The 54328-nt window shown below is 69.3% G+C and carries 65 protein-coding genes and 1 tRNA gene (2 of these 66 cut by a window edge); 46 read left to right on the forward strand and 20 right to left on the reverse strand.

Features of this window, described 5'->3' with window-relative positions:
- A protein-coding gene (locus M3Q35_RS35215) for a class II aldolase/adducin family protein (RefSeq protein WP_273944589.1) crosses the window boundary here: on the forward strand, positions 1-389 show its 3' portion. 310 nt of this gene lie to the left of the window's left edge; the window shows 389 of its 699 coding nt (coding positions 311-699); the start codon falls outside the window, past its left edge; its stop codon occupies positions 387-389.
- On the opposite strand, the gene M3Q35_RS35220 is transcribed toward M3Q35_RS35215, so the two are convergent.
- Positions 321-926 (reverse strand): DedA family protein, encoded by a 606-nt coding sequence (locus M3Q35_RS35220; protein WP_273936843.1) that lies wholly within the window; start codon positions 924-926, stop codon positions 321-323. The genes M3Q35_RS35215 and M3Q35_RS35220 overlap by 69 nt on opposite strands.
- A 137-nt stretch (positions 927-1063) precedes the next feature.
- Here M3Q35_RS35220 and M3Q35_RS35225 point away from each other — a divergent pair, with 137 nt between their 5' ends.
- Positions 1064-1711, forward strand: a complete 648-nt coding sequence (locus tag M3Q35_RS35225; RefSeq protein ID WP_273936844.1) for a DedA family protein — start codon at positions 1064-1066, stop codon at positions 1709-1711.
- 62 nt (positions 1712-1773) lie between these two features.
- Here M3Q35_RS35225 and leuA read toward each other — a convergent pair whose 3' ends face one another.
- Entirely contained in the window at positions 1774-3543 is a 1770-nt protein-coding gene (gene leuA / locus M3Q35_RS35230; protein WP_273936845.1) for a 2-isopropylmalate synthase, read from the reverse strand.
- Between the two features lie 216 nt (positions 3544-3759).
- On the opposite strand from leuA, the gene M3Q35_RS35235 reads away from it, so the two are divergent.
- The 3 genes from M3Q35_RS35235 (at position 3760) to M3Q35_RS35245 (ending at position 4776) form a co-directional block, all read left to right on the forward strand.
- Entirely contained in the window at positions 3760-4044 is a 285-nt protein-coding gene (locus M3Q35_RS35235) for a hypothetical protein (RefSeq protein ID WP_273936846.1), read from the forward strand.
- A gap of 87 nt (positions 4045-4131) precedes the next feature.
- On the forward strand, positions 4132-4428 hold the full coding sequence (locus M3Q35_RS35240; RefSeq protein ID WP_273936847.1) for a hypothetical protein: 297 nt from the start codon (positions 4132-4134) through the stop codon (positions 4426-4428).
- Positions 4429-4464: 36 nt separating this feature from the next.
- Positions 4465-4776: a YggT family protein gene (locus M3Q35_RS35245; RefSeq protein WP_273936848.1), complete on the forward strand. Its 312-nt coding sequence runs from the start codon at positions 4465-4467 to the stop codon at positions 4774-4776.
- On the opposite strand, the gene M3Q35_RS35250 is transcribed toward M3Q35_RS35245, so the two are convergent.
- Together M3Q35_RS35250 and M3Q35_RS35255 are read right to left on the reverse strand one after the other, a co-directional pair.
- Positions 4773-5333, reverse strand: a complete 561-nt coding sequence (locus M3Q35_RS35250; protein ID WP_273936849.1) for a nitroreductase family protein — start codon at positions 5331-5333, stop codon at positions 4773-4775. The two genes, M3Q35_RS35245 and M3Q35_RS35250, sit on opposite strands and share 4 nt — an antisense overlap.
- 1 nt (position 5334) lies before the next feature.
- The gene (locus tag M3Q35_RS35255) at positions 5335-6504 is read right to left on the reverse strand and encodes a glycosyltransferase 87 family protein (protein WP_273936850.1); all 1170 of its coding nucleotides are present in this window, start codon (positions 6502-6504) and stop codon (positions 5335-5337) included.
- Positions 6505-6594: 90 nt separating this feature from the next.
- Here M3Q35_RS35255 and M3Q35_RS35260 point away from each other — a divergent pair, with 90 nt between their 5' ends.
- The 3 genes from M3Q35_RS35260 to M3Q35_RS35270 are packed head-to-tail and all read left to right on the forward strand — an operon-like array spanning position 6595 to position 10404.
- Positions 6595-7860, forward strand: a complete 1266-nt coding sequence (locus M3Q35_RS35260; RefSeq protein WP_273936851.1) for an aspartate kinase — start codon at positions 6595-6597, stop codon at positions 7858-7860.
- A complete protein-coding gene (locus M3Q35_RS35265) occupies positions 7857-8945 on the forward strand; it encodes an aspartate-semialdehyde dehydrogenase (protein WP_273936852.1) in 1089 nt (362 codons plus the stop codon). The genes M3Q35_RS35260 and M3Q35_RS35265 overlap by 4 nt, the downstream gene beginning before the upstream one ends.
- A 7-nt stretch (positions 8946-8952) precedes the next feature.
- Complete coding sequence (locus M3Q35_RS35270; RefSeq protein WP_273936853.1) at positions 8953-10404, forward strand: gluconokinase; 1452 nt, start codon at positions 8953-8955, stop codon at positions 10402-10404.
- Here M3Q35_RS35270 and M3Q35_RS35275 read toward each other — a convergent pair.
- On the reverse strand, positions 10374-11573 hold the full coding sequence (locus tag M3Q35_RS35275; protein ID WP_273936854.1) for an MFS transporter: 1200 nt from the start codon (positions 11571-11573) through the stop codon (positions 10374-10376). The genes M3Q35_RS35270 and M3Q35_RS35275 overlap by 31 nt on opposite strands.
- An 82-nt stretch (positions 11574-11655) precedes the next feature.
- Between M3Q35_RS35275 and M3Q35_RS35280 the strand changes: the two genes are divergently transcribed.
- Complete coding sequence (locus M3Q35_RS35280; RefSeq protein WP_273936855.1) at positions 11656-12114, forward strand: Fur family transcriptional regulator; 459 nt, start codon at positions 11656-11658, stop codon at positions 12112-12114.
- On the opposite strand, the gene M3Q35_RS35285 is transcribed toward M3Q35_RS35280, so the two are convergent.
- Positions 12087-13208, reverse strand: coding sequence for an alpha/beta hydrolase (locus tag M3Q35_RS35285; RefSeq protein WP_273936856.1), 1122 nt, complete (start codon positions 13206-13208; stop codon positions 12087-12089). The genes M3Q35_RS35280 and M3Q35_RS35285 overlap by 28 nt on opposite strands.
- Positions 13209-13288: 80 nt before the next feature.
- On the opposite strand from M3Q35_RS35285, the gene M3Q35_RS35290 reads away from it, so the two are divergent.
- The 3 genes from M3Q35_RS35290 to M3Q35_RS35300 are packed head-to-tail and all read left to right on the forward strand — an operon-like array spanning position 13289 to position 14875.
- Positions 13289-13864 carry an NADPH-dependent FMN reductase gene (locus tag M3Q35_RS35290; RefSeq protein ID WP_273936857.1) on the forward strand — a complete coding sequence of 192 codons (576 nt, stop codon included), beginning with the start codon at positions 13289-13291 and terminating at the stop codon, positions 13862-13864.
- A 53-nt stretch (positions 13865-13917) separates the two neighbouring features.
- On the forward strand, positions 13918-14340 hold the full coding sequence (locus M3Q35_RS35295) for an organic hydroperoxide resistance protein (protein WP_273936858.1): 423 nt from the start codon (positions 13918-13920) through the stop codon (positions 14338-14340).
- Between the two features lie 58 nt (positions 14341-14398).
- Complete coding sequence (locus M3Q35_RS35300) at positions 14399-14875, forward strand: Dps family protein (protein WP_273936859.1); 477 nt, start codon at positions 14399-14401, stop codon at positions 14873-14875.
- A gap of 41 nt (positions 14876-14916) precedes the next feature.
- Here M3Q35_RS35300 and M3Q35_RS35305 read toward each other — a convergent pair whose 3' ends face one another.
- Positions 14917-16725 (reverse strand): dipeptidyl-peptidase 5, encoded by a 1809-nt coding sequence (locus tag M3Q35_RS35305; RefSeq protein WP_273936860.1) that lies wholly within the window; start codon positions 16723-16725, stop codon positions 14917-14919.
- Positions 16726-17910: 1185 nt separating this feature from the next.
- Here M3Q35_RS35305 and M3Q35_RS35310 point away from each other — a divergent pair.
- Together M3Q35_RS35310 and M3Q35_RS35315 are read left to right on the forward strand one after the other, a co-directional pair.
- Complete coding sequence (locus M3Q35_RS35310; protein WP_273936861.1) at positions 17911-18687, forward strand: hypothetical protein; 777 nt, start codon at positions 17911-17913, stop codon at positions 18685-18687.
- A complete protein-coding gene (locus tag M3Q35_RS35315) occupies positions 18677-19501 on the forward strand; it encodes a hypothetical protein (RefSeq protein ID WP_273936862.1) in 825 nt (274 codons plus the stop codon). The genes M3Q35_RS35310 and M3Q35_RS35315 overlap by 11 nt, the downstream gene beginning before the upstream one ends.
- Positions 19502-19630: 129 nt before the next feature.
- Here the strand turns inward: M3Q35_RS35315 and M3Q35_RS35320 are convergent, their stop codons facing one another.
- Both M3Q35_RS35320 and M3Q35_RS35325 read right to left on the reverse strand, forming a co-directional pair.
- Entirely contained in the window at positions 19631-20209 is a 579-nt protein-coding gene (locus M3Q35_RS35320) for a class IV adenylate cyclase (RefSeq protein ID WP_273936863.1), read from the reverse strand.
- A gap of 13 nt (positions 20210-20222) precedes the next feature.
- On the reverse strand, positions 20223-21056 hold the full coding sequence (locus tag M3Q35_RS35325; RefSeq protein ID WP_273936865.1) for a helix-turn-helix domain-containing protein: 834 nt from the start codon (positions 21054-21056) through the stop codon (positions 20223-20225).
- A 77-nt stretch (positions 21057-21133) separates the two neighbouring features.
- On the opposite strand from M3Q35_RS35325, the gene M3Q35_RS35330 reads away from it, so the two are divergent.
- Entirely contained in the window at positions 21134-21337 is a 204-nt protein-coding gene (locus tag M3Q35_RS35330; protein WP_273936866.1) for a hypothetical protein, read from the forward strand.
- Between the two features lie 10 nt (positions 21338-21347).
- Here the strand turns inward: M3Q35_RS35330 and M3Q35_RS35335 are convergent, their stop codons facing one another.
- Both M3Q35_RS35335 and M3Q35_RS35340 read right to left on the reverse strand, forming a co-directional pair.
- A complete protein-coding gene (locus M3Q35_RS35335; RefSeq protein ID WP_273936868.1) occupies positions 21348-22289 on the reverse strand; it encodes an NAD(P)-dependent oxidoreductase in 942 nt (313 codons plus the stop codon).
- The gene (locus tag M3Q35_RS35340; RefSeq protein WP_273936869.1) at positions 22286-23125 is read right to left on the reverse strand and encodes a P-loop nucleotide/nucleoside kinase family protein; all 840 of its coding nucleotides are present in this window, start codon (positions 23123-23125) and stop codon (positions 22286-22288) included. Before M3Q35_RS35340 ends, M3Q35_RS35335 begins: the two co-directional genes overlap by 4 nt.
- 868 nt (positions 23126-23993) lie before the next feature.
- Here M3Q35_RS35340 and M3Q35_RS35345 point away from each other — a divergent pair.
- The 19 genes from M3Q35_RS35345 to M3Q35_RS35435 all read left to right on the forward strand — a co-directional run bounded on the left by M3Q35_RS35345 (position 23994) and on the right by M3Q35_RS35435 (position 37589).
- Positions 23994-24317 (forward strand): hypothetical protein, encoded by a 324-nt coding sequence (locus M3Q35_RS35345; protein WP_273936870.1) that lies wholly within the window; start codon positions 23994-23996, stop codon positions 24315-24317.
- A complete protein-coding gene (locus tag M3Q35_RS35350; protein WP_273936871.1) occupies positions 24317-24781 on the forward strand; it encodes a DUF3307 domain-containing protein in 465 nt (154 codons plus the stop codon). Before M3Q35_RS35345 ends, M3Q35_RS35350 begins: the two co-directional genes overlap by 1 nt.
- Complete coding sequence (locus M3Q35_RS35355; protein ID WP_273936872.1) at positions 24781-25224, forward strand: RRQRL motif-containing zinc-binding protein; 444 nt, start codon at positions 24781-24783, stop codon at positions 25222-25224. The genes M3Q35_RS35350 and M3Q35_RS35355 overlap by 1 nt, the downstream gene beginning before the upstream one ends.
- A complete protein-coding gene (locus tag M3Q35_RS35360; protein WP_273936873.1) occupies positions 25221-25601 on the forward strand; it encodes a hypothetical protein in 381 nt (126 codons plus the stop codon). Before M3Q35_RS35355 ends, M3Q35_RS35360 begins: the two co-directional genes overlap by 4 nt.
- 27 nt (positions 25602-25628) lie before the next feature.
- Complete coding sequence (locus M3Q35_RS35365; RefSeq protein WP_273936875.1) at positions 25629-25796, forward strand: hypothetical protein; 168 nt, start codon at positions 25629-25631, stop codon at positions 25794-25796.
- 89 nt (positions 25797-25885) lie between these two features.
- Positions 25886-26149, forward strand: a complete 264-nt coding sequence (locus M3Q35_RS35370) for a hypothetical protein (RefSeq protein WP_273936876.1) — start codon at positions 25886-25888, stop codon at positions 26147-26149.
- Entirely contained in the window at positions 26146-26451 is a 306-nt protein-coding gene (locus M3Q35_RS35375; RefSeq protein ID WP_273936877.1) for a hypothetical protein, read from the forward strand. The genes M3Q35_RS35370 and M3Q35_RS35375 overlap by 4 nt, the downstream gene beginning before the upstream one ends.
- Positions 26448-26705: a hypothetical protein gene (locus M3Q35_RS35380; protein ID WP_273936878.1), complete on the forward strand. Its 258-nt coding sequence runs from the start codon at positions 26448-26450 to the stop codon at positions 26703-26705. The genes M3Q35_RS35375 and M3Q35_RS35380 overlap by 4 nt, the downstream gene beginning before the upstream one ends.
- Positions 26702-27043 (forward strand): hypothetical protein, encoded by a 342-nt coding sequence (locus tag M3Q35_RS35385; RefSeq protein WP_273936879.1) that lies wholly within the window; start codon positions 26702-26704, stop codon positions 27041-27043. The genes M3Q35_RS35380 and M3Q35_RS35385 overlap by 4 nt, the downstream gene beginning before the upstream one ends.
- Entirely contained in the window at positions 27040-27204 is a 165-nt protein-coding gene (locus tag M3Q35_RS35390) for a hypothetical protein (protein ID WP_273936880.1), read from the forward strand. Before M3Q35_RS35385 ends, M3Q35_RS35390 begins: the two co-directional genes overlap by 4 nt.
- A gap of 463 nt (positions 27205-27667) precedes the next feature.
- Positions 27668-28084, forward strand: coding sequence for a hypothetical protein (locus M3Q35_RS35395; protein WP_273936881.1), 417 nt, complete (start codon positions 27668-27670; stop codon positions 28082-28084).
- A 12-nt stretch (positions 28085-28096) separates the two neighbouring features.
- Positions 28097-30346 carry a zonular occludens toxin domain-containing protein gene (locus M3Q35_RS35400; protein WP_273936882.1) on the forward strand — a complete coding sequence of 750 codons (2250 nt, stop codon included), beginning with the start codon at positions 28097-28099 and terminating at the stop codon, positions 30344-30346.
- A 318-nt stretch (positions 30347-30664) separates the two neighbouring features.
- Complete coding sequence (locus M3Q35_RS35405) at positions 30665-31714, forward strand: hypothetical protein (protein WP_273936883.1); 1050 nt, start codon at positions 30665-30667, stop codon at positions 31712-31714.
- A 116-nt stretch (positions 31715-31830) separates the two neighbouring features.
- On the forward strand, positions 31831-32772 hold the full coding sequence (locus tag M3Q35_RS35410; RefSeq protein ID WP_273936884.1) for a hypothetical protein: 942 nt from the start codon (positions 31831-31833) through the stop codon (positions 32770-32772).
- Between the two features lie 33 nt (positions 32773-32805).
- Positions 32806-33534, forward strand: coding sequence for a PP2C family serine/threonine-protein phosphatase (locus M3Q35_RS35415; protein WP_273936885.1), 729 nt, complete (start codon positions 32806-32808; stop codon positions 33532-33534).
- Positions 33535-33715: 181 nt separating this feature from the next.
- Positions 33716-34762 carry a bifunctional DNA primase/polymerase gene (locus M3Q35_RS35420; protein ID WP_273936886.1) on the forward strand — a complete coding sequence of 349 codons (1047 nt, stop codon included), beginning with the start codon at positions 33716-33718 and terminating at the stop codon, positions 34760-34762.
- A gap of 28 nt (positions 34763-34790) precedes the next feature.
- On the forward strand, positions 34791-36020 hold the full coding sequence (locus M3Q35_RS35425; protein ID WP_273936888.1) for a DUF3631 domain-containing protein: 1230 nt from the start codon (positions 34791-34793) through the stop codon (positions 36018-36020).
- A gap of 185 nt (positions 36021-36205) precedes the next feature.
- Positions 36206-36439: a helix-turn-helix domain-containing protein gene (locus M3Q35_RS35430; RefSeq protein WP_273936889.1), complete on the forward strand. Its 234-nt coding sequence runs from the start codon at positions 36206-36208 to the stop codon at positions 36437-36439.
- Positions 36423-37589 carry a site-specific integrase gene (locus tag M3Q35_RS35435; protein ID WP_273936890.1) on the forward strand — a complete coding sequence of 389 codons (1167 nt, stop codon included), beginning with the start codon at positions 36423-36425 and terminating at the stop codon, positions 37587-37589. Before M3Q35_RS35430 ends, M3Q35_RS35435 begins: the two co-directional genes overlap by 17 nt.
- Positions 37590-37654: 65 nt before the next feature.
- Here the strand turns inward: M3Q35_RS35435 and M3Q35_RS35440 are convergent.
- Both M3Q35_RS35440 and M3Q35_RS35445 read right to left on the reverse strand, forming a co-directional pair.
- Positions 37655-37731, reverse strand: a tRNA-Pro gene (locus M3Q35_RS35440).
- A gap of 21 nt (positions 37732-37752) precedes the next feature.
- Positions 37753-38715, reverse strand: a complete 963-nt coding sequence (locus tag M3Q35_RS35445; protein ID WP_273936892.1) for a metallophosphoesterase — start codon at positions 38713-38715, stop codon at positions 37753-37755.
- A gap of 65 nt (positions 38716-38780) precedes the next feature.
- Between M3Q35_RS35445 and M3Q35_RS35450 the strand changes: the two genes are divergently transcribed.
- From M3Q35_RS35450 to M3Q35_RS35460, 3 genes are read left to right on the forward strand one after another with little or no spacing between them, the layout of a single operon-like run.
- Positions 38781-39251, forward strand: a complete 471-nt coding sequence (locus M3Q35_RS35450; RefSeq protein ID WP_273936893.1) for a GatB/YqeY domain-containing protein — start codon at positions 38781-38783, stop codon at positions 39249-39251.
- A gap of 4 nt (positions 39252-39255) precedes the next feature.
- Positions 39256-39663, forward strand: coding sequence for a hypothetical protein (locus M3Q35_RS35455; RefSeq protein ID WP_273936894.1), 408 nt, complete (start codon positions 39256-39258; stop codon positions 39661-39663).
- Positions 39656-39916, forward strand: a complete 261-nt coding sequence (locus M3Q35_RS35460; protein WP_273936895.1) for a hypothetical protein — start codon at positions 39656-39658, stop codon at positions 39914-39916. Before M3Q35_RS35455 ends, M3Q35_RS35460 begins: the two co-directional genes overlap by 8 nt.
- A gap of 401 nt (positions 39917-40317) precedes the next feature.
- Here M3Q35_RS35460 and M3Q35_RS35465 read toward each other — a convergent pair whose 3' ends face one another.
- The gene (locus tag M3Q35_RS35465; RefSeq protein WP_273936896.1) at positions 40318-42687 is read right to left on the reverse strand and encodes a transglycosylase domain-containing protein; all 2370 of its coding nucleotides are present in this window, start codon (positions 42685-42687) and stop codon (positions 40318-40320) included.
- 244 nt (positions 42688-42931) lie between these two features.
- Here M3Q35_RS35465 and M3Q35_RS35470 point away from each other — a divergent pair, with 244 nt between their 5' ends.
- The gene (locus M3Q35_RS35470; protein ID WP_273936897.1) at positions 42932-43234 is read left to right on the forward strand and encodes a WhiB family transcriptional regulator; all 303 of its coding nucleotides are present in this window, start codon (positions 42932-42934) and stop codon (positions 43232-43234) included.
- A gap of 101 nt (positions 43235-43335) precedes the next feature.
- Here the strand turns inward: M3Q35_RS35470 and bagB are convergent, their stop codons facing one another.
- From bagB to M3Q35_RS35485, 3 genes are read right to left on the reverse strand one after another with little or no spacing between them, the layout of a single operon-like run.
- Positions 43336-44460, reverse strand: a complete 1125-nt coding sequence (bagB, locus tag M3Q35_RS35475) for an ATPase BagB (RefSeq protein ID WP_273936898.1) — start codon at positions 44458-44460, stop codon at positions 43336-43338.
- The gene (gene bagA, locus M3Q35_RS35480) at positions 44460-45467 is read right to left on the reverse strand and encodes an ATPase BagA (protein WP_273936899.1); all 1008 of its coding nucleotides are present in this window, start codon (positions 45465-45467) and stop codon (positions 44460-44462) included. Before bagA ends, bagB begins: the two co-directional genes overlap by 1 nt.
- 49 nt (positions 45468-45516) lie before the next feature.
- Positions 45517-45768: a hypothetical protein gene (locus tag M3Q35_RS35485; protein WP_273936900.1), complete on the reverse strand. Its 252-nt coding sequence runs from the start codon at positions 45766-45768 to the stop codon at positions 45517-45519.
- 35 nt (positions 45769-45803) lie between these two features.
- Here M3Q35_RS35485 and M3Q35_RS35490 point away from each other — a divergent pair, with 35 nt between their 5' ends.
- The 4 genes from M3Q35_RS35490 to M3Q35_RS35505 all read left to right on the forward strand — a co-directional run bounded on the left by M3Q35_RS35490 (position 45804) and on the right by M3Q35_RS35505 (position 48025).
- A complete protein-coding gene (locus tag M3Q35_RS35490; protein ID WP_116174671.1) occupies positions 45804-45959 on the forward strand; it encodes a Sp36 family protein in 156 nt (51 codons plus the stop codon).
- Positions 45956-46411: a RidA family protein gene (locus M3Q35_RS35495; protein WP_273936902.1), complete on the forward strand. Its 456-nt coding sequence runs from the start codon at positions 45956-45958 to the stop codon at positions 46409-46411. Before M3Q35_RS35490 ends, M3Q35_RS35495 begins: the two co-directional genes overlap by 4 nt.
- Positions 46412-46500: 89 nt before the next feature.
- Entirely contained in the window at positions 46501-47097 is a 597-nt protein-coding gene (locus tag M3Q35_RS35500; protein ID WP_273944590.1) for a hypothetical protein, read from the forward strand.
- Between the two features lie 13 nt (positions 47098-47110).
- Positions 47111-48025, forward strand: a complete 915-nt coding sequence (locus M3Q35_RS35505; RefSeq protein ID WP_273936903.1) for a hypothetical protein — start codon at positions 47111-47113, stop codon at positions 48023-48025.
- 41 nt (positions 48026-48066) lie between these two features.
- Here the strand turns inward: M3Q35_RS35505 and M3Q35_RS35510 are convergent, their stop codons facing one another.
- On the reverse strand, positions 48067-48954 hold the full coding sequence (locus M3Q35_RS35510; protein ID WP_273936904.1) for a Gfo/Idh/MocA family protein: 888 nt from the start codon (positions 48952-48954) through the stop codon (positions 48067-48069).
- A 90-nt stretch (positions 48955-49044) separates the two neighbouring features.
- Between M3Q35_RS35510 and M3Q35_RS35515 the strand changes: the two genes are divergently transcribed.
- The 3 genes from M3Q35_RS35515 to M3Q35_RS35525 all read left to right on the forward strand — a co-directional run bounded on the left by M3Q35_RS35515 (position 49045) and on the right by M3Q35_RS35525 (position 51431).
- A complete protein-coding gene (locus M3Q35_RS35515; RefSeq protein ID WP_273944591.1) occupies positions 49045-49881 on the forward strand; it encodes an NUDIX hydrolase in 837 nt (278 codons plus the stop codon).
- On the forward strand, positions 49878-50684 hold the full coding sequence (locus tag M3Q35_RS35520) for an MBL fold metallo-hydrolase (protein ID WP_273936905.1): 807 nt from the start codon (positions 49878-49880) through the stop codon (positions 50682-50684). The genes M3Q35_RS35515 and M3Q35_RS35520 overlap by 4 nt, the downstream gene beginning before the upstream one ends.
- Before the next feature lie 75 nt (positions 50685-50759).
- Positions 50760-51431 (forward strand): NPCBM/NEW2 domain-containing protein, encoded by a 672-nt coding sequence (locus M3Q35_RS35525; RefSeq protein ID WP_273936906.1) that lies wholly within the window; start codon positions 50760-50762, stop codon positions 51429-51431.
- Positions 51432-51435: 4 nt separating this feature from the next.
- Here M3Q35_RS35525 and dnaN read toward each other — a convergent pair whose 3' ends face one another.
- Positions 51436-52521 carry a DNA polymerase III subunit beta gene (dnaN, locus tag M3Q35_RS35530; protein ID WP_273936908.1) on the reverse strand — a complete coding sequence of 362 codons (1086 nt, stop codon included), beginning with the start codon at positions 52519-52521 and terminating at the stop codon, positions 51436-51438.
- Positions 52522-52775: 254 nt separating this feature from the next.
- Here dnaN and M3Q35_RS35535 point away from each other — a divergent pair, with 254 nt between their 5' ends.
- The gene (locus M3Q35_RS35535) at positions 52776-54215 is read left to right on the forward strand and encodes a CehA/McbA family metallohydrolase (protein WP_273936909.1); all 1440 of its coding nucleotides are present in this window, start codon (positions 52776-52778) and stop codon (positions 54213-54215) included.
- On the opposite strand, the gene M3Q35_RS35540 is transcribed toward M3Q35_RS35535, so the two are convergent.
- A protein-coding gene (locus M3Q35_RS35540; RefSeq protein ID WP_273936910.1) for an MFS transporter crosses the window boundary here: on the reverse strand, positions 54190-54328 show its 3' end. The gene runs 1112 nt beyond the window's last position; 139 of the gene's 1251 nt are visible here — the last part of the coding sequence; the start codon falls outside the window, past its right edge; it ends in the stop codon at positions 54190-54192. The genes M3Q35_RS35535 and M3Q35_RS35540 overlap by 26 nt on opposite strands.

Consider the following 54328-nt stretch of genomic DNA (forward strand, 5'->3'; position numbering starts at 1 on the left):
TCGTCGACGAGGTGCCGCCCGTGCACTACTACCTCGCGCTGTTGGGCGGCCGCGTGCTCGTGGCGCCGTATCGACCGTTCGGCTCGGACGAGCTGGCCACGGTCCTGATCGACGCCCTCGGCGACCGGCACGCCTGCCTGCTCGGCAACCACGGCGCCGTGACCACGGGCGATGACCTGGCCCAGGCCTACCAGCGGGCCGGGTTCCTGGAGTGGGTCTGCGAGGTGGCGCTGAAGGTGATCGGCAGCGGGCAGCCGCCCAAGCTGCTCAGCGATCGGCAGATGGCCGAGGCCACCGAGAACTTCATCGGCTACGGCCAGTCAGCCGGCGATGGGCTCCAGGTCGGGGTCGTCGTCGACATCGACGGCCCGACGCCGCTGGGCCCGTAGGAACATGCTGGCCGGCAGGCTCAGCAAGGCGGCGATACCCAGCGACACGGCCAGGGCCAGCGGGATGTCGTCGCTGGCCAGCGAGCCGCCGAGGTAGCCGAGCAGCGTCGCGTACAGGCACCAGAGCGTGCAGCCGATCATCGAGGCCAGCGCGAACCGGCGGACCGGGAAGCGCAGCGAGCCGCAGAGCACGGCCCCGATGGTGCCGCCGCCGGGCAGCCAGCGACCGGCGATCAGGATCGGCTCGGCGTTGCGGGCCAGCCGCTCCTTGATCCAGTCCAGCACGGCCGCGGGCGTGCGGCGATGGGCGAACCTCCCGATCGCCGGCTCGCCGATCCGCCGACCGATGCCATAGTTGACCAGGTCGGCCAGCACACACGAGGCGATGGCCGTCAGGATCACCCATTGCAGCGGGAGCTTGCCGGACGCGGCCAGCACACCGCAGGAGATGAGCACCGGCTCCGTGGGCAGCAGCGGCACGAAGCCGACGAGGAACACCAGTCCCAACGCCGCTGTGACACCGTCCGGAACGCTCATGTCCATAGTCAACATCCTGACCGCCCGCGTGATGCCGGATCACATGGACTCCTCAGGAAGTCGACAGCGGCCCGACAGTTCCCGTTTCTTCGGGCACACTGGACACAACGTACGGACAGGGGAAGGACCGAACGGCCTTGCACATCGACCAGTGGATCGCGGCCATCCCACCGCTCGCGGTGTACGTCACGATCGGCCTGATCGTGATGATCGAGAGCCTCGGCATCCCGATTCCGGGCGAGATCGCCCTGGTCAGCGCCACTTTGCTGACCATCCATCCCAGCTCGGCCGTCGAGTGGGAGTACATCGCCATCGCGGCGTCGGCCGGTGCCATCATCGGCGACTCGATCGGCTACTCGATCGGCCGCAAGGGCGGCAAACCCCTGTTCGAGTGGCTCGGACGCAAGTTCCCGAAGCACTTCGGGCCCAGTCACGTGGCCACCGCGGAGCGGGCGTTCCAGAAGTGGGGCATGTGGACCGTCTTCTTCGGCCGCTTCATCGCCCTGCTGCGCATCTTCGCCGGCCCGCTGGCCGGCGCGCTGCACATGCGCTACTACAAGTTCCTGATCGCCAACGCGCTCGGCGGCATCGTCTGGGCGGCCGGCACGACGGCGCTGATCCACTATGTCGGCGAGGTCGCGGAGAAGTGGCTGAGCGGCTTCGCCTGGGTCGGCCTCGGCGTCGCGATACTGGCCGGCATCGGCATCTCGCTGTACATCAAGCACCGCGCCGGCAAGGCCATGGCCGCCCCGGCCGAGACCGAGGAGCCGGCCGAGCTCCGCTGACGCTTGGAGTTGGGAACGGACCATTCCAAAACTCGGAGTTTTGGAATGGTCCGTTCACTGCATCAGCGGGAGGTGCGGTTGACAGCGGAGACGACGGCACGCAGCGAGGCGGCGACGATGGAGCTGTCGACGGCGACGCCCCAGAGCACGGTGTCGCCGACGGCGCACTCCACGTAGGAGGCAGCGCGGGCGTCGTCACCGGCGGTGAGGGCGTGCTCGACGTAGTCCATGACCCGTACGTCGAAGCCGACCGTGCTCAGGGCGTCCACGAACGCGGCGAGCGGGCCGTTGCCGACGCCGGTGATCTCGTGCTGGTCGCCCTCGACCCGCACCTGGGCGGTGATCCGGTAGGTGCCCTCGTCGACGTCGTCCACACGCTGCCGGACCAGCTCCAGGGGCGCGACCCGGTCCAGATACTCGCCGGCGAAGGCGTCCCACATCTGGCGCGGCGAGACCTCGCCGCCCTGCGTGTCGGTGACGCCCTGGATGACCTTGGAGAACTCGATCTGCAGCCGGCGCGGCAGGTCGAGCTGGTGCTCCGTCTTCATCACGTAGGCCACGCCGCCCTTGCCGGACTGCGAGTTGACCCGGATCACGGCCTCGTAGCTGCGGCCGACGTCCTTGGGGTCGATCGGCAGGTACGGGACCTCCCACTGGAAGTCCTCGACCGGCACGCCGGCCCGGTCGGCGTCGGACTTCAGCGCGTCCAGGCCCTTGTTGATCGCGTCCTGGTGGCTGCCCGAGAACGCGGTGAACACCAGGTCGCCGCCGTACGGGTGGCGCTCGGCCACCGGCAGCTGGTTGCAGTACTCGACCGTGCGCCGGATCTCGTCGATGTCGGACAGGTCCAGCTGCGGGTCGATGCCCTGGCTGAACAGGTTCATGGCCAGCGTGACCAGGCAGACGTTGCCGGTGCGCTCGCCGTTGCCGAACAGACAGCCCTCGATGCGGTCGGCGCCGGCCTGATAGCCCAGCTCGGCGGCGGCGACGCCGGTGCCGCGGTCGTTGTGCGGGTGCAGCGACAGGATCACCGAGTCGCGGCGCTCCAGGTTGCGGTGCATCCACTCGATGGAGTCGGCGTACACGTTGGGCGTAGCCATCTCCACCGTGGCCGGCAGGTTGATGATCACCGGCCGCTCCGGGGTCGCGCCCAGGATCTCGGTGACCGCGTTGCATACCTCGACCGCGTAGGACAGCTCGGTGCCGGTGTAGGACTCGGGCGAGTACTCGAACCGGAAGTCGGTGTCGGGCTGCTTGGCCGCCAGCTCGACGACGTACTCGGCGGCGGCGGTGGCGATCTTCTTGATGCCCTCGCGCTCCTCGCGGAACACCACGCGGCGCTGCAGGATCGAGGTCGAGTTGTAGATGTGCACGATGGCCTTGCGCGCCCCGCGCAGTGCCTCGAACGTGCGGTCCAGCAGCTCGGGGCGGCACTGGGAGAGCACCTGGATGGTGACGTCGTCCGGGATCGCGCCGTCGGTGATGATCTCGCGTACGAAGTCGAAGTCGGTCTGGCTGGCCGCCGGGAAGCCGACCTCGATCTCCTTGAAGCCCATCCGGACCAGCAGGTCGAACATCTTGCGCTTGCGGGCCGGCGACATCGGGTCGATCAGCGCCTGGTTGCCGTCACGCAGGTCGACCGCGCACCACAGCGGCGCCTTGCTGATGCGTTTGTCGGGCCACGTGCGATCGGGTACCGAGACCTCTTCGACCAGCTCGTGGAACGGCCGGTAGCGGTGGACCGGCATGGAGCTGCCGCGCTGGGTGTTCCAGACCGGCTGGTCGGCCGGCGCGGGACGGGACGGCGTGCGGATCTTGCTGAACTCGCTCATGGGGGTGAACTCCTGCTGACCGGGATGACAACTCGACCGGCGGCAGCGCTGAACTCCGCGACGGGGGGCCGGTCTGGATCAGACCCCGTCACGGCAGCGAAGCAGGAGGGCGTGGAAACGCACGGGCGGAGCGTAACCGCTATCGCCGGATCGTGAAACCCGGCACCCACATGCTGGGCACCATCGGGTGCGTCCGGGCTGTGGTTAGGTGGACCTATGGCGTCAGGGGGCAAGAAGTCGGGCGTGCTGTCGACGGTGATCAACCTGTTCGGCGTGCTCACGGCCCTGATCATGATCATTCGTATGCTGCTCGTGCTGACCGGATCGAACGGCGACAACCCGCTGTTCTCCGTGGTCAAGATCTGGTCCGACCTGCTGGTGCTGTGGTGGGGCAACATCGTCCAGCCGCCCGGCGCGCCGGCCAGCGTGATCATCACCTACGCCCTGGCCGCCGTGTTCTGGCTGCTCTTGACCCGTATCGTCGCCCGGGTGCTGCGGTGATCGTGTAGCGATCACCGCGTGTGGGTATTCACCTCGCAACGCCACCCGATCGGGTGGCGACCTGTATCGAGCGAGGTGAGATCGGTCATGGCTACCTACGTTCGTGGCGGTCGTGCGACGGCCGGGACGGTGGTCCGCGTCATCGGCACGATCATCGCGGTCATCCTGGTCGCACACATCCTGTTCGCGCTGCTGGGCGCCAACCCGGGCAACCCGCTCGTGGTCTGGGTCGCGCAGTGGGCCGGTGTGCTGGCGCTGTGGTTCGCCAACCTGTTCGCCACCGGCAGCGAGGCGCTCAACGTGATCTTGAACTACGGCCTCGCCGCCGTGTTCTGGCTGGTCGTCACGGGTCTTATCGCCCGTGTGCTCTACCGCGCCGGCTGATCGACGCCGGTCGCCGGGCGTGGCAGACTGCCCCGTATGGCCGAGCAGACGGAGACGCACGCGCGCGGCAGGGTGATCGGCATCGTCGCCGCCGTCCTGCGGTGGATCGGCACGATCATCGCCGTCATCCTCGTCGCGCACGTGCTGCTCACCGTCTTCGGCGCCAACCCGGACAACCCCATCACCACGTTCGTCCGGTCCTGGGCCGACCCGCTGGCGCTGGCCTTCCGCGACCTGTTCACGCCGGCCGACGGCAAGCTCCGCGTGCTGGCCAACTACGGCCTGGCCGCGATCTTCTGGCTCATCGTCACCAGCATCGTCGTGCGTCTGGTGCGCCGCCTCGGCTAGAAGGCGGCGGTGCCCCAGGTTTCCGTGAAGACGAGCTCCGACAAGGGCTTGCGGACGCGAGGGGCGACCTCGCGGGCGGCCAAGTCCTCGGGCAGCAGGGACGGGGAGCCCAGAACGCCGACGGCGATGACGACGACGGCGCGCGCCACCGGCGGCAAGCCGAAAGAGGTGGCGATGGCCTCGGGGGAGAAGCCGCCCATCTGGTGGGCGACGAGGCCCTCGGCGACGGCCTGGAGCACGAGGTTCTGCCCGGCGAGCCCGAGGACGTAGTCGGGCTTGGGCATGGGGCGGCCGGTCGAATCCTCGGTGAGGACGCAGCCGACGATCAAGGCCGAGGCGGCGCCGGCCCACGACTGGTTGCCGGGCCGCAAGGCGGCGAAGATCTGCTGGAAGGCCTGATCGCCACGACGGCCGACGAGCCAGCGGGCGGGCTGGGTGTTGCCGGAGGAAGCGGCCCAGCGGGCGGCCTCGAACAAGGACTCGAGCTGCGCGTCGGTGATCTTGGCGGCGGGGTCGAGGGCCCGTGGGCTCCAACGCTCGCTGATGAGGGGATGCACCTCAAATAGCGTAGGGCCACGCGGTGATGGAGTAGGCGCCGAACCAGGCGCTCATGACGGCGACGCCGGCCAAGGTGAGCCACTGGGTGCTGCCGAGCCGCCGGACGAGAGCCATGCCGAGCGGGATGAGCAGCACGAACGCAGGCAGCATGAGCCGGGCCTTGGAGTTCATCAACCCGTTGGAACCGAGGTCCATGACCAGTACCGCGATGCCGTACGCGATCAACGGCCACGGCACGCGCCGCCGGATGCACAACACGACCAGCGCGAGCGCGCCGACGCAGAGACCGACAGTGAGGACCTCCAGTACGGAGCGGCCGGAGGCCAAGGCGTCGAGGGCGAACTTGAACGTGGCGATACCGCCGTCGAACTGGGAGCCCCACCCCCGCTGCTGCACCTCGAACCAGCCGTCCCAACGGCCGGTGCGAACCCCGACCCAGGCCAGATAGCCGACGAGCCCGACCGGCGACACCAAGGCGCCGACCCAAGGCCGCCAACCGTCCTCACGGCGCACGATGGCGATCACGGCGGCGATGCCGACGGCCACGATCACGGCGGCGGCAGTGGGTCGGACCAGGCCGGACAGGGCACAAAGCACACCGGCCCAGACCCACCGGCGTTCCAGCAGGAACGCCAACGACCAGATGGCCAAGGCACAGAACAGGGCCTCGGAGTAGGTCATCGACAGCACGACGGCCATCGGCGAGGCGGCGAACAGCGCGGCCAGGATGAGCCCGAGCCGCCGGGAGCCGCCGGGCAGCAACGAGCCGAGCCGGACCAGCCCGTACGAGCAGGCCAGGCCGGCCATCACGGTCACCGCGAAACCGGCGTCGACCAGCGTCACCCCGGGCAGATGGGAGACCAGGCTGGTCAGCGCCGGATAGCCGGGGAAGAAGGCCAGCAGGTTGCTCTGGTCGTGCTGGAAGTGGGCGTCAACGAGGTCCCCGCCGGCGGCGCCGTAGCCGCCCTGGGCGAGCCCGAGGAACCAGTGTCCGTCCCACGAAGTGAGAGCAGTGGTGATGGATCGGCCGTTGCGCGCAGCCATCCAGGCGAGCACGACCAGGCCGACCGCACGCACGCCCAGGAACACCAGAGCGGGCGCGCAGAGGTACGCGACCTGCCGCGACGTGGCGGAACTGGCCTCGGGCCGGGCCGTCGTGATGGCTGACACCCCGATCCCTTCGTCTGGCCACCGGGTCCGAAGGCGAGGGTACGCTGCGTCCGGACACGCTCTGGCCCGGTCTGCGAGGAGGTTCGATCAGTGGCACTGGTCGTGCAGAAGTACGGCGGCTCCTCACTGGAAAGTGCCGAGCGGATCAAACGCGTCGCCGAGCGCATCGCCGCCACCAAGCGCGCCGGCAACGACGTGGTCGTGGCCGTCTCGGCGATGGGCGACTCCACCGACGAGCTGCTGGACCTGGCCTCCCAGGTGGCCCCGGTGCCGCCGGCCCGCGAACTGGACATGCTGCTCACCGCGGGTGAGCGGATCTCCATGTCGCTGGTGGCGATGGCCATCCACTCCTTGGGATTCGAGGCGCGCTCGTACACCGGCTCGCAGGCCGGCGTGATCACCACCGCGGTGCACGGCAACGCCCGCATCATCGACGTCACGCCGGGCCGGATCCAGGACGCGCTGGCCGACGGCGCGATCTGCATCGTGGCCGGCTTCCAGGGCGTCAGCCAGGACAGCAAGGAGATCACCACGATCGGTCGCGGCGGCACGGACACCACGGCCGTCGCGCTGGCCGCGGCGCTCAAGGCCGACGTCTGCGAGATCTACACCGACGTGGACGGCGTGTTCAGCGCCGACCCGCGCATCGTCCGCGACGCCAAGCACCTGCCCCAGATCACCTACGAGGAGATGCTGGAGATGGCCGCGGCCGGGGCCAAGGTGCTGCACCTGCGCTCGGTCGAGTACGCCCGCCGGTACAACGTGCCGCTGCGGGTCCGTTCGTCGTTCAACAACAAGACCGGCACGCTGGTGACCGGGTCGATGGAGGACCTTCCCGTGGAGCAGGCGATCATCACCGGCGTCGCGCACGACCGGTCGGAGGCCAAGGTCACCGTGACGGCGGTGCCGGACCACCCGGGCATCGCGGCCCGCATCTTCCGCGTCGTCGCCGACGCCGAGGTCGACATCGACATGGTCGTGCAGAACGTCTCCCAGGTCGCCACCGGCCGCACCGACATCACCTTCACGCTGCCCAAGTCCGACGGCCCGCGGGCGGTGGCCGCGCTGGAGAAGGCCAAGCCGGAGATCGGCCACAGCGGCGTGCTCTACGACGACCACGTTGGCAAGGTGTCGCTGATCGGCGCGGGCATGCGCTCGCACCCCGGCGTCACGGCGACCTTCTGCGAGGCGCTGTCCACGGCCGGCGTCAACATCGAGATCATCTCCACCTCGGAGATCCGGATCTCGGTCATCTGCCGGGATACCCAGTTGGATGACGCGGTCCGTGCCCTGCACGATGCGTTCGAACTCGGCGGCGACGAAGAGGCCGTCGTCTACGCGGGGAGCGGTCGATGAGCACCACCACCAGGAGTTCTGGCAGTCCTGTTCTTGCCCTGGTCGGAGCGACCGGCGCCGTGGGCAGCGTGATGATCGAGATCATCAACGCCCGTGAGACGGTGCCGTGGGGCGAGATCCGGCTGATCGCGTCGGCCCGCTCGGCCGGCCGCAAGCTGACCGTGCGCGGCGAGGAGATCACCGTTCAGGCGCTCGCGCCCGAGGTGTTCGACGGCGTCGACATCGCCATGTTCGACGTGCCGGACGAGATCTCGGCCGAGTGGGCCCCGATCGCCGCCGAGCGCGGCGCGATCGCGGTGGACAACTCCGGCGCGTTCCGTATGGACGACGAGGTGCCGCTGGTGGTGCCGGAGGTCAACGCGCACAAGGCGACCGAGCGTCCGCGCGGCATCATCGCCAACCCCAACTGCACGACGCTGTCGATGATGGCGGCGCTGGGCGCGCTGCACCGCGAGTTCGGCCTCAAGGAGCTCGTGGTCGCCTCCTACCAGGCGGTTTCCGGCGCCGGCGCGCCCGGCATCGACCGCCTGTACGAGGAGCTGTCGGTCGTGGCCGGCAAGCAGCTCGGCGTCAAGGCCGGCGATGTCCGCGAGGCGCTGCTGGCCGCCGGCCTGGACTTCGAGAGCTCGCCGTTCCCGGCCCCGCTGGCGCTGAACGTGGTGCCGTGGGCCGGTTCCTACAAGGGCGACGGCTGGACCTCGGAGGAGCTCAAGGTCCGCAACGAGTCCCGCAAGATCCTCGGCATCCCCGACCTCAAGGTCTCCGCGACCTGCGTGCGGGTCCCGGTCATCACCACGCACTCGCTGGCCGTGCACGCCACGTTCGAGCGCGAGGTGACGGTGGAGCAGGCGCACAAGGTGTTCGCCGCGCAGCCGACGATCGTGCTGGTGGACGAGCCGGAGCAGAAGAGGTTCCCGACGCCGGCGGACGTGGTCGGCGAGGACCCGACCTACGTCGGCCGGGTGCGCCAGGCGCTGGACTTCCCGAACACGCTGGACTTCTTCGTGTGCGGCGACAACCTGCGCAAGGGCGCCGCGCTCAACACCTACGAGATCGCCGAGACGCTCGCGCCCGAGTTCAGCTGAGGCAGCGATGACCGGGGTCGTGTTGGGTGTCGACCTCGGCACCACGGCGACGAAGGTGGTCGCCACCCGGCTGGACGGCCGGGTGGTGGCCACCGCCGAGCAGGGCTATGCCCTGGAGACGGGTGAGCACGGCGAAGCCGTGCAGGATCCGCAGGCCGTGCTGGCCGCGGCCACCAAGGCCCTGACCGAGTGCGTCGAGCGGGTCGACGGCGAGATAGAAGCCCTGTCGTTCAGCTCGGCCATGCACACGCTGCTGGCGCTCGACGGCAACTGTGAGCCGCTCACCCCGGCCCTGAGCTGGGCCGATCACCGCGCCGCCGACATCGCCAAACGTTTGCGGGCCGATGAGCAACTGGCCCTCGACCTGCACGCGGCGACCGGCGCCCCGGTGCATCCGTCGTTCCCGCTGACCAAGCTGGCCTGGTTCGCCGAGCATGAGCCGGAACTGTGCACCCGGGCGGTGAAGTGGGCCGGCCTCAAGGACTACGTGCTGGCCAAGTTCACCGGTCGGCTGGTCACCGAGCACTCCAACGCCTCCGGCACCGGCATGCTCGATATGCGCCGGCTGGCCTGGCACGAGCCGGCGCTGGCCATCGCCGGCGTGCACCCGGACCAACTGCCGCACCTGGTCGAGCCGACCAAGGCGCTGGCCATGGCCAACGGCATCGGCGGTCTGCCGAGCGGCTTGCCGGTGATCGCCGGCGGTGGTGACGGTCCGCTGGCCAACCTGGGTGTCGGCGCTGTGCGGCCGGGCATGGCGGCGCTGTCGCTGGGCACCAGCGGTGCGCTCAGGGTCGTCCGCGACCGGCCCGGCGTCGACGAGCGCGGCCGAGTCTTCTGCTACGCCCTGGCCGACGGGCTCTGGGTGCTCGGCGGTTCGGTGAGCAACGGCGGCGTGGTGGCGCAGTGGGCGTCCGAAGTCTTCGGCGTGCCAATGCCAGAGTTGTTGGCGGAGGCCGAATCGGAGCCGCCGGGCGCGGCCGGGCTGTTGGCGTTGCCGTACCTGCTGGGCGAGCGGGCGCCGTGGTGGGATCCGGACCCGCGGGCCGTGCTGGTCGGCCTGCGCCGCGAGCACGGTCGGGCCGTGATCACCCGGGCCATGATCGAGGGCGTCGGCCAGCAGCTGGCCTTGGTCCTCGATGCCGTACGGGATGCCGGCGCAGCCGTGCACGAGATTCGGGCCACCGGCGGCGCTTTCCGCGGTCCACTGTGGAGCTCGGTGGTCGCGGCTGCGTTCGGCCAGGAGCTGTCCTTTGTGGACGGCAACGAGGGATCCGGTGTGGGAGCGGCACTTCTGGGCTGGCGGGCGCTGGGCGAGCTGCCGTCCCTCGACGCGGCCGCGGACCTGGTGACGCCGGTCGGCACGGTCGCGCCCGAGGAGATCGCCAGCCGCCGGATGGCCCGCAACCGCCCCGCGCTGGAACGGATCTACGAGGCGCTCAGGGAACTCGACAGCTGACGCTGGCTGAGCTTGTGCCCGCCAAGGGCGACGGCTGTCGCCACACCCAGCAGCCCCACCCCGCCGGCCGCGACGAAGCCCCACAGCGGCATCGAGTTGTCCATCACGAAGCCGATCAGTGGCGCGCCGATGGCCGCCCCGACGGTGTACGCCGAGCTGTAGACGCCCATCACCGTGCCGCGCACCGACTCCGGCGCCAGCCGTGTCACCGCGTCCGAGGTGGACGAGAACGTGGGCGCGCACAGCAAGCCGTTGGGCACCAGGGCCAGCGCCAGCAGCCACCACTGCCCGGCCAGCAGACCGACCGGCACCATCGTCACGCCGACCAGCGCCATCAGCACCACCAGCGGCAGCGGCCGTCGCATCGCGCCGTGCACGATGCCGCCGACCACCGAGGCCAGGCACCACACCGCGATCACCAGCCCGGACCAGCCCACCTGCCCGGAGACCCGCAGCGCCGCCACGATCGCCACCTCGGCCCCGGCCATGATCAGCACCATCGCGCCGGCCAGCACCAGCACCGCGATCATCGGCCCGCGCAGCCAGGACAGCAGCGGCACGTGGCCGTGCTGCGCGGCCTCCTCGGATTTCACCGGCGGATCCAGCACGTACAGCCACACGCCGGACAGCACGGTGCCCGTGCCGACGCACAACATCGCCGTGGTCGAGGAGAAGGCCGTGGTCAGGAACACGCCGGCGGAGGGGCCGACCATGTACGAGATCTCGGTCAGCACCGAGTCCAGCGAGAAGGCCGGCCGGCGATAGCTGTCGTCCTCAGGCAGCAGCGCGACCATCGCCTGCCGGCCGATGGACATCACCGGCAGGGCCAGCAGGCCGCCGACGAACGACAGCACCATCAGGCCCCAGTACGGCAGCCAGGGCGCGGCGGCCCAGAACACGCCGGCGGCGATCGTGGCCAGCAGCAGCACCCGGCGCAATCCGCGCCGGTCGAGCAGCCGGCCCATCAGGGGTCCGCCCAGCGCCATGCCGAGCGTCGTGGCCGCCGCCACCGCGCCGGCCTCGCCGTAGCCCATGCCCAGGCCGAGCACGACGTGCAGGGTGATGGTCACGCCCGCGGCCGCCACCGGGATACGGGCCAGCCCGGTGACCACGAACAACATGCGCACACCGGGGAGCGCCGTCACCCGGCCGTAGGACGTCAGGACCACCCACCGATGTCACTAGGTACCGGGCCGTCGGCGCAACCGATTTCTTGTCTGACTCAAGAAAACGTGCTGAGCTGGTCTAGACATGGCTACCGACCAAGCAAACGTGGAGACCCTGCGGCGCCAACTGCGCACCGCCGGGCTGCGGGTGACCGCGCCGCGGCTGGCCGTCCTGGAGTGGCTTTCCGGTCACCCTCACACCACCGCTGACCAGGTCGCGGGCGGAGTTCGCGGCCAGATCGGCTCGGTGTCGACGCAGGCCGTGTACGACGTGCTCAACGCCTGCGTGCGGGCCGACCTGGTCCGCCGGATCGAGCCCGCCGGCTCGCCGGCCCGGTTCGAGACGCGCACCGGTGACAACCATCACCACCTGGTCTGCCGTGGCTGCGGCCGGACCGAGGACGTGGACTGCGTGGTCGGCCCGGCGCCGTGCCTTGAGCCGTCCGACTCGATGGGCTTCACCGTGGCCGAAGCCGAGGTCGTGTTCTGGGGCTACTGCCCGGCCTGCCAGGCGGCTCAGGCCAGCCAGCTGCCGACCGGGTAGCCGTTGAGCTCGTCGGCGTTGACCGCCTTGCGGCGCGGCCGGCCGTTGCGGCCGATGGCCAGCCCCGTACGCAGGGCGCTGGCCGCCTCCAGGGTGGCTTCCTTGAACGAGCGTCCGATGCCGGTCATGCTCGCGAAGCCGTGGAACAGGCCCTCGTGCCGACGCAGGACGACCGGCACACCGGCCTCGGCGACCCGGCGGGCGAACAGCTCGCCTTCGTCACGCAGCGGGTCGAAGCCGGCCGTGGCGATGTACGTCGGCGGCAGCGTGCTGAGGTCCTCGGCCAGCAGCGGCGACACCCGTGGGTCCGTGCGGGTCGCCGGGTCCGGCACGTAGCGCTCCATGAACCAGTCCATGCCGGTGTCGGTCAGGAAGTAGCCATTGCCGAAGAGCTCCCGCGACCGCCGGCGAACGGTCGCGTCCACGGTCGGGTAGAGCAGCAGCAGGAACACCGGGCGCGGGTTGCTCGACCCGGCCTGCAACGCCGTGACGACGGCGAGGTTGCCGCCCGCGCTGTCGCCGCCGATGGCGATGAGCTTCGGGTCAGCGCCCAGTGACGTCGCCTCGGCCGCGGCCCACTTGAACGCCGCCAGGCAGTCGTCGACCGCGGCCGGGAACGGGTCCTCCGGGGCGAGCCGGTAGCCGACCGACAACACCCGGACGCCGGCGTTGCGGGCGAGGAACCGGCACAGGTGGTCGTGGCTGTCGACGTCGCCGATGACAAAACCGCCGCCGTGGAAGAAAAGCAGCAGCGGCGAGCCCTCCGGCAGGTCGCCCGGCCGGTAGAGGCGGGCCGGGAGGTCGCCCGGCAGCTGGAGATCCTTGGTCGTGACGGGTTCGATCGCCTCGCCGCCGACCAGCTCGCGGCCGGCGGCGATCGAGGCCCGGGCCTGGCGGACGTCGGTGCCGTGCAGCTCGGTACCGGACAGCTGCTGCATCTTCAGCAGCAGCTGCGCGTCCAGGTCGAGGGTCTGCCCGTCCAGCCGGATCGGCTTGCCGGCCAGCAACCGTCGCACCGGCGTGGGCAGGGCGAAGACCGCCCGCAGTGCCCGGGCCTGCCACCTGAGCGGAACGGACTGCGCGAGGCTCGCCATGGCCCAGGACACTACCGGTCGGTAGGTACCCAGGCGAGGGATCTTGACCTCAAGCCCGCTGTAACTCGTACGGTGGACGTATGACGGTGACGGTGGTGGGGATCGGTGGCTCCTTGCGGGCCGACTCGCAGTCCGAGCGGGCGCTGCACGTTGCGCTGTCGGGTGCGGAAGAGGCGGGCGCGAAGACGATCGCCGTCACCGGCACGGACCTGGTGCTGCCGTTCTACGACCCCGCCGTGCCCGAGCGCCCCGAGTCGGCGCGGCGGCTGATCGAACTGCTGCGCGAGGCCGACGGCGTGGTCCTCGTCTCTCCCGGCTACCACGGTTCGCTGTCCGGGCTGGTCAAGAACGCCCTCGACTACGTCCAGGACCTCAGCGGAGATCCGCACCCGTTCCTGGACGGCCGGGCGGTCGGCTGCGTGACCAGCGCGATGGGCTGGCAGGCGGCCGTCAGCACGCTGACCGCGCTGCGCTCCATCGTGCATGCCCTGCGCGGCTGGCCGACGCCGCTGGGTGTCCCGCTGAACACCGCCGAGGTCCGCTTCGAGGCCGACGGCACGTGTTCCGATCAGCGCGCCTACGACTCACTGCGCCTGGTGGGACGTCAGGTTGCCGAGTTCGCCCTCGGTGAGGTCGGTCACCACCGGCTACATTGAGCCGGGTCGATGCGTTGTACCCGTCAGTAACTTCGTAGGCGAAGGAGAAGACGATGGCAGCGCTGTACACCGCCGAGGCGATCGCGATCGGTGAGGGCCGCAACGGAGAGGTCCGTTCCTCGGACGGCGTGATCGACGAGATCCTGGCCGTGCCGAAGGAGATGGGCGGCCCCGGCGGTGACAAGACCAACCCCGAGCAGCTGTTCGCCGCCGGCTACGCGGCCTGTTTCCACAGCGCCATGCAGGCGGTCGCCCGCCGGCAGAAGATCAAGCTGCCGGAGACCTCCGTCACCGCCCAGGTGAGCGTGTTCACCCTGGACAACGGCGGTTTCACCCTGGGCGTCGAGCTCGCCGCGCACGTGCCCGGCTTCGAGCAGGGCGCTGCCGACCAGCTGGTTGCCGCCGCGCACCAGGTGTGCCCCTACTCCAACGCCACCCGCGGCAACATCGAGGTCTCGGTCACCGCGACCGTCTGACTTTTAGCCGCTGTCTCCTCGGGTACTCGACGGTCACGCGAGCCCCGAGGAGGCAGACATGGGCAAGGCCCCGATCACCAGTCCGCTCGACCAGAAGGCGCGGGACGAGACCGGTCGGGTGCTCCAGGAGGCGCTGGTCGACCTGATCGACCTGTCGCTGGTGGCCAAGCAGGCCCACTGGAACGTGGTCGGCCGCAACTTCCGCAGCGTGCACCTGCAGCTCGACGAGCTGGTCGCCGCCGCCCGCGAGTACACCGACCAGGTCGCGGAGCGCGCGTCGGCCATCGGCGTTTCGCCGGACGGCCGGGCCGTCACCGTGGCCAAGAACTCCGGCGTGCCGGAGTTCGAGGTCGGCTGGCGGGACGACGAGGCCGTGGCCAAGGCCATCACGGCCACGCTGGGCGAGGTCGTGCAGCGGATGCGGGCCCGGATCAAGACCACGGACGACACCGACCTGGTCACCCAGGACCTGATCATCGAGCTCACCGCCAAGCTGGAGGAAGCCCACTGGATGTGGCAGGCCCAGCTGGCGTAGCAGCGGTTGAAGGGTGGGGCCTTCCGGCCCCACCCTTCGCGCTACAGGCCCAGGGCCCGTCGGGTGAAGTCCACCTCGATGGCCGTCTGCTTGATCGTCTCGGCCACCACCAGCGAGCCGTGGCCGGCCTCGTACCGGTACACCTCGTACGGCGCGTTGCGCTCGGCCAGCCGGTCCAGGTAGTTGTCGATCTGCCGGATCGGGCAGCGCGGGTCGTTCTCGCCGGCCAGCACGATCACCGGCGCCGTGACGTCGTCCACGTAGGTCAGCGGCGAGCACTCCCGGTACAGCTCGGGCAGCTCTTCCGGCGACCCGCCGAACAGCGCCCGGTCAAAGGCCCGCAGCGGCTCCATCTCGTCTTCGTACGCCGCGACGTAATCCGCCACCGGCACGCCCGCAACACCCGCGGCCCACCGTTTCGGCTGCACCCCCAGCGCCAGCAGCGTCAGATACCCGCCCCAGGACGCCCCGTTGATCACGCACTTCGACGGATCCGCCAGCCCCGACTCCACCGCCCAGTCGTGCACCGCCGCAATGTCTTCCAGCTCAGTAAGCCCCGGACGCCCTTCAATCGCATCCCGCCAGGCCGACCCATACCCCGTGGACCCACGGTAATTCACCTGCACCACAACAAAACCAGCATCCAGCCACACCGCCCGATAGGCCGAGAACCGGTCCTCGTCATTGGCATGCGGCCCACCGTGAATCGCAAAAACCGTTGGCAGCGGCCCACTTCCCGCATGCGCCGGCTTCGACACCAGCGCATGCACATCCCCGACGAACACATCCTCCATCGGCTGCGACGACGGCGCCCGCTCCCCCGGCGGCTGCAACAGCACCCGATCGCCGTCACTCGACAGCACCCTCACCGCCGACGGATGCTCCGCCGACGACCACGAGTACTCCACCGACCCGTCCGGCCGCGCCCCCGCACCCCCGATTGTCCCCTTCGGGGTATCCAAAGTGGACAGTTCACCGGTCGCAATGTCATACCGGTGCAACGTCGTCCGCGACCGATAGCTGTGCACCACCAGCAGCGCTCGGCCGTCCCGGTACCAGTCGGCCGCCAGCTCACCCGGCAGGTCGATGCTGATCTCCGTCTCGGTGTCCGCCTCGACGTCCCAGATCAGCAGCTCTTCCTTACCCCGCCGCTCGTGCAGCACCAGCAGTCGCGAGTCCCCCGCCACCGGGCTGAACGAGATCCCTTCCAGCCCTTTACCTTTCCCGTCCCACTTCTCCGCCACCACCACGCCATCGTCAGCCGTCAGCACCCGCAACGCCGGATGCCGGCTGTCCCCGTGTTCCGAGTGCGAGATCGCCAGCAGCCGCTCATCCCGCGACAGACTGGCCACCCCGCCGTCGTTCTCATTGACGTAGATCACCTCGGGCCGACCGTCCCGAGTCACCCAGATCGTCGTCCCGTCATCGGTCGACGCCCCCACCGCGATCCTCGAACTCCCCACCTCAAGCCCGGCCGGGTACCCGTCATGCACCCCTTCAAGAGCCGCCTTCTTCTCCCCACCCCCGTACGGCTCCACCACCCAGCTACCGAACTCGTCCCCATCCGTGTCGTTGAACCACCAGATCTGCTCCCCATCCGGGCTCAACGTCGAATGCATGGTCCCGTTCGGCCGATCAGTCACCTGCCGGTGCTCATCGGTCTCCCGGTTCCACGCGTACACCTCCCACACCCCACTCGCATTGGACACGTACAGCGAGCGCCCCGGCGCATCCACCGCCCAGTCCGGCAACGACACCCGCCGCGCCTCAAACCGATCCCTCCAGCGCTTCTCCGCCTCAGGATCTTCGAACAGCCGCTCCGGCACCCGCGCAACAGGATGATTCGTCACCCCCCGATCCTGTCACGAACAGCCCAGAAGAGAGAGGAAGAGCGGCAGCGGCAAAGCCGCCCAGGACAGACGGGCCCGGAAGACACGAAGCCAGTCAGCAGACGAGCGAAGCGAGGAGGTAGGAGCGCGAGGGTGCCCGGGACCCGCCTAGCAGCAAGAGCAAGAGACGTGAAGGCGACGCAAAGAAATGCCCACACGAATTGGGGGGTGCAGGGGGCGAAGCCCGCCCTGCCTCGGGGTCTGGGGCGGGAGCCCCAGTGTAGAAAAGACGAGAGCCTTGTGCGTCGAATGACGCACAAGGCTCTCCCGATCTCGTCGGGGTGACAGGATTTGAACCTGCGACCTCTTCGTCCCGAAGCAAAGGTCCAGCCACCGTGAGCGGCATGTCCGTGCAGGTCAGAGGACATGCGGCGTCCGTAGGCGTCCATCGACGTGCGCACCCGTTCGCCTCGATTGTCACGCAGTTGGTCACTCACCCATCGGCCGAGAACCAGCAGGTAGACGCTCAAGTGCGTCTGCTACTGCGTCGAACGACACCGCCTGCATGTGTTGCACGGCAAGCCGGAACCGTCCGAGGTCAGCCTCGGAGAGCCTGGCACCGTATGCCCTCCCAAGACCGATGCTGGCTGCGGTCAGGCGGCTGATCAGGTGATGAACGCCACGTAGGAACTCCGCAGCTTCCTGCGGGGAGGGCAACGGCACGTTAGGGCTGGTCGCCGCGTCGGTCACTGTGGCGTTGGCCGTGAGCCGTGTCGCCAACATCCGCCAATCGCTCAAAGCGGCCCCTTTCGTCTCAGATGCCTGGCCGAGGCTACGGCTTTGACGGCATGCGACGCAGGAGGAACTGCGGCAAGCGGGACAGCGCCGTTCGGTACCAGGTCCGGTCAACGCTGGCCAGCCGCTCGACGGACGATCTTCTTGCCCGTGACGGCACCTGCGCCCGATGTCGATGGAGGTGCTCTGGACTTCGGCTAGGCCCCGCCGCAACGACGCTGCGGCAATGAGGGCTCCCGCGCCCGCGTTCCGCCTGGACTCTCCGATCGCCCGAGCGCCGGCGTACTGCGTCAGTGCACCTGGAGTTGCACGCGACCGGTGTGAACGCATCTGACGGACACCGACCTTATGGGGCAGCCAACGTGTCCTCGCACGGCTACCATCGCGTCGTCACCCCCTGGAGGAGGCAAGATGGTCGGCGGGGCAGGCCAGCCGCCTGTAAGCGGCATGGGCTACTTCGCGCTGGACGGGTTCGGTGCGACCGTTGGCGGATCCGGCGGCGTTAGTTCTGTCAGGTTGAGTGCCTACTCTCGACAGAACACCAAGGACCGGCCGCACGGCGTGTTGAACGACTACATTTCAAGCGCCCTAGGCTTGTCTATTGGCCTTTCCGTGCCGCCGGGAGCTTTGGTTGAGCTAGACGGCGGAATTTATGGCTATACTTGCATGGCCTTCGGATTGAAGGGTGACCGACTTCCTCCAGCAATCCTTGGGAAGCTTGTTTTGGAGCGCCCATGGGAAGCTTGGGGAATTGTTGCTTTTGATCAGTGGGTTGCAAATACCGATCGGCACGATGGTAACGTTGCGTATCACCCAAAGGTTGGTGTCGCGGCTTTCGATCATGACCTGGCATTGCTCGGCCGTTGCTCGAAAGATTTGAGTTCGATGCTCCGATCCGAGCGGGACCGAGAGGTGCGATCGCACGAGTTTGCGCCCTATTTTCAGTCGGCCGAGTACTTGGATTCTTGGTGTACACGAATAGCTGGCGTTCAAAAGGAAGAGATTCGCAGGCTTGTTAATAACTGCCTGGCGGTCGACTTGGTCAACAAAGAGGTAGCGGAAGAGCTAATACGGTATATCGACCACCGTAAGAGTAGGGTGCGGGAATTTATTAGCCGCACCTCGGGAGAATATTCGAAGGTTACCGAGTGGCCATTTGAGCTGGGCGAGGTGGGCGATGTTCGCTGACTGGTATCTCGTCAAGTATAGAACTGACGTGTTCAGGAATGAGCCAAAGAATATTGGTGTCGTGGTTGTTGGTGAAGACGGCGGTGTTGCTCGCTTCATAGGCGAGAAGGACGACGGCCGATTCGATCGACGTTCCGTGCAGAATGTCGTGGCCAGCTCCGATGCCTTCTGTGCCTGGATTGAATACCTCCGGTATCACCTCGATGAGGGCATGTTCGACAAGGCGCTGTCCTCCCTAAAGAGGCGGACCTTGGATAACTATGAACTTGAGTATCGCGGACAACTGCTCGATCTGGCATTTCCGCAGTATGACATGAGGGCGGCGGTTGACTCGCTGTTCAACGATCTGGTGAGTACGTCGAAGGGTGCACAAGTGGCACACCTTGAAGACGTGGTCAACGACCTGCTGTTCAAGCGGTTTTCCCCTCCGCTTGGTACGCGGATCGAAAAAGATGTTGTCTACAACGTCGATCTACGGGGACAGCGACGGTCGATAAAGTTCGACTTCCGATACTTGAATTCGATTCAGGCTGGCGCGAGTGTGAGATTGCTTGAGAAGGTTAGTCTTCTTGGGCAGGATCTGGCCGTTGAGCGTCGCGTGAATGACCTGCTATTTAGAATTGAGCAGGTGGAACACTCGGTCGACGCAAATGTGCGCGACTTTATAACGCTCTACGATTCACGGGCGATTCAGAACAAAAAAATGGATCTTCATCTCAAAACCATCGAGAAGTTTTCTCGGACCATCGATGTAAGTTCCGCGCGCGCATTGGAGGATGTAACTGAAGGGCTAGGTGTTGCAACTCTAGGATAGTCGACACTCTCCGAGGTGTAGACCGGCCTGGCAGCTGCTGTTCTAGCTGTTCGTTGGGCGCTCTTGTCTGTAGCGGCTGAGGTGATGCCCCCGTTGCGAAACGGGGGCATCATCCGTTCATAACGCGGCTCAACCGTCTGGTCGGTTACGCCGTCGAGCCGTCACCGCCCCCGTGTAGGTCTCCGTTGTCAGCTCATCATCGGTGACGCCTAGTTCGTTCAGCACTCGCCGAATCACGCTCAAACCGGCGTTCACGTCTTCCCTGGCGGTCAGGGTCTCCACCTCGATGTACGTCTCGCCGCCGAGCTCAGGCACCTCGACCAGCGTGGCCAGCAGGTGTCGGCGATGGGCGGTGAACCGGTAGTTGGTGCAGCGCTTCTCGAACGCGATCACCTCGACCAGCCCCAGCGCGCCCAGTAGAGGGACGACCGCATTAGAGTCGCCTACGGACGTCTCGTGCTCGGGTTTAGAGTCGCTCGCAGTATCAACCGCCGGTTCCTTGAACGTCAGCAGCGACCGCACCTCTCCTGCGTTTCCGGTTATCGTCCGCAGCCGCACCTCGTAGCCAGTCGCGCCGAGCCGGTGGTCCGGGAAGTCGAAGTAGCGGTCGGCATAGACGGAGTGTTCGGCGGGCGCTCGCTCAGCGAGGCGCTGCAGCACATGCTCAGGGTTGTGGAGTCGTGCCTTGAGTTCAGCCTCAACCGCCATGGTCGCCTCCCGGTCAGACCACGCGCCGCGCGGTGCGGCGCAACTCCTCGCTGAACCTACGGAAGCCGCGGTGCAGTGCGCCATGCGGCGATCCGGCGATCCGGTACATCGGCGACGTGTGCCCCTCGTGAGTCTCACCGAACGCGGACACGAACAACGTGCTGTCCAGGCCGATGACGCGCCAGGTGGGCAGCAACGCGTAGGTGTGCGCCTCGACCTGAACGCCGTCGGCAGCGAGCTCGCGGAGGCGCTCGATCGACATGCGGATGCCGCCGCTGAACGTCGCGTGCGACTCGCCGATCTCGGCCGCCCTGCGGTGGGCTGCTTCGCTGTCGGGATCGAGCAGCAGGACCCGGACGGCCGGCGACGACTTCCGCACGCTGGGGCGGAGCAGCGAGTCGTTCATGCCGAGGATGCCGAGCCCGCGCACGGCCAGCACATCCACCACCGCCGCCTTGCCGGCGAGATCGCGGATCTCGGGAAGAGCAGCCGACTGGGACGGGTAGACGGCGATGAGCTCGGCCCGTCCGGAGGCGCTTAGGTGGTCAAGGCCGGCAGGGTCTTGGGGAGCAAGTCCGAGCAGCATCCGGGCATCGTCGGGCATCTGGACGCCGTCAGCGATGCGCTCGAACAGGTCCAGGGTGGTGACCTTGCGGGTGCCGTTGACGATCTCGCTGACGCGTCCTTGGAGCAGGCCGGTGGCGCGGGCGATGCGCGTTTGGCTGGCACCGCTGTACTGCTGGACGGCCTTGAAGAAGGCGGCCATGTCTCGGGCCCGGAGCGCATCGCGGACTTCGTGGCGCTGCCATGCCCAGTCAGGCAGCGCCACGCCCTTGGGATCGGTCACCCAAGCAGGCTACATCTCGCGGTGAGATACCCATCTCGGTATAGAGCAGATCGCGCTCCGTGGTCGAGGGTCTTGATATGGCCGGGCAGACCGAACAGCAGCAGCGCGCGAACCGGGTGCTGACGCACTTCCACTTCTGCCTTGGGTTCCTGAGCGTTGGCGACGTGTCCGGCGCGAATGACTACCTCGCGGATGTCGAGGCCCGCGACGGCCGGGAGATGTACCAGGCCGTGTGCGACATGATCGCGGTGCATACCCGCATCCCTCGACTGGAGCCGTGAAGGTCCCGCCTCAACGGACGACGGCATTCGGCGGAACGTCTCCCTGTACAAGTGCAGCGACCTGCCGGGCGGCGACTTCGTAGCAGAGCTTGCTCGTGCCCGGCACGGTTCGAGCCGAATGTGGGCTGACGATCAGGCCGTCGCAGTTCCACAGTGGATGGTCGGCCGGCAAGGGCTCGGGATCGGTGACGTCGAGAGCGGCACGAAGGCGCTGTGCGGCCAACTCCGACACCAACGCGTCGGTGTCGACGATGCGGCCCCGGCCGGCGTTGACCAGCAACGCGGCGTCCGGCATCGCGGCGAGGATCTTCGCGTTGATCAGGCCCTCGGTGTCCGGTGTGAGCGGGCAGATGACGACCAAGATGTCGTGCTCGGTCACCAGGTCGGGGAGTTCGTCGACGCCGTGCACGTCGGCGCGAGCGGTCCGACCGACAAGGGTGGCCGTCGCGCCGAACGGGGGGAGCAGCCGGGCAACCGCGGTTCCGATCGCGCCGGCACCGAGCACGAGCGCGCGCTTGCCGCGCAGCGTCTCGAAGTCGGTGCCGGGGAGCCGATGCGCCCACGTGTGCTGGTCCTGGTAGCGAATCAGCGCAGGCCAACGGCGGTACGTGGTCAGGATCGCGGAGAGGATCCACTCGCTTACCGGGCCGGCATGGGCGCCACGGGCGTTCGCCAGCATGACGCCGGACGGCACGTGCGGACTCCACTCGTCGACCCCGGCGCTCAGCAGCTGCACGAGCCGCAGCTTGGGCAGCTGCTGAACGAGTGCGAATGGGCGTTCGCTCCCCCGGTAGGGCGGCAAGAAGACTTCGGCGGTGCGCTGCTGGTCAGTCAGACTGGTGGCGGTCGGGTCGTACGTGATGACCTCGACTCCGGCCACCTGGCCAAGCAGGCTGACGCCGACCTGGTCCTCCGCCTCGTTGCTGACCAGCGCGCGCAACACGGTGCTCATGCCGTCACGGTAGCCAGCAGCTGCTCGGCCTGTTCCTGCAACGGTCGAGCATCAGCGGAGTTGTGGATCACGATGTGCTCAATCGCCGGCTCGAACGCCAGGTTGAGACCCTCCACCCAGGCGTCCCAGTCAGCGAGCTTGGCAGCGTCGCGCGCCGCGCCACGGTGACGGATGTACCGCCGCATCGAGTCCGCGTCGGTCCGAACCCAGATGACGTGCAGGTCAGCGCCCAACCGTGCGAGGTTCGCGGCCGTCCGGTCGCACCACGTCTTGTCGGCCAGTTCGAGCGCAAACGGCGCGGTGACGATGGCGCTCGTGCCGCACTCGACGTTCTCCATCAGGCCGGCAATGAGCGCTTCGTACTCGGCGGGCCGGATCGAGGTCCGGTACAGGTCTGACTCGCGGTCGTGGGGTGAGTGGCCGAGCAACTCCAACGCCTGCTCCACCACCGCCCGGGTGGTCGTGTCCTTGTCGAGCATCGGCCAGTGCGTCAGCCGCGCAAGGATCCGGCCCAACTCGGTCTTGCCGCTTCCCGCGTAACCGCCGATGAGCAGCACCTTCGGCCGACTCGGAGCGCTTCGCTCTACGGGCGGCGGGTAGTTGACGATGCGACCCGCGCGGGGCTTCCCAATGATCAGTCCCTCAGCCGCGAGGATGTCCATCGCCCGGCTGACGGTCGCCGGCGACGTGTCGTACTGGTCCGCGAGCTGCTTGGACGTCGGCAGGGGCGCGCGATGCGCGAGCCGACCAGCTTCGATCTCCGTCCGCAGGTGGTGCGCCAGGGCCTGCGACGTGGCCTTGCCCGAACTTGGGACGTTCCCGAGGTCCGAGTCCATCTGAGTCAACGCCTCCCTCTCGTGAGTCAACGTGACTCAGACGGTACCAGTGGCTCGCCTAGTCCTACTACCTCAAACCCGGAACATGGCCGTTTACCTGGGCGGACGCGACGAGTTTCACAACACCTGTTGACTCGCGTTGGCTCGTCTTGCTACGTTCTGACTCGCGTTGAACCGGAGTGAACCGGATCACCTCTCCGGAGGAGATCCACCGCCCCGGCCGTTCTTTGAAAACTGCAAACGTTCCTGGATTCAGCGACTGGGTATAGGGGCTGACAACGGGGATGGACCGCATGGCGACCACGACCGACGTGGCAGCTAGGTCCGTCTAAACCGGAGGGATGACCCGACACGTCGGGCCGGTCCCGCAAGGTGCTTAAGCCTTTCCGCACAGGGCTTTCTGTGCGTCGACATGCGTTTGCCCAACTCGCTGTGTGTGCATGGTCCCGACGGGAAACCGTTGCGACACCTCAACCCGTGCACCTGTCCACAGTGGACGTTTTGCAGCTGTTCTTTCTGAACTCCATAGCGTTCAAGCGGCCTGCCCGTCAGTCCCGCCAGCCACCCCCGCCACGGGGGTAACCGGGCCCCACAGCGGGGTTTGGCTGTTCAGCCTCCACCGTGTTCGTAGGGGCTGGCGGGCCGCCGCTTCAGCCGCGATTGCGGCTGGCTCTCCGGTCAGCTGAACCGGCAGCACATATCGCCGGAGAGCACCCCAAACACCAACAGCACCCGTTGGGTGCCGTTCCTCCGCACCACACCCGCTCGTGCGGGTCGCCCGCCGCTTCTCGGCCGGGACTGTGGAGGTTCGGGAACCAACGGCATCGCCCTTGTTCCTGTCCATTCCCGACGCAAGGAGCACCACACGATGCACGCCAACGACTTCCCCGGCTTCGACGACATCACGGAGCCGACCGCCGCCGAGCTCGCCGCGATCGACGCGTCCGGCACCCTGACCGCGCTGGATGCGGAGTTTCACCACCTGATCAGCCACCCGTCGCTGTCCGCCGAGTTCGCCAAGATGCGGGAGCAGGGCCCGGCGGCCTCCGCCTCGCTGCTGGACGGCTCCGCCCGCGCCCGCCGTGACCGCCGCATCGCCCAGCGCGCTCTGGGTAGCACCGTGCGGGTGCTGCGGGTCCAGTTCGACGCCGCCGTCACCGCGCCCGTGTCGACCGGAGAGGCGGCCGCCTGATGAACATCCCGGCCGCGCTCACCTTCGCCGTCGTGTTGGTCGCGTTGCTGGTCACGCACAACGTGGCCGACCACTGGTTGCAGACCCACCACCAGGCGTGCACGAAAGGCGCGGACGGCTGGGTTGGCCGTTGGGCCTGCGCCCGCCACGTCGGCACCTACACCGCCGCCACGGCCGGCATGGTTGCCGTGCTGGCCGCCCTGCACCTGGTCGACATCGCGCCGCTCGGCTTCGTGCTCGGTCAGCTCGTGTCGGCGGTGACGCACTACTGGGCCGACCGGCGCAAGCCGCTGCTGGTGTTGGCCGTGCTGGTCGGCAAGCGCGACTACTACCACTTCGGCGCTCCCCGCCCGGGCCACGACGACAACCCCGGCGTCGGCACCGGCGCGTACACCCTGGACCAGGCGTGGCACTGGCTGTGGCTGCTGGTCGCAGCGCTGCTTACGGCGCTGGTCGGTGTGTGATGGGCAGCAAGGTCCGAGCCGTCGTCAAGCTGCACGTGGCGTGGTCGGATAGCTGGGAGTTCACCCATGGCCTGCACGACGGCCTGCCGCTGCTGCCGACCAAGTGGGCACCCCGGCACCTGTTGGCCACCAAGAACCAGCTCAAGGCGCTGGGTAAGCGGCCCGGTGGTCACGACCCCGTTGCGCTGCTCTACGGCTACAGCAAGAGGGGCAACTGCCAGTGGTTCGCCCCGCTGTACCTGATCAGCAAGGCCAAGCCCAAGTTGGTGATGACGCCGCGCAAGTGGCACTCGCTCAACCTGGCCAACCTCGCTCGCCGCGAGTGCAAGCGGTGCCACCGCGCCCGCGACTACGTCATCCCGCCGACGTTCGGCATGTGCTTCCCCTGCGTGGAAGCCGGCGAGAACACCGACACCACAACACTTTCAGGAGTTGCAGCGTGAGCACCTACCAGAAGATGACCGGCTTCGTCGTCAACCCGCGACTGGGCATCATCGGCGGCATCAACGTCCGGCTGGAGATCGGCAACGCCGTGTGGGACGTGGCCCGGCCGATGATCGAGGTCGCGGACAACGTCGTGATCTCGCCCGAGGCGGAGGCCGTGGACGGCGACGTCGTGTTCCGCCTGAACCGGTGGCAGATCCTCCAGCTGGACCCGTTGGTGCAGCTGCCGATCGTCGGCCACACCCAGGCAGCCGCCGTGACGATCGCCAACGACTTCCGCGCCGACCGCACCATCTCGTTCGCCAGCGGCCCGGAGGCGCTCAACGCTTGGGTCGCCGACTACCTCGCCGCCCGCCAGCCGAGCAACCAGCGCTGACCACGCCATCCCATCGGAGGAAACGTCATGTCTGCCAAGTGCTTCTGCGGTGCCAAGGCCACCCACGCCTACTCGGGCCTTCAGGTCTGCGCGAACTGCTACCAGGGCCACGCCGCCAACGACGAGAGCCCCAACCACATCCCGCGTGACTACGACTGGTCCAGCGAGATGGACGCCCGGCGACTGACCGACTGATGCCCGGTCCGGCAGCCCTCCCGCCAAGAAGACCTGCCGGACCGGGTCCAACAACCCCTATCCGATCACTGATCAGAAGGGACACCACAGTGTCTCGCACCGTCGTTCGCCGCAGGAACACCGCCCGGTCCGCCGTGCTGCTGTGGGGCACCTGCCCCACCTGCCGGGAGATCCACTACACGCTGACCACCGAGGGCGCCCTTCCGGAGCACCCCGTGCCCGGCTACGGCCCGGGCCGCCCGACCTGCCTGGGGTCCGGTGCGCTGCCGGTGCCCGGCACGGTTGAGCCGGCCCAGACGTGCTTCAACGCCAGCGGCAACTACGGCGTCGTGCAGATGGGAGCGGCCGCGTGAGCGCCCCGGACGCCTCGCCGCTGCTGTTCCCGGCGGAGCTGGAGACGCTGGCCGCGCAGGCCCGCGCCGATCTGGACGCCGCCGGCATCGCCGACCCGGCCGACTTCCCCGCCTGGTGCCGCCGTATCGCGGCCGCCCGGCGCGCGCTGGCCGAGGTCTACGGCATCGCCCGCCGCCACACCGAGACGGGGTCGTTGGCGTGGTGGGCGCTGCACGACGCGATGCGGCACAGCGACGCGCACGCCGTGCGCCTGATCGCCCAAGCCAACGAAGCCGAGCTGGAAGGCGGTAGCGGCCGATGAACACCCGCGCTCAGTTCGCGAACCTGACCAGCGCCGCGCTGCTGGTCTACGGGCTGCTGACGATCCTGACGTTGATCGTGCGGGTGCTGACCACCAGCACCGCGCTGGTCTTGGAGATCGGGGAGCGGTTCGTCGAGGCCGGCGACGCCGCCTGTGCCGCTGCCCGCGCCTCCGGCACCCAGTCGGCCCGGTCCGGGCCGACCGTCTTCGGCACCACCACCCGCGCCTACAACGCCACCAGGAGTGCCCCGTGAACATGACGAATGGTCACTTTCTGTTCGTGCTCCCGGTCAGCCTGATCATCGGGGCCGCTGTGGTGGTGTGGCTGGTGGCCCGGCTGGTCTGGCGTCGGGCCCGCGCCGCGACCATGCGGTCGCTGGTCAGCGGTCCGGCCGCCCGGTCGCCGTGGCGCGCGGTGCTGCTGGCCGCGCTGGTGGCCGGTGCGCAGTGGGCCGTGGTCGCGCACAACCCGGAGCCGCGGTTGCTGCTGGCCGTGCTGGTGGTGCCCGCGCTGTTCGCCGGGGCGTCGCTGGCCCGCCTGATCCCCGCCACGGCGACCGTCCGCAGTGGACGCAAGGGGGCGCGGCGATGAGCTTCACCAACATCCCCAACCCGGACGGCACCCGGAAGACCTGCCGCGACTGCGGCGAAATGACCGTACTGATCACGACCGGCACGGGCACCGAACGCGTCCACTGCGGCACCTACACCGCCCGCTGCCACACCACGACCGCGAGGAGGCGGACCCGATGAGCAGCGCATTCCCACGCCCCGTTGACGACTTGGTCCCGGCGGTCCGCAAGTGGGCGGCCGAGCTGGGCTCGATCCCGTCACGCAACAAGATCAAGCAGCGGTTCCGGGTCGGCGCGGACAAGGCCAACGCCGTGCTCGCGATCCTCTCCGAGACCGGGTTCGACCCCGCCGACCCCGGCGGGGAGACCAGTCCGGCTGCAACCGGAGGGGCGGCGCTGCACCTGGTCCCGCCGCAGACCGAGCTTGAGCCGACCACCGACACCGACGCGGGGGACGTGACCACGCTCGTGCCGGACCCCCTCCGGTTGCAGCCGATCCCGAGCCCACGGCCCCGGCTGATGCCGACCTGGTCACCGATGCCCAGGCCGTTGCGGAGCAGACCGAGCAGGTCAGCCACGCCGCCGACCCGGGCACCACCACCAGCCCCGCGACGGCCAAGCCGGTCGGTCGGTGGTGGCGCTGGGTGCTCGCGCCGATGGCGGTGTCCGCGTTCGTCGCGATCTGGTCCGGCTGGGTCGGGCTGGGTGGCATGACCGGGTTCGGCATCGTGCACCCGCTCCCCGGGATCGCCGATGGCTTCCAGCTCAACACCGCCATCACCCTGCCGCTAGGAGTCGAGGCGTACGCCGCCTACGCCCTGCGCGTCTGGCTGGCCCGCATCGGCACCAGCCGGGCCCAGCGGTTCGCCAAGTGGTCCGCACTCGGGTCGCTGCTGCTCGGCTCGGCCGGGCAGGTGGCCTACCACCTCATGTCCGCCATGGGCATCACCACCGCCCCGTGGCCGATCACCACCTGCGTTGCCTGCCTGCCCGTGGTCGTGCTCGGCCTCGGTGCCGCGCTGGCCCACCTGCAACACGACACCGAGACCACCCAGCAGTAAGGAACCCTCGCCATGAGCACCACCACCGTGACCGGGTTCTCGACCCCGGACGACGACGACATGCCCGACAACGTCCACGTCCTGCGGCCGCACGTCAGCGACACCGTAGGCCCGGGCACGGAGATCGAACCGGCCGGCGACATCGTCGACGCGGAGCTAGTCACCCCGGCACAGGAAGCCGAGCTGGCCCAGCGCCGCGCCGCGATCGCGCTGCGCCAGGCCGGCAACGTGGCCCGGGTGGTCCGGGGCGGGGCCACCCACCCCCACACCAAGGCCGTCGCCCGGGCCAGCGCGTCGCTGCTCGTGACCACGGCCCAGGGCCACGCGAGCTGGGCCCGGCGCGCGGTCGACGCCCTGACCCATGCTCACGTCCGCGAGCAGATCGCGTCCGCCCGCGCGGGCAACGACCGTGAGGCGCTGGCCGAGTGGACCGACCGGTTGGTGGACCTGAAAAAGGCCCGGGCCGAGCGGCTCCGGGCGCTGCCGGCCACCATCCGGGCCGCGCTGGTGTCGCTGCTGGTCGCGGTGGTCGTGCTGGCCGGCATCCTGCTCGTGGCGGGGATCGCGTTCCAGCTCACCCCGGGCGGGCTGGACTGGGATTCCTGGTGGGAGCTGTTGGGGGAGATCGCCGGTGTGCTCGGCATGATCGCCACCGTGGCCGTGCACGTCGCCGTGTGGGGCGCGGTCCCAGCGTGGCTCGCGTTCGCGTGGCGAGAGGGCAAGCGTCGGGTGATGGCCCCGGCGTGGATGGGTGCCAGCGACGACGCCCCGACCGAGCGCGACGTGGTGCCGGATGAGGGCGCGATCCTTAACGCGCTGCGCAACCTGAACCTCCCGGCGCTGAACAAGAAGTTCAAGGAGGGCTGGAAGCCCCGGTGGGTGTCCGGATCGGCCTACGACGGCCGGGGGTGGCGCACGCAGCTGCTGCTGCCCGAGGGCGTCACGGTCGAGATGATCGTGGACCGCAAGGACGTGCTCGCGCACAACCTGCTCCGGCTGCCGGTCGAGGTGTGGCCGACCGAGCCCAAGAACCAGCCCGGCGTGCTGGACCTGTGGGTCGCCGACCAGGGCTCGCTGACCAAGCCGGTCGACCCGTTCCCGCTGCTCACGGAGGGCACCACGGACTACTTCCGGGGCGTGCCGGTCGGCATCAACCCCCAGGGCAAGATCGTGCTCGGCCGGCTGTTCCAAGCCAACTGGGGCGTCGCCGGCATGATGGGCTCGGGCAAGTCGACGCTGATCATCTCCGCCCTGTTGGGCGCGATGCTCGACCCGCTGGTGGAGATCGACGTGTACTGCATGGCGTTCAACGCCGACTACGACCCGCTGGCCCCGCGCCTGCGGACGCTGTTCAAGTCCGACGAACCGGATCAGATCCCGGTTGTGTTGGAGGCGCTCAAGAAGCTGATGAGCGAGCTGTCCGAGCGCGGGCGGATCCTCTCGGAGATGGGGGAGCCGAAGCTGACCCGCAAGCTCGCGGCCGCCGACCCCCGGATGCGGCCGCGTGTCGTGGTGATCGACGAGTGTCAGGAGCTGTTCGTCTCCGACATCGGCGAGGAAGCCGCGGAGCTGGTGGAGAAGATCGTGGCCAAGGCCCGCAAGTACGGCGTCACGATGCTGTTCGCGACGCCGGTCCCGTCTGCGGACTCGTTGCCGCGCAAGGTGGCCAAGGTGCTGTCCAACAAGGCGTGCTTCGCGATCGGCGACCACCAGGGCAACGACGCCATCCTGGGCACTGGCAAGCACAAGGCCGGCATCACCGCGACCACGTTGCGGCCGATGACCGAGGACTCCGACGGCACCGTCGACACCGGCGACATCGGCACCGCCATGACGGTCGGGTTCATGCCGATCGACGGCCTGATGCGCTGCTTCTACGTGCGGCGCGGCGAAGGCGTCGACGAGGTCACGCCGGTCGTGAAGCGGGCGTTGGCGTTGCGGGAAGGCACCGTGCCGCAGGCCCCCGCCATCCCGGCCGGCGACACCGACGTTGACCACCTGGCCGACGTCGCGGCGGTGTTGGCCGGGCGGACGGTGGTCAAGCAGCAGGAGGTGTTGGGGTTGCTGGCCCTGCACAACCCGGCCGTCTACACCGAGTGGTCGGCGGCCGAGCTGCGCGCCGCGCTGCCCGAGGCGGCCCGGCCGTACAAGACGATGGGCGCGATGCACCTCAACGCCGACCGGGTGGCCGCCGCTCTCGCCGCCCGCGACGCCGACACCGAAACCGACACGGACAGTGACGGACCGGAGGATGAGGCGTAGAGGGAATCGGGCAGGGACCGGTGAGGGAGGAAGGGAGTTCTCCCTCACCGCGTCCCTACCCCGCCTCCCTTACCGTGAGCTGCGACAACGAGCCGTAGGGAGGCAGGGAGCCGCACCGCGCCGGACCTGCGAAAACCACGGAAAACGGGGTCTATGCCGCGTCGCCCGTCGGCTCCCTCCCGCTCGCACCACCCCTTCACGTGACTACCCATCGTGACCATGGGCGCCGCTCGTTCCTGCGGGTCCAGCAGCCGTGGTCAAACCAGGAATCCCTTGCCTGGCAAGGGGGACGTGACAACTCCACAGAGGAGCCACGCAATGTGCCGAACAGGAGGCCGCCGCTGCTCCGGCAGCAGCGGCACGGCCAAGAACACGCTGCGCCAACAGATCCACCGCGCCCGCCGCGCCGTCGACGCTGCCCGCGCAGCCGGCGACACCGCTGCTGTCGCCGCTGGTGAGGCCCGGATCGAGGCGGCCACCACCGCGTTGAACGCGCTCAAGCAGCAGGACCAGCGGGCGCGGGAATCCGCTGCGCAGCAAGGGGACGTGACACCACCGCCCACCGTGGTCCGCGCGGACACCGAGCGCGACACGACCGCCGTCGACAACGGCCTGGTCGTGGACATGCGCGTCACGGACAACCACGGCGTCGTCATCGGCCGGTCGGTTGGCCCGGTCCGTACTGGCCATGGCGTGCAGATCATCGGCGGCAGCTGGGACGACGTCGACCGCGAGCCGGACGCCGCGCACCGCGCCGCCCGGCAGGCAGCACGGGCCGAGCGGCAGGAAGCACGCGAGCAGCGTCACCAGGCCCGGCAGGAACGACGCAGGGCCCGCGAGGCGCGCTGGGCTGCTCAGGCGGGGGACGTGACCACCACCGGCCACATCTGGGGAGGCGTCCACATGGGAACGACCAGCCGCGACGACAACGTCAGGTTCGGCGACGTCACCAACAACACCGGCGTCGTGATGGGCAGCAACACCGGCGGCATCTACGTCAGCAACTCGACCAGCAAGAGCCACGCCCGCCCGGGCGACGACGCCGAGCACGACGCCGAGAAGGCCGCGCGGAAGGCGGCCAAGAAGGCGAAGAAGAAGGCCAAGAAGGAGCGGACCGGCGGCGACGCCGGCGACGTCATCATCGGCCGCCAGGTCGGCGGGGTCGTGCAGGGCGACGGCTACACCATCGTCGGCGGCAACGTCTACCGACACCCGGGCCGCCCGGTGTCCGTGCGCGGCACCGCAGTCACCGACGCCATCACCGGCCAGCCGCTCACGCCCACGCACACCGTCGCCAACCCCGCCGCCGGCAACTCCGTGGTGCACCGGGGCGGGGTCCTCTACGTCAACGGCGAACGGATCGACTAACCCGCCCACTACCCCATCCGTCACCAGCACGCGAGGCACTGTCCACACCGGACGGTGCCTCGCCGCGTTTCTCCTTGTCAGCTCAGGGACGTGACACATCGCGAAGGGACCACACGGTGATCAGCCCCGACAACTTCCCCACCCCCGCTCTCGCGCTGCGCTCGACCGACCCGGTCGAGGTCGACCGCGTGACCTACTTCGCCCGGCACCAGGCCAACGCCGCCGAAGACCTGCGCCGGCAGCTGCTGGCCACCGACTGGCCCGGACTGCCGCTCAAGCGCCGGATCGTCATGCTCCGGGCCAGCTTCACCACGCTCGTGCAGTGGCGCTACGGGCTGGCCCGGCAGGCACCCGGCCGCATCGGCGTCGGCATCCCCTTGGACGCCGACCGGTTCCGCCTGTCCATGCGCGAGGCGGGCCCCAACTTCGACCGGCTCGGCTACACCGGCCGACTGCGCGCCGGTGCGCAGTGGGATGCGGTCAGCAGGACCTACGTCGGTGGGCAGGACACCCCGGCCAGCCGGATCATCCTCGCCTACGGCAACGCCGCGCTCGACCGGTTCGCCGCCGAAGCGCCCGACGGGGAGGTGTTGCAGAACGTCGTGGCGCTGCCCGACGGGACGCGCGTGAACGGCAACCGGCTGGTACGCCGCGCGGCCGCCGACCAGATCGGCGTCAACCTGCTGCGCCGGATCGCCACGCGCGGGCACGACGCCAGCCGTATCGAAGTCGGCGGCGGCCCGATCTACGCCGTCACCGCCGCCGCCGATGACGCCGATGTCCTGTACGCCGAAGCCCTACGGCTGCTCGCGCAAGCGTGCGAGCTGCGGCGCGAACAGCGGATCAGGGCCTGGCAGACGGCTCGTTACCTGCTCTACCAGGGCCCGCGCACCAAGAAGGGCAGCGACGCCGTCATCCGCGCGTTCTTGGTCGCTGTCGGCTCGGTCCTGCTCTACCAGGTCCCGACGATCGAGCACGACGCCGACCTGCGGTGCATGGTCCTGGGCCAGCCCGCGGCAACCACCATGCCCGCCGACGCGGCCCTCTACCCCCGCTAGCCCATGAAACCCGTTGAAAGGACACCGTTTCTCGTGACCGACACACTCACCTTCCCTGCCGTTCCGCAGGTGGCCATGGCGACCCGGCGCGGCGTGCGTGACCACAACATGGACGCCGCCGCGTCCTTCGCCGCCTCGACCGGACTGGTCGCCGTCGCCGTGGTCGACGGCATCGGCAACGACCAGGCCGGGGCCCAGACCATGACCGAGCTGGCCCGCATCGCCGTGAGGATCGGCGTCACCAAGGGCCCACTGGCCGGGATCCTCACTGCCGCCGCCTACATCGACGACCCCGGCACCGAGACCTACAAGCCCAACGCCGTCGCCGTGCTCGCGATCGCCGAGCCCGGAGAGCCGACGCTACTGGGCTGGGTCGGCGACTCCCACGCCTACGGCTGGGACGGCACGACCCTGCACCGCCGCACCAATCCCCACACCATGGGCGCGTTCCTGCGCTGGAACGGCGACAACGAGTTGGCCCCAGAGCACGACAACTGGGTCCGCCTCAGCCTGGTCAAGGCCACCCCGACCACAGTGGCGCTCTCGGAGATCCCCGCCGATGAGTTGGTGCTGCTGGTCTCCGACGGGATCGACAGCGTCGGCGACGACGAGTTGCGGGCGCTGGTTATGCGCCATCAGCACGATCCGCAGGCACTGGCCGACGCCATCGTGGCCGCCGCCCGCGAGGATGAGGACGGCTACCGCGACGACGCCACCGCTGTGGTCCTCATGCCGGCCGACGCGGCGCTCTACTCGGACTAACCGCCCAGGGGTGTCTTCCCAGTAGCGGTAACAACGGTAACAGCGGTAACACCGCAGGTCAGCGTGTTACCGCTGGCGTCACCGTTACCGCTACGACGGCCAACACCCCGGCACGTCCGGCGGGGCGTGGTCCACATCGGACTGCGCCCCGCCTTCTGTTTGCCCACACCACCCTGGGGACGTGACGCGTCCCGCGTACGAAAGGGCCTCCACCCGTGACCAGCACCCGAGACATGCTCGCGGCCGCGCTGGCTGCCGCCGCGCTGGGCTTGTACGTGTTCCCCATCCGGCAGGGCCGCAAGAAGCCCCCGCCTTCCACGGCGTCAAGTCCTGCCCCCGCAAGGGCATCTGCCGCAACGGCCACCAGGGCTGGGAGCAGCGCGCCATGGTCGACCCCGACCTGATCCGCTGGTACTGGACCAGCCGCGAAGGCGCGGGCTGCAACGTCGGCATCGCCTGCGGGCCCTCGGGCATCGTGCTGGTCGACCTGGACACGCCCAAGTCGCCGGAGGATGTGCCCTCGGACGGCTGGAACCGGAGGGGCATTCGGGATGGGCACGACGTGTTCACCGCCGTCTGCGAGCAGGCCGGCCAGCCCGTTCCCTGGGAGACCCGAGCGGTAGCCACGCCGCGCGGCGGGACGCACCTGTACTTCCGGGAACCGCCCGGCGTGCAGCTGCGCAGCACCGAAGGGGAGCAGGGCAACGGGTTGGGGTGGAAGGTCGACACCCGCGCCCACGGCGGCTACGTCGTCGCCCCCGGGTCGGTCACCGATGACGGCCGCTACACGATCACCGAGGACTGCGCCCCGGCGGAGTTGCCGGCATGGTTGGCTTCGCGTCTTGCTTCCAGGCCACCAGCGGCCACCACAGCGGCTCCTGTGCGCGGCTCTGAGCGACTGCCCGCCTACGTCGCGGCGGCGGTGCGGGGTGAGTGCGATCGGGTTGCAGCGGCGCAACCAGGTCGGCACACCCGGACCTTGTTCAGCGCGGCCGGCAACCTTGGCCAGTTCGTCGGCGGCAACCTGCTCCCCCCGGTTGAAGCCGAAGCCGCTCTCTACGCGGCCGCACGCCACATGATCACCGGCGACTGCGACTGCACCGAGCGCGAGCTGCGCCGCACCATCACCAACGGCCTGCGCGCTGGGGCGTTCCGTCCCCGCGTGCCCCCGACCGACCCGCCCGCCACCACACAGGGCGGGCTGTTCGGACAGCGGGGCGCGGCATGACCGTCCACAGCGAACAGGAGAACAGCCCATGACCGCCGCACTGCGGATCGTGCCGCCCGGCGCACCCCAGCCCGGCCACGAGATCCTCGACGACGTCCGCGACTTCGTGGCGCGGTTCTCCGCGTTCCCCTCGCCGCACTGCGCCCCGACCCTGGCGTTGTGGTGGGCGCACACGTGGGCGGCCGAGCACTTCTACATCACGCCCCGGCTGGTGTTGTCCTCCGCAGAACCGGAGTCCGGCAAAACCCGCGTGCTGGAAGTCGGCAAGCACTTCGCCCGCGCGCCGGAACTGACCACCGCCGGGTCGGCCGCCGCGATGGTGCGGATGATCGCCGCCGGTCCGATCACGCTGCTGTTCGACGAAGTGGATGCCGTGTTCACCGCAGGCGGATCGGGCAACGAGGAAGTCCGCAACATGCTCAACAGCGGATACAAGCGGGGCGCGACGATCCCGAAATGCAAAGGTGACGCCGCGTCCGGCATCGTCGTGGAACGCCTGCCGGTGTTCGCCCCGGTCGCCATGGCCGGGCTGTACGGCTGCATTCCTGCAACGGTCACCACGCGGGCGATCACGATGAACCTGCGGAAGCGTCGCCACGACCAGCCCGTGGACGCCTACAACGAGAAACGCGCCGAGAAAGCCGCCGAACCCGTCCGGGACGCATTGGCCGGGTGGATCACCGGAATCGGCGAAGCCCTAGGCGACGCCGAGCCAGTCATGCCGGACGGGGTCGCCGACCGGGCGGCCGAAATCTGGGAACCGCTGCTCGCTGTCGCCGACGCTGCCGGCGGGCATTGGCCCGACACCGCTCGCGCGGCGTGCGTCGATTTCGTCCAGACCAGCAAGCAAACCCCGGCATCGTTGGGTGTCCAGTTGCTCGCGGACATGCGCAAGGTATTCGCGACGCTGGACACGGACCGCGTTCCCACGCCGGTGCTGTTGGCGGCGCTGCTGGATATGGAAGACGCGCCGTGGACGGAAATGGAGAACGGTCGGCCCCTCACGGATCGGCGGCTGGCGAAGGAAATGCGCAAGTACTTCGTCGCGCCCGTCGCATTCCGTGCCGGTGGCCGGGTCGTGAAGGGCTACACCACGGGGCCCACGTTCGACACCAGCGGAGAGCAGGCGCAGGTGGGCCTGGCGGACGCGTGGTCGCGGTACGTGCTGACCAGCAGCAACGCTGCAGGTCAAGCCCTCACGGCCGGGGCGGCGGAGACGACGGCGGGCGCCCAGTCCGCGCTGGAAGGGATGCCATGACCGGCCGCACCCGAAGGGGTGTTGGCGATCGTAGCGGTAACGGTGACGCTAGCGGTAACACGCTGACCTGCGGTGTTACCGCTGTTACCGATGTTACCGCTACTGGGAAGGCACCCCTGGGGGCCCCGGCCGCTGCCGGGGCTCTCCCGCTACATGGTCCTGTGTCGAACGGTCAGGGGGACGCTATGCCGGAGATTGCTCGCGTGCCGGTGGCGGTGCCAGTGCGGCACCTGTATCGAATTCCGGAAGCCATGGTGTTGTTGTCCATGGGCCGATCTGCGATCTATGAGCAGATCCGGGCCGGTCGCCTCAAGACGGTCAAGCAGGGGACGAGCCGCCTTGTTCCGGCGGCGGCCATCAACGCGTACGTGGAATTGCTCATGAGGGAATCGGGGGTGGAGTTTGACCAAGCGTCGTAGCCGTGGCGATGGTGGTCTGCATTGGGATGAGAACCGTAAGCGCTGGATCGCTACGGTCACCGTCGGATTCGACGGACGTGGTAAGCGGATCACCAAACGTGCCAGTGGGCGGACGAAGACCGAGGCGAAAAACAAGCTTGACGCCATCATGCGTGACGTCAAGGATGGCCTTGCGATCGAACCGCACAACTACACCGTCGCTGACGCGGTGAACAACTGGTTGCAATACGGGCTGAACGGCCGTGACAAGCAGACCGTTGCAACATGTCGGATCCTCGCCGAAACGCACGTCGTGCCCGCCTTGGGTGCTCTTAAGCTCCACAAGCTGTCGGCGGACGACGTTGACGAGTGGCTTGCGGATAAGGCGAAGACGCTCAGTACGCGGACGCTGCGCGACCTGCGGTCAGTTCTCCTCCGTGCCGTCAAACGGGCGCAGGCGCGCGACAAGGTGAAGCGCAACGTCGTGCTGCTCTGCGAGTGCCCGGAAGGGCAGGCTGGCCGGCCGTCCAAGTCGCTGACGTTCGACCAGGCGGAGGCTGTTCTGCGCCGGGCAGAGGCCGACGACTCGACGATCGGTGCGTACATCGTGGTGTCCCTCGTTGGCGGCCCACGGACGGAGGAGGTGCGGCCGCTCACGTGGTCGCATGTGGACCTGAGGGGCAACCCGGACGCCAACCCGCCGGTACCGCCGCACATCGCTGTGTGGCGGTCGGTGCGGACCGGTGGCGACACGAAGACTCGGAAGTCTCGCCGCACGCTTGCCTTGCCACAGAGGGCAATCAGCGCGCTCAAGGCGCAGCAGGCGCGTCAGGAGGTGCACAGGAAGCGCCCCGGCAAGCAGTGGCGGGAACACGGCCTGGTGTTCGCGTCGGAGGTCGGCACCGAGCTGGACGCCGCCAACGTGCGCCGCCAGTTCCGGCGCGTGCTCAAGGCGGCCGGGCTGAACGCGGCCGAGTGGACGCCCCGTGAGCTGCGCCACAGCTTCGTTTCGCTGCTCTCCGACAGCGGCATGAGCTTGGAGCAGATCTCACGGCTGGTGGGCCACAGTGGCACGTCGGTCACGGAGGAGGTTTACCGCCACCAGATCCGTCCGGTGATCCAAGACGGGGCGACTGCCATGGACCGGATTTTCCCGGACTCAGCAGCGTAGTCACGCAGTTAGTCACTCAGACGCAAATCAGGGGCTGTCCGCTCTACAGTGGACAGCCCCTGACCTGGTCGGGGTGACAGGATTTGAACCTGCGACCTCTTCGTCCCGAACGAAGCGCGCTACCAAACTGCGCCACACCCCGGTTGATCGAACGAGGTGAAGTCTAGCTGATGTCGGCTCCAGCTCCGAATCGGGTCCTGCTTTGGCGGCTGGACCCCTCTTGACCTGCGCCGTTGCTGCGGGGGACGAGCGTGAGCAGGCTGGCTTCCGGCGGGCAGGCGAAGCGGACGGGCGCATATGGGCTGGTCCCGAGGCCGGCGGACACGTGGAGCCACGTGTGGGCGCCCCAGCGGGAGACGCCACGGGCGCGGGTGCGATCCAGCTCACAGTTTGTGACGAGGGCGCCGTAGCCGGGGAGGCGGAGTTGTCCGCCGTGGGTGTGGCCGGCCATGACGAGGTCGTAGCCGTCGGCGGCGAACTGGTCGAGTACGCGGGGTTCGGGGGAGTGGGTGACGCCGAGGCTCAGCGCGGCCGAGGGGTCGGGGCGGCCGGCGATGTCTTCGTAGCGGTCGCGCTTGAGGTGGGGGTCGTCGAGTCCGGCGGTGACGATGGCCTGGCCAGCGACGGTGATGGTCTGCCGGCTGTGGGTGAGGTCGTGCCAGCCGTGTTCGACGAACGCCGCGCGCAGGTCGCGCCAGGGCAGGGGGATGCCGTGGATGCGCTTCTTGCGGGCCTTGGGCAGCAGGTAGCGCACCGGGTTCTTGGGCTTGGGCGCGTAGTAGTCGTTGCTGCCGAAGACGAACACGCCGGGCAGGTCGAGCAGCGGCCCCAGGGCGCGGACGACGCCGGGCACGGCGTGCCGGTGGGCGAGGTTGTCGCCGGTGTTGACGACGAGGTCGGGCGCGAGCTGGGCGAGTTCGGCGACCCAGCGCTGCTTGGACCGTTGGCCGGGCATCATGTGCAGGTCGGAGATGTGCAGCACGCGCAGCGGCGTGGCGCCTTCGGCCAGCACCGGCACGGTGGCTTCGCGCAGCGTCCACCTGGTCCGCTCGATGGCGGCGGCGTAGCCGACCGTGGCGGCTCCGAGGGCGGCCGTGCCCAGGACTATCCGACCGAACGTCTTCACGCCTCCAGGGTACGGCGGTTTACTCGATCGGGTCCGGGGTGCCCGCCGGAGTAGCGTTTGCCCTCATGGCGGAGTTGAAGGAGAAGCTGCGGACGGATCTGACCGCGGCGATGAAGGGCCGGCAGGCCACTGTGGTCGCGACCTTGCGGATGGCGTTGGCCGCGGTGACCACCGAGGAGGTGGCCGGCAAGACCGCGCGGGAGCTGTCCGACGACGAGGTGCTCAAGGTCCTCTCGCGTGAGGTGAAGAAGCGCAACGAGGCCGCCGAGGCGTTCGCCGGCGCCGGCCGCAAGGAGCAGGCCGACGCCGAGCTGGCCGAGGCCGCGGTGCTCAAGACGTACCTGCCGGCGCAGTTGTCCGATGACGAGCTGGCCGACATCGTGACGCAGGCGATCGCCGACGTCGCCGCCCAGGTGGGCGAGCAGCCGGGGCAGAAGCAGATGGGCCAGGTCATGAAGGCCGCGAACGCGAAGGTCGCGGGCCGGGCCGAGGGCGGCCGGGTCGCCGCCGTGGTGAAGGCCAAGCTGCTGGGCTGACGTGGTGGCCGAGCCGGCGGTGTTCCGCTGTTCCCTGCGCAACGGGCGCGTCGCCTTGATGGCGTCCGTGACGGGACTGCTCGCCGCCGGCTGGCTGGCCGTGGGCCTGTTCGCCGGCATCCCTGGTGGGCAGGTCCTGCCATGGCTGGGCGTCGGGTTCCTCATCGTCGGCTCGACCGGCGCCTACCTGTCTCGAACCAAGATCGTTATCGACGCCGAGCAGGTCCGGGTGCACTCCTTGATCGGCTCGGCCGCCGCTCGGCGGACGGCGGTCACCCGGATCAGTTCGCCCCGTTCGGGTCTCGGCTTCTTCACCGACGCCGACGGCAAGGTCCTGGCTTCGTTCCAGGACGCCTACACCCCGGCGCAGCTGTCCCGGATCGCCGGCTTGCTCGGAGTCGACTGTGCGTGACGATCGGTACGGCAAGCGCACCTGGGACCTGATCTACCTCATGAAGAAATGGCAGTTCTACGCGGCCGTGTTCGCCATTGCGGCGGCGGTGTTCGGCCTCGTCGTCCGACCGACGATCCACGACCTGTGGGCGATCTTCGTGTTCGGTGCGCTGTTCATCGGCATGTTCAGCTGTCTGGCCCGAGTCGCCGTCCTGGGCGTCGCCATGGTGCGGTCGGCCAAGCAGGACAAGGCCGATCGGGAAGCGGCATGACCGACTACGGCCGCGAGCGGGAACGCCGTCGGCGGCAGCGTTCCTTGCTGTGGCTGGGATATCTCCTCTGTGCGGTGGTGGTCCTGGCGTTGCGCGTCGGGCCGCTGCCAGCCCTGACCGGCATGGTCGGCATCGTGGTGCTGGGCGGCTCGAATACGGGAGTCGCTGGGCGCGCATCCGTTCGCCGACACCATGAAATCGCTGCCCGACGCCTTTCCGCCGGGCTCGGTGACCGTGCTCGACAGGTCAGCTGTGCATCAAGTACTCCGACCTGGGCGACCACGTCGACATGGCCGACACGGACTGCCCGGCCGGGTCGGCCACCCCGACGGTGACACTGGGCCGGTGACGCGGAAGGGGCCGGGAGCGAATGCTCCCGGCCCCTTCTTATGCACAACAGGTCAGCCGCCCGGTGTGCCGCCGGTTGTCGGTGCCGGTGATGTGGCGCCTGGCGCCTGGGGCACGAAGCCGGTGCTCACGTAGAGCGTGATGCTCTGGCTGTGCGGGGCGGAGCCGATGGGGGTCTGGCCGACGACGGTGCCCTTGGGGGCGATGGAGTTGAAGTCGGCGGTCTGCACGATGTTGTAGCCGGCGCCCTTCAACGCGTTGGTGGCGTCGCCGACGTTCTTGCCGACCACGTAAGGGATGGCCGGCCCGTGGTCCTTCTTGTCCATGTACGCCGGGTCGGCGTTGGGCAGGGGCAGCACGGGTGAGTTGCCGACGATCTGGGTGAAGGCGTTGAACCAGGTCGGCGCGGCGACGGTGCCACCGAAGGCGCCGTTGGCCCCGGCGCAGTTGGGACTGCTGTGCACGGGCAGCGTGCCGCAGATGGGCTCGGGGGTGGAGCCGTCGGCAAACACCATGGACGAGGCGGACCAGTTGGGCAGGATGCCGAGGAAGCCGACCGAGCGGCTGGTCTCGGTGGTGCCGGTCTTGCCGGCCATCGGCCGGGTCCAGTGCGCGTTGCGGGCGGCGGCGACCGAGGTGCCGCTGATGGTGTCGTCCTTGAGGCCGTTCACGATCGTGTCGGCCACGGCCTTGTTGACGACCTGCTCGCACGGCGGCGTGTTGAGCGGCACGGCCTTGCCGGTGTGGTCGGTGACGGCGGCGATCGGGTTGGGTTCGCACCACACGCCGCCGCTGGCCAGGGTGGCGCCGACGTTGGCCAGCTCCAGCGGGCTGAGCGGGGTCACGCCGAGGGTGAACGACAGGTTGTTCTGCATCGACTGGCTCTGCGGCTGGGTGGTCAGCTCGTTCGCGCCGTTCGGGTCGGGCTTCCCACCGGCCTGGTTGGTCTTCATGGTGTTGCGCATGCCCAGCCGGGACGCCATGTCCAGCACCGACGGCATGGTGGCGCCGATCTCGACGTTGGTGAACGAGGTGTTGGGCGAGATGGCCAGCGCCTCGTGCAGGGTGATCGGGTCCGGGTTGGTCGCGTCGTCGTTGGCCACCGTGTGGCACTTGGTTTCCGGGTACCGGATCGGCGGGAAGAAGCAGAACGTCTTCGGGTTGGGGATGCCGGTGTTGAGGCCGACCTGGCCCTTCTCCATGGCCGCGGCGGTGGTGAAGATCTTGTAGATCGAGCCGGCGCCGAAGTTGTCGCTGACGTCGGCGGGCAGGTTGGTCAGGGTCTGGCCCTGCGCGGAGTCCACGCCCAGGTCGCGGTTGGCCACCAGCGCCGCGATGTCGTGGCTCTGGCTGCCCGGTTTGATGATCACGAACGTGTTGGCGATGCCGTTGGCCGTCTTGGGCACGTTCTTCTCGGCGGCCGCCTTGGCGATCTTGGAGATGTCCGGGTCCAGGTTGGTCTTGATCACGTAGCCGCCGGTCTGCAGCTGGTCGGAGTTGAAGCCGGCCTCCTGCAGGTAGCCGAGCACGTAGTCGCAGTAGAAGCCGACCTCGGGGGCGGTGCCGACGCAGCCGGAGCCGGGCAGCTGGGGCTCGGGGCCGACGCCGAGGTCGGCCTTCTTAGCGGCCTCGGCGTTGTCGGTGGTGATCTTGCCGGTGGTCACCATGGCGTCGATCACGGTGTCGCGGCGCTTCTTGGCCGCCGCCGGGTGCTGCCACGGGTCGAAGCTGACCGGGTTGTTGACCACGCCGGCCAGCAGCGCGGCCTGGGACAGGGTGAGGTTCTTGGGGGTGGTGTTGAAGAACACCTGGGACGCGGTGCCGATGCCGTCCACCCGGCCGAGGAAGGTGACCAGGTTGAGGTACCGGGTCAGGATCTCGTCCTTGGACAGCTTCTTCTCCAGCTGGAGCGCGACCCGGGCCTCCTTGAGCTTGCGGGCCACGGTCTGCGCCTGGGCCTGCTCCTGGGCCGACTTGTCGTCCCGGCCGGCCACCAGCACCTGGTAGTTCTTCACGTACTGCTGGGTGATGGTGGACGCGCCCTGGGACACGCTGCCGTTGACCTGGTTGCTCAGCAGCGCCCGGAAGGTGCCCTGCCAGTCGACGCCGTCGTGCTGGTAGAACCGCCGGTCCTCGATTGCGACGATGGCCGCCTTCATCACGTCCGAGATCTGGTCGGACGGCGTGTTGACGCGGTACTGCTGGTACAGGTACGCGATCGGCTTGCCGTTCTTGTCCTCGACGACGGACATCAACGGTGGGTCGGTGGTCACCAGGTCCGCCGATGTGGCGTCCACGGTGTCACTGGCGCGGTTGGAGACCACACCTAGCGCCCCCACGGTGGGGAACAGCATGCCCGCCACCAGAACACCGGCCAAAAGGCACAGACCGACCAACTTCACAAGACCGTTGCCGACACGCACGACAGTCACAGTACGCGTCATCACGTGGTGCTTCGATGTGAGCGCTCACCGCGACGTTCATTCACCACTTCGGGTGGGTGAAGCTCACATTCGGGTAACCCGGTGTTGGCATGGGAACCAGATGGCTCTACAGTCCGTCAACGTCTCATGACAACGCCGGAGGACAGTCCGCACCCGCGGTCAGCCTACGGCAGCCGGTACCGGGGGTATCGGTTTTTGGACGAGACGTAGGGGAGCGGGGGTCATGCAGTTCGTTCAGGGGGATTGGCGTGTCGACGCCTCATGTCGAGATGAAGATCCGGAGCAGCTGTTCGTCAGGGGTGCTGAGCAGCGCAAAGCCAAGACCATCTGCCTGAGTTGCCCGGTGCGGACGGAGTGTCTGTCCGAGGCGCTGGACAATCGCATCGAGTTCGGTGTGTGGGGCGGAATGACCGAGCGTGAGCGCAGGGCTCTGCTGCGTCGCCGACCGGATGTGGACTCCTGGTTCGAGTTGCTGGAGTCGGCGCGGCGCGAGCATGCCGATCTTGGTGAGTACAAGGTCAGTTGATCGACGACAATTTGTTGAGCGGTCAAAAAAATAACCGATGATCAACGCGAATTTCGCCGACGGCGGCAATCGCCGCCCTCGGCGAAACAAGCATGCCCGTTTCAGTCTCCGGCCAGGCGTCGCCCGATTTCGCGCAGCCCGGCCAGGTCGTGCACGTCCTCGGCCAGCGCCGGCACCCCGGTGACGGCCACCGCCGGATGAGCCTTGGTGAACCGGGCCAGCAGCCGCTGCTCCCTGGTCGCCACGGCCACCCGGTCGGCGTGCACCCGCAGCACGGCCGCGGCCAGCGGCGCCTCGCCGTTGCGGTCCAGCTCGTCGGCGGCCGCCACCGCCTTGCCGGCCGGCAGTTTGGCCAGTACGGGATGGGTCCGGTTGAGCACCAGCCCGGCCAGCGGCATCGACTCCGCGGCCAGCCGCTCCACGAAGTAGGACGCCTCCCGCAGCGCGTCCGGCTCCGGCGCGGCGACCACCAGGAACGCGGTGCCGGGCGAACGCAGCAGCTGGTAGGTCTTCTGCGCCCGCTCCCGGAAGCCGCCGAACATGCTGTCGAAGGCCTGCACGAACGCGGACGCGTCGGCCAGCAGCTGACCGCCGATGATCGTCGAGATGGCCTTGGTGAACAGCCCGAACCCGGCGCCGACGATCTTCAGCAGGCCCCGCCCGCCGGCCCGCGCCGGGGCCGACAGCAGCCGGATGATCCGCCCGTCCAGCACGGTGGACAGCCGCTGCGGGGCGTCCAGGAAGTCCAGCGCCGACCGGCTGGGCGGGGTGTCGACCACGATCAGGTCCCACGAGCCGTCGGCCGCCAGCTGCCCCAGCTTCTCCATGGCCATGTACTCCTGCGTGCCGGAGAACGAGGAGGAAATGGTCTGGTAGAAGGGGTTGGCCAGGATCTGCTCGGCCCGGTCCGGTCCCGCGTGCGCCAGCACCATGTCGTCGAACGTGCGGCGCATGTCCAGCATCATCGCGTGCAGGCGGTCCTCGGTGTCGAAGCCCTCGACCGACACCTTGCGCGGGGTGTTGTCCAGTTCCCGCAGGCCCAGCGACTGGGCCAGCCGCCGGGCCGGGTCGATGGTCAGCACGACGGTGTGCCGCCCGCGCTCGGCCGCCCGTGCGGCCAGCGCCGCCGCGGTGGTGGTCTTGCCGACGCCGCCGGACCCGCAGCAGACGATCACCTTGGTCGCCGGGTCGTCCAGCAACTTGTCGACATGAAGCTTTGCCGCCATCAGCGGACCCCCTGGTCGACCAGCGTCTCGGCCAGCTCGTACAGCGCGCCGACATCGACGCCGTCGACCAGCTCGGGCAGCTCGAGCGCCGGCAGGTCGGCCTCGGCCAGCAGCTCACGGGCCCGCTGCTCGGCCTGCACACGTACGGCGTGCTCGACGGTCTCCTCGACCAGGCCGGCCAGCTCGTCCTTGGGCAGCTCCAGGCCGACGGCGGCCAGCCCGGTCCGTACGCGCGCGGCGTCCACTCGACCGCTGGCGGCCGCCGGCAGCGAGCGGTCGGCCAGCCGCGCCGGACGGACCCGGTTCACGAACACCGCGCCCGGCCGCAGGTCGGCGCCGTCCAGCTCGGCCACCGCGTCCAGGGTCTCCCGGACCGGCATCTCCTCCAGCAGCGTGACCAGGTGCACGGCGGTGTCGCCGGAGTGCATCAGCCGGACGACGCCCTCGCTCTGGCCCTTGATCGGCCCGACCTTGGCCACGTCCTGCACGGCCCGGGTGACGTCGAGGAACTTCACCACCCGGCCGGTCGGCGGCGCGTCCAGCACCACGTGGTCGTACATGTGCCGGCCGGCGGCGTCGGTGCGGCCGACGCACTCCTTGACCTTGCCGGTCTGGAGGACGTCGCGCAGGCCCGGAGCCAGCGTCGTGACGAACTCGATCGCGCCCATCCGCCGCAGCGTCCGGCCGGCGAAGCCCAGGTTGTAGAACATGGCCAGGTACTCCATGAACGCCGCGTCGGCGTCCACGGCCAGCGCCCGGATCTCGCCGCCGTCGGGCGCGGAGGCGATGCGCTCCTCGGCGTACGGCAGCGGCGCGCGGTCGAACAGCTGGGCGATGCCCTGCCGCTCCTCCACCTCGACCAGCAGCACGCGACGGCCACCGGTGGCCAGCGCGATGGCCAGCGCCGCGGCCACAGTGGTCTTGCCGGTGCCACCCTTGCCGGTGACCACGTGCAACCGGGCCCGGGTGAGTTCCTCGGTCCAGCCGCCGACGAAGGGTGTGGTCACGAAGCCAAGCCTAGGCGTCCGATCTGAGCGTCGCTTCCGGTTGTGACGGTTACCCGATGTGATGCATGAGGACCAGGATCATGTACTGCGCGGCGACCACGCCCCAGACCACGGTGCTCGGCAGCACGGTGGCGATCAGCCCGCACAGCACCGCGAAGACCAGCGTCGACCACAGGGCCGCGCGGGTCACGTCACCGGGATTGCGGTTCCGGTCGTCGCGCACCTTGCCGGTGATCAGCAGGGTCATGATGATGCCGCCGAACGCCATCAGGCAGGTCGCGATGATCCGCCACGTCTCCACGTGATCGAAAATAGCGCGCCGGTTAGGCTGCCGGCATGACTAAGTGGGAGTACGCCACGGTCCCGCTCCTGATCCACGCGACCAAGCAGATCCTGGACCAGTGGGGCCAGGACGGCTGGGAGCTGGTGACCGTGTTGCCCAACCCGAGCGGCGAGCAGCATGTCGCCTACCTGAAGCGGGAGAAGGCATGACCTGGTCGGGCCGGCTCAAGGAGCTGGGCATCGAGCTGCCCGGGGTGGCCGCGCCGGTCGCCGCCTACGTGCCGGCGGTGCGCACCGGCTCGCTCGTCTACACCTCGGGCCAGCTGCCGTTCGTCGCCGGCTCGCTGCCCGCGACGGGCAAGGTCGGCGGGGAGATCGGGCCGGACGAGGCCAAGGCCTACGCCCGCACCTGTGCGCTGAACGCGCTGGCCGCGGTCGACGCGCTGGTCGGGCTGGACTCGATCACCCGCATCGTCAAGGTCGTCGGCTTCGTCGCGTCGGCCGAGGGCTTCACCGGCCAGCCGGCCGTGGTCAACGGCTCGTCCGAACTGCTGGGTGAGATCTTCGGCGAGGCCGGCGTGCACGCCCGGTCAGCCGTCGGAGTGGCGGAATTGCCACTCGGCGCACCCGTCGAGGTCGAGTTGATCGTCGAAATCGGCTAATTCAGTAACCCGTTCGGGTGGCGCTAAGGTGGCGTCTCCTGGTCTGCTAGACCGCGAGAGTCACCTTCGCCACTGGAAGGGCGGTGGGCGTGCGGGACAACGCCGAGCTGAATGCGCATGAGCTGCTGCTGAGGCTGGCCGGACGACTGTCCGACACCCAGCTGTGGCGGTTCCGGGACTGGCTGGCGAGCGGGGCGCTGCCCGTGCTCGGCCGGGCCCTGCCGCGTGCGCTGCTGCACGACCGGATCGGCCTGACCGCCGACGAGCACTCGCTGCTGCGCGGCATCGGCGCCGACCCGGCGCTGACCAGCTCCGTGCTGGGCATCGGCGCGGTCCCCGAGCCGGCGTTCACCTTCGTGGCCGAGGCCGCCGACCAGGCCGCCACCGGTGACCCGATCGGTGTCGTGCTCGGTGCGACGCTGCGCGGCCGCGAGGGCCTCGGCGAGGTGCGCTGCGCCTGGCGGCACGCCGCCGACGGCCGCGTGCACCGCGTGGTGCTGGTGACGGCCGTCGCCGACCACCACCGTCTGACCGGCGAGCTCCAGCGCATGCTGCGGGCGCTGGGCGAGCACGAGCCGTGTGTCGAGGTGCTGGCGCCGGACTTCGACCTGTCGCCGTACCACAGGGCCGCGCTCGACGTGTCCGAACTGCTGTGCTTCGGCGCTGCCGATCTCGCCACCGCCTGAAAGGAGACCCGTCGTGTCGGACGTCGCGACTGGGGACGGACTGCCCGATCGGCTGCACGACATTCTGCTGCGGATGGCCGGGCGGGTCGACGACGACGCGCTCACCTCGGCCCGCGAGCTGGTCGCCATCGCCGAGTCGGACCGCGCCGTCGAGCTGCTCGTCGGCTGCCTGATCGCCGGCGGCGTGCCGGTGACGCCGGCCGAGAACGGCCAGCTGCGGTCGCTGCTGGACCAGTCCCGCTCGGACCCCTCGCTGGCCGACCGGCTCAAGGTCCGCGACACCTGGTACGCCCCGCCGCACCGGTTCAGCTACGAGCCGGACGCCGGTGAGGGCATCGGCGCGGCCTTGGCTCCGGTGGTCGACTTCCTCATCGGCGTGCAGTCGGTGCACGCGGTATGGCGGGTGACGCCGGCCGGTGCGACGCCGGGCGCGGTGCCGCAGCGCGTGGTGCTGGTCGAGATTGGTTCCGACGGCTTCGCGCCGGCGACGGCGTACCGGATCGGGCAGGCGCTGGAGGCCGCCGGCATCCGGGCCGTGGTCGAGGTGCTGAAGACCGGCGCGGACCGCAGCGACTACCACCGGCTGGCCGCCTCGGACGCCAAGCCGATCAACTTATCGGGCCAGCACGCGGCCGCCCCGGCCACGAGCGGCGGTCGCCGCTCGAAGAACGGCGGCTCCGTCGTGCCGATCAAGCCGGTGGCCCACGCCCAGGCCAAGCCGGCCGCGGTGGCCAAGGCCGAGCCGGTCGAACCGGTGCAGCCGGTGGCCGCCGACAAGGCCGCGCAGCCGCCGGTGCTGGAGCCGTCGGCCGACCCGTCGGCGCTCGGGCTGGTGGACTACAAGCCGATCGCCGAGGACAAGCTCAGCGACGTGGAGCGCGACCTGCTCCGCCAGCTGCACGAGGAACTCGCTCAGCGCGAGCAGTAAGCCAGTGACAAGGGGCGCTCACCACGGTGAGCGCCCCTTTGTCATGCCAGCTTGCGTAGCGCCTGGTCGAGGATGTGCTGGAGGTGCAGGCCGCGCTGGGCGTCGCACGCGTGGGTGTGCTGGCCGCTGCGCACCATTTCGACGAAGGTGTCGAGCATCGCGGCGTATGCCTGCTGCGAGGACGTCTTCCGTCCGCCGAGGGTGTTGTGGCCGTGTTCGCCGTACACCGCCAGGTCGACGATGGTCGGCCGCATCGGCAGGTGCATCGACATCGTCACAGTGCTGGTGACGCCGTTGGCGTGGCCCAGGATCAGGTGCCAGAGGTCGTTGTCGGTCTTGTGCGCGGCGAGCACGTCCTCGATCGGGCCGAGGGCCGCGTCCAGCAGGTCGAAGGCGTGCGGGCCGACGTCGAACAGCGCGCCCTGGTCGTGCCGCCACTGCGAGCCCGAGTACGCGCCGCCGAGCAGCGCTCCGGACAGCCACTGCGCGCTGCCGCCGGTCCAGCCGCCCATGCAGCCGACTTCGGCCAGCCAGTCGATCACCTCGGGGGAGAACCGCAGGGTCAGCATGACCAGCGACGCCAGGTCGTTGTCGGTGATCGTGCCGGCCAGGCGACGCGCGTCGTCGACCGTGCCGGCCAGCGGCTTCTCCAGCAGCACGTGCTTGCCGGCCTGGGCGGCGCGCAGCGCGATGTCGGCCTGTACGGACGGCGGCACCGCCACCGCGACCACGTCGACCTGGTCGATCAGGCGGTCCGGGTCGTCGGCCACCTCGGCCCCGTAGCGGCCGGCCAGCTCCTCGGCGGCGTCCCGGCGCCGGGCCCACACCGTGGTCAGGCGGGTGCCGGGGTGTTCGGCGATGCCGGGTGCATGCACCGAGCTGGCCCACGGCCCGGCACCGATCAGTCCCACGCGCAGTTGTTCCTCCACGTGACGATTCTCCACGGGGCTTCCGGCCGATTGGCCTTTAGGCTCGGGGACGTGCCACAGCTGCCCGAGGAACTGACGCTGCCCGAGTCGATGGTGCCGGACATCGCGCCGAACCCGCCCGTGACGCCGAAGGACGCGGCCACCGTCGCCCTCGTGCGCGAAGGCGACGCCGGTATGGAGGTGTTCCTGATGCGCCGGGTCACCGGCATGGCGTTCGCCGGCGGCATGACCGTCTTCCCCGGCGGCGGCGTCGACCGGCGCGACGCAGACACGTCCGTCGCCTGGGTCGGGCCTGAGCCGGCCTGGTGGGGGCGCAAGTTCAGCTGCGACCCGAGCATGGCCCGTGCCCTGGTGTGCGCCGCCGTGCGGGAGACGTTCGAGGAGTCCGGCGTGCTCCTCGCCGGCAAGGACGACGTCTCGGTGGTGGCCGACGCCTCGCAGTACGCCGACGTGCGGCATGCGCTGGTCAACCGCGAGGTGTCGCTGGCCCAGTTCCTGGCCGACGCCGGCCTCGTGCTGCGGGCCGACCTGCTGCGGCCGTGGGCCAACTGGGTCACGCCGGCCGAGGAGCCGCGGCGCTATGACACCCGGTTCTTCCTGGCCGTGCTGCCCGAGGGCCAGCACGCCGACGGCGCCACCAGCGAGGCCGACCAGGCCGGCTGGCAGCGGCCGCAGGACGCCATCGACGACTGGAAGGCCGGCAACGTCGGGCTGTTGCCGCCGACCTGGATGACCCTGGCCGAGCTGCGCGACGCCGGCACCGTGGCCGCGGCGATGGAGCTGGACCGGCAGACCACCGAGAAGATCATCCCGAAGGTGATCCGGCGTGGGAACAAGCTGCACGCCGTGTTGCCCGGCGACCCCGAGTACGACCGCGCGCCGCTGCACCTCGACCCCGGTCCCGAGGACGAGGTGGCCGGCCGATGAGCTCCCGCCCGGCCGTCGGCGAGCGGGCGCAGCATCCCGCCTACGGCGTGTTGCGCCCCGTCACGCCCACGGCCGCCGTGCTGCTGGCCGACAACCCGTCCGAGATGACGCTCGACGGCACCAACACTTGGGTGCTGCGCGCCCCCGGCTCTTCGACGTGCGTCGTCGTTGACCCGGGACCGGACGACGAGCGGCACCTCAGCCTCGTCGCCGCCCACGGTCCGGTCAGCACCGTGCTGCTCACCCACGGCCACCCCGACCACTCCGCCGGCGCCCGCCGCTTCGCCGAGCTCGTCGACGCCCCCGTGTACGCCCTCGATCCCGCCATGCGCCTTGGCTCCGAGGGCCTGTCCGACGGTGACGTCATCGCCCAGGCCGGGTTGGAGATCCGGGTGCTCGTGACCCCCGGGCACACCGACGACTCGCTCTGCTTCTGGCTCGAGCACGACGCCCCGCCCGCCGTCCTCACCGGCGACACCGTGCTCGGCCGTGGCACCACCGTCACCGATGACCTCGGGCCGTACCTCGACTCCCTCCGTCGACTCGCCGAGCTGCCGCCCGGCACCTTCGTGCTCCCCGGCCACGGCCCCGACCTCCCCGACGCCGGCACCGCCGCCCGCGCCTACCTCGCCCACCGCGAGCAGCGCCTCAACCAGGTTCGCGCCGCCCTGGCCCAGCTCGGCCCCGACGCCACCGCCCGCCAGGTCGTCGAGGTCGTCTACGCCGACGTCGACCGCTCCCTCTGGTACGCCGCCGAGTGGTCGGTGCGCACCCAGCTGAAGTATCTCCGCACCTTGCGATAGTTCGCCGAATCCGATCCGCCGAGCGTCGCCACTCGGTTACTCTCCGGGACTTCATCGTCATGTGGAGAGGTGACCATGACCGCGCCCGGCGCCCAGCCGCCGCCCGAAGACCATTCCCTTCAGGTCGCGAAGATCGACCGCAGCAAGGCGCTCTGGGTGGCTGTGATCACAGGCATCTTTGCCGTCGTCGCAGCCGGCACCACGGGCTACTTTGCCGGTAGGAAGGACGGGAGTACCGCCGCGCCGGCTGTGTCGACTGTGGTCAGTGTTTCCACGAAGACCATCGCAGTGTCGGCCAGTGCACCCGGCGGGGGAGGATCATCAGCGCCCGCGACCAATGTGGCCAATGGCAATGCGGTGTCCGTACTCGACCTGCCTGATGTCGGCGACGCGTACACCAAGTTCACGAAGGGCTTTCCCTACGTGGACGGCAAGCGGCAGGACAATGCGATGTTCGCCCGCCCGTGCAGCGCGGGCGCAGCCTACGACCTCGATGGCAAACATGCCACGTTCCGAGCGACAGTCGCTGTCGCCGACTCCACCCGCGACAACGTCAAGGCGGAGCTGACCGTCAGCCTGGATGGCGCAGTGCAGCAGTCTCCTTTTACCGTCTACAAAGGACACAAAGCGGACATTGCGATCGACTTGAGCGGCGGCAAGCGAATGGTGCTCGCGGTGTCGTCGAACTCCATTTGCTACGGCGACGACGATCAGTTGGTCCTGATCAACCCCCTGCTGGGCAGTTGAGACATCACCCCACCGTCCGGATCGGCACGACGAGGTACTGGAGCCGGCCGTCGGAGGTGAACATGGTGCCGCGGCGGCCGGGCTGGATGGACAGCGTGACCTGTTGGCCGGCAAAGGCTTTGAGGGCGTCGGAGAGATAGCGCAGCTGGTAGGCGGGGGTGGGGCGGCCGCCGGTGATCTCGGCCTTGACGTGCTCCTCGGCCTCGCCGACCTGCTGACCGCCGCCGTGGACACGGACCTCGCCGTCGCCGAGGGCGAGCTGCACGACCTGAGGACCCTCGCTGAAGAGGCCGACTCGGCGGACGGCGCCGGCGAGCGCGTCGGCGTCCACGGTGACTGTGGCATCGACGGTGGTGGGCAGGATCTTGCGCTCGTCGGGCAGTGTGGAAGCGAGCAGCGAGGTGACGATCGCGGCGTCGCCCCAGACGAGGCCGGCACGGTCCTGGTCGACGTGGAGGGCGACGTGCTCGGTGGACGACGCCTGCTTGGCCGCCTCGACGAGCAGGGCCGCGGGAACCATGGCGTCCACAGAGGACTCGCCGGACCACGGCAGGGTGGCGATGGCCAGCCGATATCGATCGGTCGCGATCATGGACAGCGGCCCGCCGGGCTCGCCGCGTAGGCGGACGCCGGTGAGCATGGGCAGGGCGTCGTCGCGAGCGGCGACGGAGGCGACGACCGACAGCAGGGCGGCGAATTCCGGACCGTCGAGCGAGCCGACCCGTGCGGGCGGCTCGGCGACGCCGGGGTGCAGATCGGCTTCCAACAGCGGCAGTGCGAACCGAGCGCCGGGGACGCGGACGGCCAGCCGCGAACCCTCGACGACCAACCGGACCTGCGGGGCATCCAACGCGCGCAAAGTCTCGGCCAATGGCTTGGCCGGCACCAGAACCTGGCCGTCTGCGTGCACGGTGGCGGCGCAACGCAGCCGCACGCCGCGCTCCCGATCGGTGCCGCGGACCAGCACCCCGTCCCGGTCCGCGGTGATCAGCACGCCGGCCAGCACGGGGTCGTACATCCGGGACGGCAGCAGCCGCACCAGATCGGCGAGCGTGCCGGCGAGCTGCGCGGTGGTAGCGGTGAGGTCCATGCCGGCGACGCTACGACGCACCCCTGACAGTTTCATGCGCCGCGTTCCGCGGCGGGCTCGGTCCCTCCGGGGCCGGTGCCTTCCTTAGCCGGATTTAGCCCGCCGCATCGGCTCTGGTGGTGGGGCGTGTCGGGTGGCGGCGGGCGAAATCCGGCGACAGTCCAGGCACCGGCGGGGCCTCGCGGTTTGGACGGTCAACACAGTTCATCTGACGGTGGTGTTCGAGTCACGTTCCGACGCATAGCGTCCAGTGCATGAGCATCAACCGGAGGGCACTGCTCATCGCGGGTGGCGCGTTGGCGGCCGGCCAGATGTTGCCGGGCATCGCGTTCGCCGACGGCACGGACGGCAGCGAGCAGACGATCACCGTCACCGGCCGCTTCGAGCCCGGCGCACCCGACTGGTACTACCTGCCGGTCGACGTGCCACGCGGCGTCGCGGAGCTGACCGTCGTCTACAGCTACGACCGTCCGCAAGTGCCGCCCGGGCAGGTGGGCAATGCCCTGGACTTCGGGGTGTTCGGCCCGGCCGGCCACGAGCTGGGCAACCACCACGGCTTCCGGGGCTGGTCCGGCGGTGCCCGCGACCGGTTCACGATCAGCGCCTCCGACGCGACGCCCGGCTACCTGCCCGGGCCGATCGACCGCGGCACCTGGCACGTGATCCTCGGCCCGTACACGGTCGCCCAGCAGGGGTTGAACTACCGCGTGGACATCACGCTGCGATTCGGGCCGCCGGGCAAGCCGTTCGAGGTGAAGCCGGCCCCGTCGTTCGCGCCGGCCCGCCGTCGCGGCCGTGACTGGTACCGCGGCGACGGCCACCTGCACACCGTCTACTCCGACGGCAAGCGCACGCCGGACGAGCTCGTGGCCGCGGCTCGCGCCGCCGGCTTGGACTTCATCGTCTCCACCGAGCACAACACGCCCAGCGCCTCGCTTCAGTGGGGCCGGCACGCCACCGAGGACCTGCTGATCCTCAACGGCGAGGAGGTCACCACCCGAGCCGGGCACTGGCCGGCCTGGAACCTGCCGGTGGGCCGCTGGATCGACTGGCGCTACCGGGACACCGAGCCCGACGATTTCCGGCGCTTCGTCGGCGAGGTGCACTCGGTCGGCGGGCTGGTTGTCGCGGCGCACCCGTATGCACCGTGCATCGGCTGCTCGTTCGAGTTCCGCTACGACCTGGTCGACGCCATCGAGGTCTGGAACGGGCCGTGGACCGATGACGACGAGAAGACGCTCCAGGCCTGGGACGCGATGCTGCGGGAGGGCCGCTGGATCCCGGCCGTCGGCGACAGCGACGCGCACGCCGAGCCGCAGGTCGTCGGCTTACCCCACAACGTCGTGCTCGCGGAGGACCTGTTCGGGCCGTTCCTGTTCGCCGGGCTGAAGGCCGGCCACAACTGGATCGCCGAATCGGCCCAGGTCCAGCTGTCGCTGAAGGTGACGGACGGCCGGCGCAGCGCCGGTATCGGGGAGACGCTGCGCACGGGCCGTCCGGTGACCGTCCACGTCGAGGTGGACGGCGCGCCCGGCACGCAGACCCGGGTCATCGACCAGACCGGGATCCGACACGCCGGCGAGGGGTCGGTCCAGCACACCACCAGCCCCGCCGCCTCCGACTGGATCCGGGTGGAGGTGCGGCGGGGCGAGCAGATGGTCGCGCTGACTAACCCAGTTTTTCTTCGACGCTGACCAGGGCCGCGGTGGTCAGGGTGGACTGCTTGACCGTGCCGCGGAACGCCCAGACCAGCGCGGCGATGACAAGGCCGGCGACCGCCGCGGCCAGGAACGACCAGGTCGTGCCG

The sequence above is a fragment of the Kutzneria chonburiensis genome (genome assembly GCF_028622115.1).
Lineage (GTDB): Bacteria > Actinomycetota > Actinomycetes > Mycobacteriales > Pseudonocardiaceae > Kutzneria > Kutzneria chonburiensis.

Coding starts and splice junctions, on each gene's coding strand:
- M3Q35_RS35300 (WP_273936859.1), top strand. CDS start 14,399: ATGGGCAAGGCCCCGATCACCAGTCCGCTCGACCAGAAGGCGCGGGAC.
- M3Q35_RS35380 (WP_273936878.1), top strand. CDS start 26,448: ATGAACACCCGCGCTCAGTTCGCGAACCTGACCAGCGCCGCGCTGCTG.
- M3Q35_RS35515 (WP_273944591.1), top strand. CDS start 49,045: ATGGTGCCGGACATCGCGCCGAACCCGCCCGTGACGCCGAAGGACGCG.
- M3Q35_RS35235 (WP_273936846.1), top strand. CDS start 3,760: ATGGCGTCAGGGGGCAAGAAGTCGGGCGTGCTGTCGACGGTGATCAAC.
- M3Q35_RS35470 (WP_273936897.1), top strand. CDS start 42,932: ATGCAGTTCGTTCAGGGGGATTGGCGTGTCGACGCCTCATGTCGAGAT.
- M3Q35_RS35270 (WP_273936853.1), top strand. CDS start 8,953: ATGACCGGGGTCGTGTTGGGTGTCGACCTCGGCACCACGGCGACGAAG.
- M3Q35_RS35340 (WP_273936869.1), bottom strand. CDS start 23,125: ATGGACTCGGACCTCGGGAACGTCCCAAGTTCGGGCAAGGCCACGTCG.
- M3Q35_RS35220 (WP_273936843.1), bottom strand. CDS start 926: ATGAGCGTTCCGGACGGTGTCACAGCGGCGTTGGGACTGGTGTTCCTC.
- M3Q35_RS35320 (WP_273936863.1), bottom strand. CDS start 20,209: ATGGCGGTTGAGGCTGAACTCAAGGCACGACTCCACAACCCTGAGCAT.
- M3Q35_RS35290 (WP_273936857.1), top strand. CDS start 13,289: ATGACGGTGACGGTGGTGGGGATCGGTGGCTCCTTGCGGGCCGACTCG.
- M3Q35_RS35365 (WP_273936875.1), top strand. CDS start 25,629: ATGTCTGCCAAGTGCTTCTGCGGTGCCAAGGCCACCCACGCCTACTCG.
- M3Q35_RS35520 (WP_273936905.1), top strand. CDS start 49,878: ATGAGCTCCCGCCCGGCCGTCGGCGAGCGGGCGCAGCATCCCGCCTAC.
- M3Q35_RS35425 (WP_273936888.1), top strand. CDS start 34,791: ATGACCGCCGCACTGCGGATCGTGCCGCCCGGCGCACCCCAGCCCGGC.
- M3Q35_RS35525 (WP_273936906.1), top strand. CDS start 50,760: ATGACCGCGCCCGGCGCCCAGCCGCCGCCCGAAGACCATTCCCTTCAG.
- M3Q35_RS35240 (WP_273936847.1), top strand. CDS start 4,132: ATGGCTACCTACGTTCGTGGCGGTCGTGCGACGGCCGGGACGGTGGTC.
- M3Q35_RS35285 (WP_273936856.1), bottom strand. CDS start 13,208: ATGGCGAGCCTCGCGCAGTCCGTTCCGCTCAGGTGGCAGGCCCGGGCA.
- M3Q35_RS35345 (WP_273936870.1), top strand. CDS start 23,994: ATGCACGCCAACGACTTCCCCGGCTTCGACGACATCACGGAGCCGACC.
- M3Q35_RS35450 (WP_273936893.1), top strand. CDS start 38,781: ATGGCGGAGTTGAAGGAGAAGCTGCGGACGGATCTGACCGCGGCGATG.
- M3Q35_RS35405 (WP_273936883.1), top strand. CDS start 30,665: ATGTGCCGAACAGGAGGCCGCCGCTGCTCCGGCAGCAGCGGCACGGCC.
- dnaN (WP_273936908.1), bottom strand. CDS start 52,521: ATGGACCTCACCGCTACCACCGCGCAGCTCGCCGGCACGCTCGCCGAT.
- M3Q35_RS35490 (WP_116174671.1), top strand. CDS start 45,804: ATGACTAAGTGGGAGTACGCCACGGTCCCGCTCCTGATCCACGCGACC.
- M3Q35_RS35295 (WP_273936858.1), top strand. CDS start 13,918: ATGGCAGCGCTGTACACCGCCGAGGCGATCGCGATCGGTGAGGGCCGC.
- M3Q35_RS35495 (WP_273936902.1), top strand. CDS start 45,956: ATGACCTGGTCGGGCCGGCTCAAGGAGCTGGGCATCGAGCTGCCCGGG.
- M3Q35_RS35315 (WP_273936862.1), top strand. CDS start 18,677: ATGTTCGCTGACTGGTATCTCGTCAAGTATAGAACTGACGTGTTCAGG.
- M3Q35_RS35335 (WP_273936868.1), bottom strand. CDS start 22,289: ATGAGCACCGTGTTGCGCGCGCTGGTCAGCAACGAGGCGGAGGACCAG.
- leuA (WP_273936845.1), bottom strand. CDS start 3,543: ATGAGCGAGTTCAGCAAGATCCGCACGCCGTCCCGTCCCGCGCCGGCC.
- M3Q35_RS35310 (WP_273936861.1), top strand. CDS start 17,911: ATGGTCGGCGGGGCAGGCCAGCCGCCTGTAAGCGGCATGGGCTACTTC.
- M3Q35_RS35400 (WP_273936882.1), top strand. CDS start 28,097: ATGAGCACCACCACCGTGACCGGGTTCTCGACCCCGGACGACGACGAC.
- M3Q35_RS35535 (WP_273936909.1), top strand. CDS start 52,776: ATGAGCATCAACCGGAGGGCACTGCTCATCGCGGGTGGCGCGTTGGCG.
- M3Q35_RS35330 (WP_273936866.1), top strand. CDS start 21,134: ATGGCCGGGCAGACCGAACAGCAGCAGCGCGCGAACCGGGTGCTGACG.
- M3Q35_RS35430 (WP_273936889.1), top strand. CDS start 36,206: ATGCCGGAGATTGCTCGCGTGCCGGTGGCGGTGCCAGTGCGGCACCTG.
- M3Q35_RS35390 (WP_273936880.1), top strand. CDS start 27,040: ATGAGCTTCACCAACATCCCCAACCCGGACGGCACCCGGAAGACCTGC.
- M3Q35_RS35245 (WP_273936848.1), top strand. CDS start 4,465: ATGGCCGAGCAGACGGAGACGCACGCGCGCGGCAGGGTGATCGGCATC.
- M3Q35_RS35350 (WP_273936871.1), top strand. CDS start 24,317: ATGAACATCCCGGCCGCGCTCACCTTCGCCGTCGTGTTGGTCGCGTTG.
- M3Q35_RS35280 (WP_273936855.1), top strand. CDS start 11,656: ATGGCTACCGACCAAGCAAACGTGGAGACCCTGCGGCGCCAACTGCGC.
- bagB (WP_273936898.1), bottom strand. CDS start 44,460: ATGGCGGCAAAGCTTCATGTCGACAAGTTGCTGGACGACCCGGCGACC.
- M3Q35_RS35355 (WP_273936872.1), top strand. CDS start 24,781: ATGGGCAGCAAGGTCCGAGCCGTCGTCAAGCTGCACGTGGCGTGGTCG.
- M3Q35_RS35265 (WP_273936852.1), top strand. CDS start 7,857: ATGAGCACCACCACCAGGAGTTCTGGCAGTCCTGTTCTTGCCCTGGTC.